Here is a 57,671-nt window from a genome sequence, read left to right as displayed (position 1 = left end):
CCCCTGAGTGGGAACTAGGGCACCTCCTAGTGGACTGGCCCAGGGCTTTATGTATACTCAATAAAGGGGAGTTCAGTGCGCTCAACCATGGAGGTGAAGCCATGACAACGCCACAGTTCATTCCCATTTGCTGCGGTTGCAACAATGTGCGGGACGATTCACGACATGAGGAGATGGAACCGGGATGGGGAACGTTGGACGCCTATCTCAACACCCATCATCTGACCAGCGGGGACTACCGGTTGACCCATACCTATTGCCCGTCCTGTTCGGTTCGATTTTCGAAACTGAGCCGCGAACACGCGGCCATCCCGGAAGCCTCGGCAAGTCGTTCGCTGTGAAACGTGAAACGGAAGACGTGAAACGTATCTCGGAGAACTTCGCCCGACGGATTATTAAGCAACCTGCTCGATAACAGCCTCGGCAATGGGCGACGTTTTACGTCCCACATTTCACGGCTAACGTTTTACGTTTCACATCTCAAGGAAGGTAAATGTCGGCCTTGACCGGCAGATGGTCTGAGGCCAGTCGGCTCCGGGGAGTATCGTGCGCTTCCACTGTGAGTAGCGCCTGAGCGGGAAAGATCCAGATCCGGTCCAGCGCCAACACCGGCCATCGAGCGGGAAAGGTGACCGGGGCAGCCGGGGAACCGAACACCCGACGCAAACCTCGCAAGGATTTTCCCCATACGTGCCACTCATTCAGGTCTCCCATCAAAATAGTGAGATCACGCCGGCTGAGTGCCAGGAGTTCCAACAATCGATCCGCTTGTTGCGGTCGTTCGCGAGGCCACAGTCCCAGGTGGGTATTGAGCACGTGAACCGTTCGGCCGCAGATTGTGAGCTCGACATCCAGCGCGCCCCTCGGTTCGTGCCGACCCACTGAGAGATCCCATCGCCGTACCCGATCCACCGGGTACCGGCTCAGCAGCGCGTTGCCATACCCCACACCTTCCCGTGACCACACAGGTCCGCCGATGGCTATCATCCCGGTTTTCTGCGCCAGCCACGGCGCAATAGGAGCGTGGTCCTGCCTTGGAAAATCAACTTCCTGCAAAGCAATGATGTCCGCATTGAGTTCTTGCGCCACACGCAGGATGCGACCGGGCTCATATCGCCCGTCCCGTCCGATAGCGCGATGGATATTGTAGGAGGCTACCCGCAGATGCATCGTGCTCCTATTCACACGGCCTCAGCCGGCCGGCGCCACCTGCTGAACGTTGCCGACATCCGGTGGGGTGCCCCTGACCTGTAACCGCCGCGACACGTACCAGGCGACACTCCATGCCGCAGCCATGAGCAGGCCCAGCACGCCAAAGGCGACGGGACTCGGATTGCGCAGGGCTTCCGCCAAACGGTCGACGAACGCCGACATCAGCACAATTCCGGGGCTCATGCCGAGCGCCGTCCCCAGCAGAAAATCGCGGAGCGACAGCGAGGTCGCCCCGGCAACCAGATTGACCATGGAAAAGGGCGCGATGGGCAGGAGCCTGACGATCAGAATCGCCCAGAATCCTCTTTGGGCAATCCGGCGGCTCAAATGCGCCACTCGACGGCCGGCAAACCGCTGCACTCGATATCTGCCCAAGGCCCGACCCAGGCCAAAAATGGTTACCGCGCTTAGGAGGGCGCCGGCCAGGGCGGATGGCGCACCGACCAGCGGGCCGAACGCCAGAATGGTCACCACGATCAACACCGTGATAGGAACCGCGAGAAAACCACCCACCAGGAAACCGCCCAGCATGACGAGCGAACCGGTAGGTCCTTGGCCGAAGGCCCGCACGGCATCAACCAGGTCGTTCACATTCATCCACTCACTCAGAGGGCTCCAACGCCACGCAGCGGCCAGGAGACCCAGTATCAGCAGCGCCGTATATCCAAGGAACACCCGGCGCCCCACATGTGCCCGCTCCCGATGTTGAACCACGGCCCCCAACACCTCATCCGCGGCCATGGGACGTTCGGGGTCGATCAGGAGTTGTTCCGGGATTGAAATGGCTTCGGCGGGGCTCTTGTCGAAGCATCCATCTTCCAGGCTCCGATCTCCGCCCCGCAGGTGATCGATCGCAGGCCCCAGGGAATCCAGCCGCCGGACATGCTCAGCCACCAGCTCAGGCTCGACGCCTAGATGTTCCCCGATCAATCCATTGCGCAATCTCGCAATCACCGCCTGGAGCCGGGAGGTTCCGACGGATTCGATCGCGAGATTACACTCCGTATCGAATCCCATCGAACGATTCGACACATTGGCCGACCCCAGGCAAACAAAATCTTCGTCAACGATGAGCAACTTGCTGTGCACCGCCACCATGTCCCTGCCCTGCGTGTTCGGTACGGTAGGCGCGTAGATGCGCAGACGTCCATAATGGTCGGCGAGTTCCAGCTCATGCAGGATACGGGAACGGAGCGCGTCCATCGTCTGGCGTTCCAACCATCCGTCGCAATTGTGACGAAGAACCAACACGACTTCCGGACCATCCTGCTCCATGAGCCGGGCCGCCAGGGCCCGACTGATCGTATTGGACGTAAAATACTGCGACTCGATATAAATAGAGCGGCGGGCGCGCTTGATTCCTTCCAGATAGGCCTGTTCGATCTCCCGGACCTCAGGTTGCCCCGCATAGGCAGGCTGGGTGCGCATGATACCGACGCCGCACTGTTCCACATCCGGCACGAGGGCGACCGGCCACAACTCCTCCACCGGCCGTCGGGCGGAGGGGGCGAGTCGCCGTCCCGTCGCGTTAAACCATCGGTCACGAGCCAACTCACCCAAGGCAGCGGCCGCCTCACCCGACACCATCATCTGAACATCGTGAAACGGCGCATAGGGTTGCCCGTCCGCGTCGACCCGAAGGGGATCCTGGCAAGCATGCGCAGGGGTATCCCATCGGGATTTCGTCAAATCCAGCCCTCCGACAAAAGCAATCGTGTCGTCGATGACCACAAGCTTCTGGTGATGCGAGGCGCCGATAGGATGCTGCCCATCCACCTGATAGGAGAGCCGACGGTGGCCGCTCCAGCCCGTCTGGGCCGTCGGCATCCACTCACGCTCCAGAGCGTAGATCATGGCGAAGTCCCAATTGAGCACATAGACTCGCAGCTTTCGCTTGCGCCGTAGGAGCGCCGACACAAACTCCCCGAGTTTCGACGGAAATTCGGACGGCTCGGCCGGGCCCCTGACCAATTCGATCTGCGTATCGAGATCCCATCCGACAATCATGATGGAATGTTTGGCGTGCAATGCGACATCCCGAAACGTCTTGAAATACGCTTCCCCATCGATCAAGAATCCGCACCGATCGCTTTGTTCCACGCGCCAACAAGTGCGGCCTCGTACCAAAAACGACTGCGGTGTCTGTTCCTGCCCCTGACATGCCCTCAGAACTTCGGCTCGCTCCATGCAACACCCTCCCGCATCCACGGTCACAGTCGTTCCACGCGCAGTCGGTCTCACAGGCGATGCGCGCAGTCACCTTAACTCAGACCACGCAGAATGCCCAGCTGGTCATACCCCTAGCTCTGGACCATCGATCAAGAGGTTTTCCTAGTGGGCGACTGACGCACTCTTCGGTAGGCTGACATCTGGATTCAGACCATAAGGAGGACAGACTGATGACCACGGCTGCAGCGCCCCACTCCATCGATCAACACCGAATCGACTGCATCCAGGCCTGCTTTGAGTGCGCCCGTCTGTGTAATACCTGCGGAGACGACATGATCGGTATGCCCCATGAAACAGAGCAGGATTTGATGACCCGCTGTATTCGACTCTGTCGGGACTGCGCCGACATCTGTCTTCTCTCGGCTCAGTGGATGGGCCGGACCTCCGCGTTCGCCGTCCGGCTGTGCGCCTGGTGCGCCGAGGTGTGTGAACTCTGTGCCGGCCTGTGTGAAGAACAGGCCCCGCACCACGCCCTCTGCGGTGACTGCGCGGCCGCATGCCGTCGCTGCGCCGAACTCTGCCATAAGATGGTGATGGAAACAGTGCCGAGTTCCTCCGGTGGTACGGCCTAGCCGACTGCATCTGATCGTCAGTCGTCACCAGGAACCGGCTTGAGAGGAGGTCATCATGTTACGCACCATCATCGGAGTCGGCCTGGTGAGTGGAGCCCTGCTCACGGGGTGGAGCCCCGCATGGAACGAAGTACCGGCTCCTGTTCCACATCCCGGTCCCGGGCCGACCGTTCCACCGAAACCGTCCGACCCGGTTCCGGCTCCACCCGATCCGAAATCAGCAAAACCGCCTCATCTATCAAGTAATCCACATATTTATCTCATGGCAGATGCGGCAACCGATCCGCAGGACATCGTCTCCGGAGTGCTGGCAAAAGTGGACTTGATCGCGAAACAGGGACTGCTCACGACCGATCTTGGTCGGGAAGTGGCTTTTCAAATCCCAAAACCGGAACTCTTTCTCAATTTATCTGTCGGTCAACGTGTCACCCTCAAACTCGATGAGCGACAACAGGCCGTCCGGGTGATGGACACCACGGCGCCTGAGATTCCTCCCTCTTTTCCCGCAAAATAAGCTACGTTGTCGTACACGCCCGATCGAACTAGGGGTTTCACTAGTGGGGCGACTTGGCCCAAGGTGCTACTACCCGTGCGCAGTGTGGATGTTGCGTCCTGGACCCTAGAGTCCGTCCATGACCTGGCACACAGAGTCATCATTCACCCCCGATGCGATTGACCAGCAGATGAATGCAAGCGAAACCTTCAGTTGGTTGACCGGCAGTGAAATGGGTGGCCGGATCCGGGCATTCGAGTGGCGCCGGACCCCGCTTGGGCCGATTGAACATTGGCCCGCCGCACTCGTGTCCACCCTCGGTGTCTGTCTCACGGCCCAAACCCCAATGGCCATCTACTGGGGGGCGGAAAACTGGCTCCTCTACAACGACGCCTGGCGACCGGTCGTCGGCGGGAAACACCCCTGGGCGCTCGGCCGGCCTGCGCGGGAAGTCTGGCCCGAGCTGTGGGAAACCATTCAGCACTACTTTCTCAGCGTCCATGCCACCGGGCAGGCGAACTGGCGGAGCGACGAACTCTTGCCGATGCAACGGTTCGGGTACACGGAGGAATGTTACTTCGACTACAGCTTGAACCCCATTCGCGGACAAAACGGCGCAGTCGAAGGCATCCTAAATATCGTCCAGGAAACCACCTACCGGGTCCTCAACGACCGGCGCATGCGCCTGCTGCGTGAACTGGCCTCCCGGTCTGGGTCCGCCCATAGCCAGCAGGATGCCTGCCGCCTGGCCATCGAAGCGCTCGCTACCGATCAAGCAGACGTACCCTTTGCGCTCCTCTACCATATCGACCGGGATCGTCGGTACGCGCACTTGATCGCATCCACGGGATTATCTCCGGAAAGTCCGGCTCGGCAAGAAACCGTGAGCCTCACGCTGGAGGATCCTGATACCGGGTGGCCGCTGTCAGCCCCTCTCCAAGAAGGTGTTCCGGTCATCGTCGACGACGTAGGCGACCGCTTCGGGCCCCTGTCCGGCGGGTACTGGCCTGAACCGACCAGGCAGGCCATCCTCCTGCCGCTCAGCACGGTACGCTGGGATGGCCGTGCCGTCATACTGGTGGCAGGAATCAACCCTCGCCGGCCGCTGGACGACGACTACCGCTCGTTCTTCACCATGGTCGAGTCTCACATCGCAGGAGCCCTTACCAATGCGGAGGCGTACTCTTCGGAGAAACGCCGGGCCGAAGCCCTGACCGAGCTCGATCGCGCCAAGACCGCGTTCTTCAGCAACGTCAGTCACGAATTCCGAACGCCGCTCACCCTCATGCTCGGGCCGCTGGAGGAGGAACTTCGTGAGCGCCCCCATGCGCCCCGCCTCGAGGTGGCACATCGCAACAGTCTCCGGCTGCTGAAACTGGTCAACACGCTGCTGGAATTTTCACGCCTGGAAGCAGGCCGCGTCGAGGCGCGCTATGAGCCGACCGATCTGGCAGCCTATAGCGCCGACCTCGCAAGCCAGTTCCGATCGGCTGTGGAGCAGGCAGGGCTGGTATTCCGGATCGACTGTCCGCCATTGCCTGAAACGATCTATGTCGATCGTGACATGTGGGAGAAGATCGTTCTGAACCTGCTCAGCAACGCCTTCAAATTCACTTTTCAGGGCCACATCGCGCTCTCACTGCATGCACAGACAGGCGGGGTGGAACTACATGTCCAGGATACCGGTGTCGGCATTCCGCCCGAAGCCCTCCCGAGGCTCTTCGAACGGTTCTATCGCGTGCAGGAAATGCGCAGCCGGACCTATGAAGGGAGCGGTATCGGCTTGGCGCTGGTTCAGGAGTTGGTCCACCTTCACGGAGGAACCGTCCGGGTCAGCAGCCACGTGGACCAAGGCAGCACCTTTGTCGTCACGCTGCCGTTCGGAAACGCCCATCTCCCGCCGGATAAGGTCGTCGCGCAAAGCCGATCAACCACACCCGAGACCGGAGTCAGACCCTATCTGGAGGAAGCGCTCCACTGGCTGCCCGAACCGGAACGCGAGACGAAGCCGACGGACAGGAGGCCTGAGCCTGCCGAAGCCCCTCTCTCCACAACGAGCGAGGAGACGGCCCGACCCAGGGTTCTCGTGGTCGATGACAATGCGGACATGCGCCAGTACATCATGCGTCTCTTGGCGGATCGGTACCACGTCACGGCCATGCCGGAAGGCATGGCCGCCTTGACCGAAGCCCGCCGGCAACCGCCGGATTTGATCCTCAGCGATATCATGATGCCGCACCTGGACGGTTTCGGGCTCCTTCAAGCCCTGCGAGACGACCCCGCCCTCAAAACCATTCCCGTCATTTTGCTCTCGGCGCGCGCAGGCGAAGAGTCCAGAATCGAAGGGCTGGGGCGTGGCGCGGACGACTATCTCGTCAAACCTTTCGGCGCCCGTGAATTACTCGCGCGAGTCGCCACCCATCTCGACATGGCGCGCGTCCGACGTGAGGCGCAAAGGGAGATTGCACACAGCGAGGCAAGGTTTGAGGCCATCGTCAGCCAAGCGACGGCCGCCGTCGCGCAGACCGATCTCACCGGGCGATTCCTGCTCGTGAATCAACGCTTCTGCGAGTTGCTCGGATACAGTGCAGCTGAACTGCTCGGGATGAACATGCAGCAGGTCACCGATCCGGAGGACCTGCCGGCCAACCTCGTGCTCTTTCATCGGTTGACCGCCGGCGGTCCGGACTTCGTGATTGAGAAGCGATACCGGCGCAAGGACGGGTCCGCGGTCTGGACCAGAGTCAGTGTCGGCGGGGTTCGGGAAGACGGCGAACTGCGCCATATCCTCGCCGTGGGGCTCGACATCACCGACCGCAAACGTCAGGAAGCGGAACTCCTGGCCCTCACCCACCGGCAATCCCTCTTGTACGATCTGGCGGACGTCGTCAACCGGGCGGAAACCCTGAGCGGCCTCTACGACAAAGCCATCGACACGATCATCAAGGCCCTGCATGCGGACCGCGCTTCGATTCTGCTGTTCGACGACGAAGGCGTGATGCGTTTCGAGGCCTGGCGCGGTCTGTCGCAGGCGTATCGAGAGGCAGTCGAGGGCCATTCACCCTGGCCCCCGGACCAGCAAGATCCCCCGGCCATCTTCATTCCTGATGTCGCCTCGTCCGGTCTCCACACTTCTTTGCGATCGGTCATTCAGAGCGAAGGGATCTCCGCGCTGGGCTTTATCCCGCTGACCTTCGGCGGCCGGTTACTCGGCAAGTTCATGATGTATTTCGACCGGCCCCACGTGATGGACGAGCAGGAGAGAGGCCTGGCTCAGACGATCGCCAGGACCCTGGCTCTCGGGATCGAACGGGCCCGGGCCGGCGAGTTGTTGCGGTCCAATGAGGAACGACTTCGTTTGGCCATGGCAGCCGGCTCGATGGGTGCGTGGGACGCGGACCTCTCGACCGGAGCGACCAATTGGGACGCCAAACAATACGAGCTGTTCGACAGACCAAGAGACAGGCCCCTGACGCATGCGGAGCACTTCTACGAATCCATCCATCCGGACGATGTGTGCCGCGTAAAGGAAGCGGCCGCGGAGGCTTTGACGACGGGCTCATTCTCCCAGGAGTTTCGAGTGGTCGCGCAGGACGGCTCGATCCGCTGGCTTGCCGGACAGGGAGCGACGGTCAGGAACAACCAGGGAGAGGCCATCCGGATGGTCGGGATCAATTACGACATCACGAGACGCAAGCACGTGGAGGAAGCCCTCCAGCGGTCTGCCTCCGATCTGGAGCAGCGGGTGGTGGAACGCACTCTCGAACTGTCTCAGTCTCGGGAACAGCTGCGGGCGCTCGCCACCGAATTGAATCTCGCCGGACAGCGGGAACGGCAACATCTGGCAACTGAACTGCACGATTATCTGGCGCAACTTCTGGCCCTGAGCCGGATCCGTCTGGCCCAGGCCAAACAGCAACCCATGACGACGGCCTTGGGAAAGATCCTGAGCGAGTTGCAGGACGTGATGGATCAGGCCCTGACCTATACCCGCACCCTCGTGGCCCAACTCAGCCCGCCGATTCTGAAAGAATTCGGATTGCCGATGGCCCTAAAGTGGTTGGCGGAACAAATGATACAACGGGACCTGCAGGTATCCCTGGAGCTCGGAACAGAGCACCTCGCCCTGCCGGAGGACCAGGCCATGCTGCTGTTCCAATCGGTACGCGAACTGCTGATGAATATCGTGAAACATGCGTCTGCCAAGCAGGCGCGGATCACGGTCAGGGAGGAGGAGGGTTGGCTGCATATTACCGTCGCAGACCAGGGCCGAGGCTTCTCCCCTCCGGACTCTGTTCCGGCGGCGGGCTCCACAGGTATCCCGGGCTTCGGACTGTTCAGCATACGCGAGCGCATGCTCGCACTCGGCGGCCGCTTTGAATTGCAATCCCAGCCCGGCCGGGGCACTGAGGCCACGTTGACCGCGCCGCTGGCGCCCGGCAAGACGCGCGCGAAACAACCGGCAGGAATGGACGGGACGGTCCCGAACACTGTGCCCCTCGCTAGGAAACCAGAGGCGGCTGAGCAGGCGGGTGCGACCGGCGAACTCGAGCCTGTCGATCACCCCATCCGCGTGTTGATCGCCGACGACCATGCCATGGTGCGGCAGGGTCTGTGCGGACTACTGGCCGCCTATGGGAATATCCAAGTCGTAGGAGAGGCGGCCGATGGTGAAGAGGCCGTCACCCTGACGATCCAATTGCAGCCCGACGTCGTGCTCATGGACGTCAACATGCCGCAGATGGACGGCATTGAAGCCACCAGACGGATCAAGCAAGTCCTTCCCGCGACGATCATCATCGGGCTCTCCGTACAAAACGCAGCCCATGTGGGACGCGTGATGAAGGAAGCCGGTGCGGCGGCCTTTCTCAACAAGGAGGCTGCGGTGGAAGACTTGTACCAGACCATCCAGGTCGCCCGGAAGGAACTGCTGCAGGTCCCATGATACGATTCCAACAATCCCCCAATCCCCTGCTGTCCGGAGCAATCGTCTTCTCTCTGGCAACCGTCTTCGTGCTGGATTTTTATACGCCGCTCGGCATCACCATCTGGGTCCTCTACCTGGTCCCGCTCGTATTGGCCTATCTCTTCTGGTTTCCGGTGACCCCCTTTGCCGTGGCGGGAGCCGTCACGGTCCTGACAGTGGCAGGCCTCTACCTGAGTCCTCCGGGTATTGATCCGTCTATCTCACGCATCAATCGCCTGGTTGGTATCGCCACCTCCTGGGCACTGGCCGCGTTCGGCGCCCATTTCATCCGCAACCGGCTCGCCATGCGCAAAGAAGAATGGATGCGGGCAGGTCAGACCCTCCTCAGCGAACGGATGATGGGAGAGTTGGCGCTGAACAGCCTGGGCGAAAACCTGTTGCATAGCCTTGCCACCTACCTGGGAGCGGAAGCCGGGGCCATCTTCATCGACAACGGGAGCGGGTTTCACCGCGCCGCGACCTATGGGATCCCGGAAGGCACTGCCCTGCCGGAACGGTTCACGGCGGGCGATGGACTCCTGGGCCAGGCGCTCCAGCACAAACACACGGTTGTGGTGCAGGACTTGCCGGAGGGGTATTTCACCATCGGCTCCGGTTTGGGACGAAGCGCTCCGCGCCACCTGATGATCGCACCGTTGAGCGTCGATGGACGCGTGAACACCGTCCTGGAACTCGGATTTTTCACCCGAGTGACGGAATCCGATCGGGAGTTCGTCGATCGCGTGGCGGAATCGATCGCCGTTGCCGTCCGGTCGGCCCGATACCGGACTCGCCTTCAGGACCTCCTGGAAGAGACCCAACGGCAAGCCGAGGAGTTGCAGGTGCAAAGTGAGGAGCTCCGCGTCGCCAACGAAGAACTGGAGGAACAGAGTCGGGCGCTGAAGGAGTCGCACGGCCGCCTCGAACAACAACAGGCGGAACTGGAACAAACCAACTCCCAGTTGGAGGAGCAAGCCCAAATCCTCGAAATTCAGAAGGAAGATCTGAATAAATCGACGGCGATTCTCGAATCGCAAACCAGACAGTTGGAGCGGGCCAGTCGCTACAAATCCGAGTTTCTGGCCAACATGTCGCACGAAATGCGGACGCCCCTGAACTCGACGCTGATCCTAACGAAACTGTTGGCCGACAATCCCCAGGGCAATCTCACGGCCGACCAGATCAAATCGCTCACGACGATCGAATCCTCCGGCCATGACTTGCTGGCGCTGATCGACGACGTCCTGGACCTGGCCAAGGTGGAAGCGGGACGCATCGACCTTACTCCGCAACAAGTGCCGATTCCGAGGCTCCTCGACAGCTTGCGGTCGATGTTCCAACCACTCGCGGAACAACGGGGCCTCCGGCTCATCATGCAACAGCGTCCTGGCACACCCGATTCGTTCGAGACCGACTCGCAACGGCTCGAACAGGTGCTGAAGAATCTTCTGTCGAACGCCATCAAATTCACCGAGATCGGCGAAGTGTCGCTCGAAGTATCCCGCCTCCCGGACAGCCGCCTGGCCTTCTCGGTTCAGGACAGCGGCATCGGTATTCCGCAGGACCAGCATGAGCTGATTTTCGAACCTTTCTGCCAGGGCGACGGCACCACCAGCCGGAAATACGGCGGAACCGGACTCGGACTTTCCATTTCGCGCGAATTCGTTCGACTGCTGGGGGGAGACATTCATTTGTCGAGTGCTCCCGGCCAGGGCAGTACCTTCACCGTGCTCCTCCCTCAACGCTTCTCGTCTGCGCCGTTACCGGCGCCTGCCCGCTCCCTCCAAGGACAACCGCCGCCTGCGGCGATCAGCCCCGGCGACATTCCGCGCTTGCCTGCCATTCCGTCCGAAAATCGGGTCGCGACGACACCCATCGACGATGATCGTGAACGGCTGGCCGCCAACCGGCGGGTGATTTTGATCGTCGAGGATGACGAACCCTTTTCAAAGATTCTTGCGGACCTGGCCCATGAACTCAATTTTCAGGTCCTGATCGCCACGACGGCCGCCGATGCCCTGGCGCTGTCCTCGCGCTACCTGCCGAGCGCGGTCATTCTCGATATCGGACTTCCGGACCATTCCGGGCTCTCCGTCATCGACCGACTGAAAGCCGATCCGAGGACGCGTCATATTCCGATCCACGTCGTGTCGGGTCTCGATTATGAAAAAACCGCACTCTCGTTGGGCGCCGTCGGCTACATGCTCAAACCGGTGAAGCGGGATCAGCTGGTGGAGGCCTTCCGGCAATTCGAGACCAGGCTGACGGATAAACCGCGGCGGGTGTTGATCGTGGAGGACGACCCCGCCCAGCGTGAGAGCCTGCGGCTGCTGCTCGGTTCAGACGAAGTCGAAACGATCGGCGCAGACAGCGCGGCGGAATGCCTCGCCCATCTCGCCGAACGCACCTTCGATTGCATGGTGCTCGACCTCACGCTACCCGATGCGTCGGGCTTTTCGTTGCTCGAAACGCTGAGCCGAGAAGAACACCTCGCATTTCCACCGGTGATCGTCTATACGGGCCGGGAGCTTTCTCCCGATGAGGAACAGCGGCTGCGCAAATATTCAAGTTCGATCATTATCAAGGGCGCGAAATCTCCGGAACGGCTGCTGGACGAAGTGACCCTGTTCCTCCATCAGGTCGTGACGGCGCTGCCGCCCGAGCAACAGCGGATGCTGGAGAAAGCGCGCAGCCGGAACGCCGTGCTCGAAAGCCGGCGCATCCTCATCGTCGAAGACGACGTACGGAACATTTTTGCCTTGAGCGCGGTTCTCGAACCGCATGGGGCGAAGATCGAGATCGCGCGGAACGGTCGCGAGTCGCTGACCGTTCTTGAGGAGTCGCTCCGGAGCGACGACCGGCTCATCGACCTCGTATTGATGGATATCATGATGCCTGAAATGGATGGCCTCACGGCCATGCGCGCGATCCGCGAACGGCCGGAATGGCACAAACTTCCCATCATCGCCCTGACGGCCAAGGCGATGAAGAACGACCAGGAGCAGGCGCTGGCCTCCGGGGCGAACGACTACATGGCCAAACCGCTCGATGTGGATCAGTTGCTGTCGCTCGTGCGGGTATGGATGCCCCGATGAGCCCCGACACGGCGCTGAAGACAGAAGATCTCGAGCTGCAGCTGTTTCTGGAAGCCCTGTATCAACGGTATCACTATGATTTTCGCGGCTACTCCAAAGCCTCGATCAAACGGCGACTCCTGCTGGCACGCGAACGCATCGGGTGCAGCACCTTCTCCGCGCTGCAAGAGCGAATGCTGCACGATAGCGCGGTGCTCCCCCAGCTGCTGGACTACCTGACCGTGCAGGTCAGCGATATGTTTCGCGATCCCGGCTATTTTCGCGCACTGCGGGAACAGATCCTTCCCCACCTCAAGACCTATCCTTCATTGAAGGTCTGGGTGGCCGGCTGCAGTTCGGGTGAAGAATTGTACTCCCTGGCTATTCTGTTTCGTGAGGAAGGGCTGGAGAGCAAAACCATGTTTTATGCCACCGACATCAACGCCGGCGCGCTCGCCAAGGCCGAGGCCGGGGTCTACGACCTCCAGCGGATCGCCCTCTTTACGAGGAATCACCGTCTGGCCGGCGGGAAGGGTTCGCTATCGGACTACTATACGGCCGCATACGGGGCGGCCAGGTTCGATAAGTCACTCCGCCGGCGGACGGTCTTCTCCGATCATAGTCTGGTCTCGGATTCGGTCTTCGCCGAGGTGCAGCTAGTGTCCTGCCGGAACGTGCTGATTTATTTCGACCGGCCGATGCAGGACCGCGCCATCGGACTGTTCAGGGAGGCCCTCGTCCGAAAAGGGTTTCTCGGGATCGGCGCCAGAGAGAGTCTGCGCTTCAACGCCCACGTCCAGGCGTTCACGGAATTACTCCCCGGCGAGCGGATTTATCAGAAACGAGGCGATGAATGACGGCGCTCCCCCTGCAGGAATGCCTGCGAGAATCACGCGCCATCGTCATCGGAGCGTCCGCCGGCGCGGTCGCCGCGCTGTCGCGCCTCCTGCCCCCGCTGACGGCAGACTTCCCGCTGGCAATCCTGGTGACGGTACACGTGCCCGCCGACAAGCCCAACAATATTCCGGCCTTGTTACAGACAAAGTGCCGGATTGTGATCAAAGAGGCGGAGGATAAGGAGCCCATCGTGCCCGGAACCGTCTACTTTGCGCCGCCCGACTATCATCTGCTCGTGGAGCGGGATCGACGCCTGTCGCTGTCGAATGAGGAGCCGGTGAACTTCTCCCGCCCGTCGGTGGACGTGCTCTTCGAATCCGCTGCGGACGCGTACGGCAAGGACTTACTCGCAATCGTGCTCAGCGGTGCGAACGAGGACGGCGCCAGGGGGGCTCGTGCAGTCAGCGAAGCCGGCGGGATCGTCGTAGTGCAAAGTCCTGATTCCGCCGAGGCCCGCATGATGCCGGAATCCGCCCTGACGGCCTGTCCGGAGGCGCGAGTGATGGACCTGAATGCCCTCGCGGAGCTGTTGTGCGCCTGGGGAGGCATCGTCCAATGCTGACCGCTTCACCGGCCAAATTTCTCTTAGTCGACGACCATGAGCCCAACCTCGTGGCCCTGAGCGCCGTCCTATCCCGCGACGACGTCGAAATGTTACGCGCCAGGTCCGGGAGGGAAGCGCTCGAACTGTTGCTCCGACACGACATCGCCCTGGCTATCATCGACGTCCAGATGCCGGTCATGGACGGCTTTGAACTGGCGGAACTCATGCGAGGCTCTCACCGCACCCAGCATGTGCCGATTATTTTTCTGACGGCAGGGCCTCAAGACAACCTCCGCCGCTTTCGCGGGTATCAGGCCGGCGCGGTGGATTTTCTCTACAAACCCATCGAGCCGGACGTGTTGCGCAGCAAGACCGGGATTTTCCTGGACCTGTACCGGCAGCGGGAGGAGCTGGCCAGACAGCGTGACACATTTATTACATTGGCCGAAGAAAAGGCCCGCCTCCTGAAGGAACGAGACGAGGCCGATCGTCGGCTGCGGGAGAGCGACATACGCTTCAGGACATTAGCCGACAGTGCACCGGTGATCATCTGGATGAACGGACCGTCCGGCTGCGAATTCGTCAACCAGGCCTGCCTCGACTTCCTGGGCATCGACCACCTGGGCCAGATTGACCTGCTCGACTGGGCTCGCCACGTCCATCCGGACGATCGCGATCAGGCAGCCACAGTCTACCGGCAGGCGGTCGAGGGTCGAACCCGTTTCGAGGCCTCTTTGCGCTGTCGGCGGCGGGACGGCACCTATCGATGGATACGTTCTGTCGGGATGCCGAATCTCTCTGCCGACGGAGGCGTCCTCGGCTACATCGGGGCGAGTTTCGACGTCACCGAAAGCAAGGAAGCCGAAGCACGCCTGCAGCGATGGAGCATAGATCTTGAACGGGCGGTCAGCCAGAAGACAGCGGAATTGCTGCAATCGCAGGAGCAACTTCGTGCGCTGACGACGGAGTTGAACCTGACCGAGCAACGGGAACGCAAACGACTGGCCACGGAGCTCCACGACTACCTGGCTCAATTGCTGGTGGTCGTGCGGATGAAATTACGGCAGACCATTCCGCTGATCACGGGGGAGCGTGTTCCCGAATTGTTGAAAGACGCCGACCACGCCCTGACTCAATCGCTGGACTACACCCGGTCGCTCGTCGCAGAGTTGACGCCCCCCACCCTCAAGGAATTCGGCCTGCTCCAGGCACTGACCTGGCTGGCCGCCCAAATGCACCGCCACGGACTCGCCGTCACCGTGCGACAGGAGGCAGCGCCCCTGCCGCTCCCGGAAGACCAGGCGGTGCTCCTGTTTCAATCCGTGCGCGAACTACTTTTTAACGTGCTTAAACATGCCAAGGCTACGGAGGCGACCATCGTGTTCTCGGTGAGAGACGACGGCCAGTTGAAGGTGATGGTCGCCGATGACGGATGCGGGTTTGTCACTGCGCCGCAACATCGGTCCGGAACCACCGCCAACCGCTTCGGTCTGTTCAGCATTCGAGAGCGCATGGCCTCCATGGGCGGGCAATTGGTGATCGAATCCGTCCTGGGCGGCGGGACACGCGCCATCCTCACGACGCCTTACTGGAACAGCCGGGAGAAACCGGAGGACAACGACACCCTGGCCCAGGCGGAGTCACGGGCCCCCTCGCTGCGCACCGGGTCCACAGACGTGGAGCACCTTTCCCATTCCCATCACCCCACGTCGAAAATCGGCATTCTACTGGTGGACGACCACGCCATGGTCCGCCAGGGATTGCGGAGCGTGCTGGAACATTATGACGACGTTGCGGTGGTGGGCGAGGCGTCAACCGGTCGAGAAGCCATTGAGTTCGTCGAACGGTTGCGGCCTGCGGTGGTGGTCATGGATATCAATATGCCTGAGACCAACGGGATCGATGCGACGGTCGAAATCAAGGCACGGCATCCGGACGTCGCCGTCATCGGGCTCTCTGTGCAAAACACCGGCGAGGCACGGGAGGCCATGCTGCAGGCCGGCGCCACCACCTTGCTCTCGAAAGAATCGGCCGTCGACGAACTCTATGCCGCGATCCGCCAGGCGCTGGCAGACGAGGGAGTGCCAGGCTGAGTCGCCGCTCACCACATGACGATGGAACGCCAGCGATGCCCCAAATCTGCGGTCGGGACGGACATTCGCACGATGCCTGCCTCGATGGTCACCCTGGCATGTTCGATTTGGGCATCGGTGGGCAGAGGCACGTATCGCTGCACCGACCCGCCGGCGAGAATGATGCCTTGTCGGGCAAACTCAACGGCAATATCCTCGGCATGGGACATGTCCGGCATCGCTCGAAAGTCTGCATAGACATTGAATGTACCATCGGACTCAGACACCTCAATCACAGGGCCTTGCTGAATGGCGCACGAAGAAGCCGGCGGGGTACCAGTTCCCTGTTGAAATCCCTGAGCGGAGGCATTCGACCGCATTCCATCGATCTCACCGCCGAGCGTATGCTTCATGCTTGCTCCAATCATGTGATGGTGGGAACCTCGCTGTATCCTGGTGGTACCTTACGGCATCTCGTCCGTGGGACTACTAGGATTTCCCCGGGATTCGGACCTGGAAGATGCTAGCGGTTTGCCTAGTTGTTCACAGGGGCCCGACATCCTAGTATCAGGTCCGCGCCCGAGTCGGTCTCTGTTCTCGCAAGATGAGGCACACTGAGATGCATTCCACAGACGGAGACAACGCCACTCCTTCGGAGCTTCCACTTCAGATTGATCTCCTCCTGTCCCGTTTGGCTGCGATCGTGGAGTCGTCCGATGACGCCATCATTTCCAAAGACCTCAATGGCTGCATCATGAGTTGGAATCAGGGGGCGCAGCGCCTTTTCGGATACACGGCACAAGAAATGATCGGACAGCCGGTGCATCGCCTGATCCCCAAGGATCGATTCGATGAAGAACCGAGAATTCTGGAACGCCTCCGTTCGGGGCAACGGATCGACCATTACGAAACGGTGCGGCAGCGCAAAGATGGAACGATGATCGACGTCTCGCTTTCAGTGTCGCCGATCAAGGACCGGGAAGGCCGAATTGTCGGCGCCTCGAAAGTCGCCCGGGAGATTTCCGAGCGAAAACAGGGTGAGCGTGACCTGGCAAATCTGGTCGAAGCCCTTCCGGTCGCGGTCTACACAACCGATGCCGAGGGACGAATCACGCGCTACAATCAGGCGGCTGTGAACCTCTGGGGATCCAGACCCGTGCTCGGCACCACCAGATGGTGCGGTTCATGGCGGGTCTACTGGCCAGACGGGCGCCCCATGCCGCTTGCATCCTGTCCGCTCGCCCAGTGCCTCAAGCTCAATCGCCCGATACGCGGCCTTGAAATGATCATTGAACGCCCGGACGGAACCCGGGTCCCGGTCGCACCCCACCCCACCCCCCTTCGCAACGCGGCCGGAGAATTGGTCGGCGGGCTGGACGTGCTCATGGACCTCACGGAACGGAAACGTGCGGAACGCCAACTGCAGGAGTCTGCGGCTCAGCTCGAACGTCGCATCAAGGAACGCACGCATGAACTCGTCCTGTCTCAGGAACGGCTGCGGGCACTGGCCTCGGAACTGACGTTGACTGAACAACGCGAGCGCCGGCGGCTCGCAGTGGAGTTACACGACTATCTTGCGCAGCTCGTCGTGGCCAGCCGGCTCAGGCTTTCGCAAGCCATCCCCAAGGTTCAGGATGAAGCCGCATCGGCCGCGCTGACGAACGTGGACGGGATGCTGGATCAGGCCTTGACCTACACCCGATCGCTCGTAGCCGAATTGAGCCCCCACATCCTCTACCAATTCGGCCTTTCAAAATCGCTGGTCTGGCTGGGAGAGCGGATGAAGCAACATGCGCTTGAGGTCACGGTCAAACCGGGTCCGACGGCGTTTACCCTGCCCGACGACCAGGCCGTTCTGTTATTTCAATCGGTCCGCGAATTGCTGTTCAACATCGTCAAACATGCCAAAACAGATCACGCTGTCATCACGATCAACGTCGATGAGCAACGGGAGCTGTGGATCTGCGTCGAGGATGAGGGCGTCGGATTTGACGTGACGGAGCTGACCGACGGGGAGGACAGCCGGGGAAAGTTCGGGCTGCTCAGCATCCGGGAACGGATGGAAACGCTGGGAGGAGAATGCGAACTCTCCGCCGCGCCCGGCGCCGGCACCGTCGCGATCCTCCGCCTGCCGCTCTCCGGGAGCGTCACCGCCTCGCCCTCCACTCCCCCCGCGGTTCCCGTGCATACGCCGGCCGCCGCGTCCAAAGACCCAGCCCGACGGATCAGAATCGTGCTCGTCGACGACCACGCCATGGTCCGGCAGGGACTGCGCAGCATACTGGATGGTTATGCCGACCTGATCGTCGTCGGCGAGGGAGCCGACGGCCAGGACGCCGTCGTGATGGTCCGTTCGCTTCGCCCGGATGTCGTGATTATGGACGTGAACCTGCCGCTCATCGACGGCATCGAAGCCACCCGCATCGTGTCGCGCGAATATCCCTCTATCGCCGTCATCGGCATCTCGGTGAGGAACGACCCCCAGGTGCATGTCGCCATGACTGAAGCAGGAGCGGTGGCATTCCTCCCCAAAGAATCCGCAGCCAGCCAACTCTACGAAATCATCCTCCGCCATTGCCCGGTGACCTCTATCTAAGATGTCGGCCCTGACGGACAGGAACTAGGGTATCCCCCAGTTCTCATTCGCCGCGGAGCGCGGTATGCTGTTTCTGCCTGAGTGTACCGCCGCTTGCCTTGCTGTTCCGACCTGACCGACTCTCGTGCCTGCACCGGGTATGTCCTTCGATGAAGAGCCTGCGAAAGACCTTCATCGCACGATGTGACGGCATCAACCGAAGGTATGTTGTTCCCGCATGACCTCGATGCTTTTCACATTGCAGCGTGTGGTCCTGTCGGCCGCCGGACTGGCTATCGCGTTCCCGACCCTCGCGTTGCTCTGCTGGGCCTACGACCATTCGCTGCTGTTTCATCTGCACACGTCTTTTCGAACCCTGAAACCTACGACCATGTTGGCGGTCCTCTTCTGCGGATTCTCCCTCTGGTTACAAGCGAAAGAGGGTGCCGTCACAACCGCACGGCGGTATGTCGCACAAGGCTCCGCGATCCTCGCCTGCCTGCTTGCCAGCCTGATCCTGTCGGAACACCTCCTTGCTCTCGACCTGGGAATCGATCTCTGGCGCATTGCACTGCCGGAAATCTCCAGTGATGCCCATCCCGGACGCACGGCTCCTGCCACAGCCGTCGCTATTCTGATGCTGGGACTGGCGCTGTTCTGGCTTGATACGAAACCGTTCGCGACGTACTTCTTCGATCAGTCTGCCGCACTGCTGGGAGGAACGATCGGCAGCATCGGGCTGGTCGGGTATTTGTACGGAGTTCAGAGCCTCTACAAGGTGGGAACGTTCACATCCACCTCCATTTATAGTGCCTCCTTGCTGGTGGCATTGAGTCTGGGAATCCTCTGCGCGCGACCGTCGAGAGGTCTGATGGCCACTCTCACCAGCGAGAAGCTCGGCGGAGTAATGTTGCGACGTCTCCTGCCCTTCGCCGTCGCGCTGCCGATCCTTGCCGGATGGATTCGCATCGCAGCCCAGCGGTCGGGGAAGTACGACTTCAATTTCGGCGTTGCACTGGCTGTGGCCGCCGTGATGCTGATCATGCTGGCATTCCTCTGGCTTCTGGCAGGAAGCCTGAATCACACCGACGGCCAGAAGAAACACATCATGCAAATTCTCCAACAGCGTGAAGCCCGGCATCGCCTGGCATTGAGAGCCGGCCGCATGGGCACCTTTCACCAGGACCTCGATAACCAATCGCTGGTGTTTTCCCCTGAACTCGAGGCGATTTTCGGCCTCCCTCCCATGAGCTTCGCCAGCACCTTTGCGGCGTTTCAACACCTGATCCATCCCGATGATCGACAACGGGTGCAGCAGGCGGTTGCCGAAGCGGTTGAAAACCGGACCGCCTACGATCTTGAGTGCCGGATTCTTCGCACGAGTCCCAACGGTGAGGGTTGGATTGCGGTGACCGGCCAGGTGCTCCCCGACTCGACCGGGCATCCGCGGCAAATCACCGGCGTCATGTTCGACATTACCGAACGGAAACGATCGGAAACCGCGCTTCGACAGAGCGAAGAGCAACTGCGGGTCGTGACCGATGCATTACCCGGCCTCATCGCCTATGTGGACCGCGACGAACGATATCGCTTCGTGAACGCCGGATATGAACGGCATTTTGGACGGCCTCGTGAGCAGATCATCGGAACCTTCGTCAAAGAGCTCCTGCAACAGGATTATCCGCAAGTACAATGTTTCATCCAACGTGTACTGGCCGGCGAGCAGATCTCATTCGAAACGACCCTTCTGGGTCAGACCGGCGAACAAACGCTCTTGGAGACCTACGTCCCGGAACGGACAGCCGGGGGAACAGTCGAAGGCTTCTACGTCCTGATCACCAACATCACGGACCGGAAACGGACTGAGCAGGCGTTGAGGGAAAGCGAAGAACGGTTTCGACATCTTTTTGAACAGGCCTCCGACGGTATCGTCATGGCGGATATGTCGGGCCACTACCTGGATGTGAATAGTCGAGCTTGTCACATGCTCGGATATTCCCGCGAAGAGCTGCTCGGCATGGGCGTGACTGACTTGCTCGATCCGAATGACTACAAACGCCTGCGGGAGATCAAGGCTGAGTTGCTGGAAGGCCACCGCCATTCCGGTGAATGGAAGTTACGCAGGAAGGACGGAGCGACACTGTCCGTCGAAATCAGTGCCAAACTCCAGCCCGACAGACGTTGGCATGCCATCGTCCGCGACATCACCGAACGCAAACGGGCCGAGGCCGGGCTGCGGGAAAGCGAAGCCCATTTCCGCATGTTGGCGGATGCCACTCCGGTGTTGGTCTGGATGGCGGGAACCGACACCCGTTGCACCTGGCTGAATCGATCGTGGCTGGAGTACACAGGCCGTCCCCTGGAAGACGAGCTCGGCAGCGGATGGACAGCCGGCATCCATCCGGACGATCGCACCGAGTACCTGCGAATCTACAAAACGCACTTTTCCCGGCACGAGCCGTTTGAAATGGAGTACCGCCTGCGACGTCAAGACGGGACCTATGGGTGGATTCTCGACCGGGGTGTGCCGCTCCTGACGCAGAACGGAGAATTCAGCGGGTACCTCGGCTCCGCCATCGACATCACCGACCGAAAGCATGCCGAAGAGCAGTTGCAGCAATGGACGGTTGAGTTGGAGAAACGGGTGGATGAACGAACCCAAGCATTGGTGCGTTCACAGGAACGTCTCCGTGCCCTCGCCTCCGACCTCAGTGCGACCGAACAACAGGAGCGCCGGCGGCTGGCGACGGAACTTCACGATTATCTGGCGCAATTGCTCGTGGTCGGGCGCATGAAACTGGGCCAGGCTAAACCGCACGTGCAAGATTCCAAGACCCAGCAACTTCTAAGCGAGGCGGATGACGTCCTCACGCAATCACTCAACTATACTCGTTTTCTCGTGGCGGAACTGAGCCCCCAGGTGCTCTACCAATTCGGCCTACCTGCGGCGCTCAAATGGCTGGGCGGCCAGATGAAAACCCACGGGCTGACCGTCGTCGTCCAGTGTGACCGTGATCATCTCCCCATGGAGGAAGAAAGCGCGGTCATTCTCTACCAGAGTGTTCGGGAATTGCTGTTCAACGTCGTCAAGCATGCACGGACCACGGAGGCCGTCATTTCCCTCTCGTGCCGTACCGATAACATGGTCTCCATCACCGTCTCGGATCAGGGATGCGGATTCAACCCGTCGACGATGATGGAAACCGATCGGACTCTCCCCGGCCGATTCGGCCTGTTCAATGTGCAGGAGCGGGTTGAGGCGGTCGGCGGACGCTTGAATTTAGATTCCACCGAAGGCAGTGGCACGACCGTCACGCTGACAGCCCCCATCGACATCGACTCTCAGTCCGAATCGGGGTCAGGGGCGTCGCGCGCCAAACAACTCCTCACCTCGCCTGTTCCTCCTTCCGAACGGCTTCGCATCCTCCTCGTCGATGACCACGAAATGGTCCGACAAGGCCTCCGGAGCGTGCTGGACAACTATGAAGACCTGGAGGTCATCGGCGAAGCGGGTGACGGCGAGTCGGCGATCAGCATCGCCGCAGCACTCAAGCCGGATGTCGTGGTGATGGATGTGAATATGCCGAGGATCGACGGGATTGAAGCGACCCGCCGCATCGTCTCAACGCAACCCGACATCGTCGTGATCGGATTGTCGGTTCAGAACGAACGACATGTGGAAGAGGCCATGACGAGGGCCGGGGCGGCGGTCTTCGTCACCAAAGAGCGCGCCGCCGGCCAGCTGTATGAAGCGATCGTACGCACAGTCCGCACGAGAAAGTAGGACCACCTGGTCAGACAGCGGGAGGGCGCTTGCCCATCACCATGCCGATCACCGCCAGAATCAGAAAGACCACGAACAGCACGTAGGCGATGTAGGTCGCGGTCCCCGCCACACCGCTCACTCCTAATACCCCCGCGATCAGCCCGATGACTAAAAATGTCATAGCCCAGCTCAACATGATGGCACCTCATCAGAAATGGTGGACGATATGCTCATACCGCAGGAACCACTATGAATGCGACGGATGCTTCGTGGCACAGCCCTTGTGCCCGCAGGCACAGGCTCCGCTGGGAGCCGACGAACTGCGGCAGGCGTCGGAACAAAACTCCCGCCCTTTCTCAGCCGGGCAGGAACATCCGGGATGCGCACAGGATTTCTGGCTGCTCGCGGGATTGGGCATCATGACCTCCTTCCAGACGATCCAGGCCGTCTTTCACAACGAAATTTCGGAACCGAACAAACACCGATAAGCACCACGAGTCCCGCCGATAAGGCGAGCGGCACAGCTCGATACGTTTCTACCGCCGGTCCTCTCATCAGAAAAAACGGGCCGCTCATCGCAGTCTTGGATCAGAACCAGAGATGGACTCCCATTCCGATCCATTCGACTTTTTGTGTGAACAGTTGTCCGTCCGGACTGGGGCCGGAAAAGTATTCGGCCAAGACCTGGAGCTTTCTGTCGCCGATCCGGGCATTTTCAAACTGCAACCCTCCCATAATCGATTGGGCGACATTCCAATTCGTGCGAGCGTTGGCTTGAAAATCCGCATAGACGACCGGCCGCACCTTGCCGCCGAAGAACAACCAGGGGCTCTTGAACTCGATTCCACCCTGGCTCGTCTCACGGCCGAGGGTGCTGGGATCCTTTCGGACGATCGTACCGACTCCACCGTAGACCCTCAGCCACGTCGTCAGGTCATACGAAATCTTGAGATCGACCTCTTCATAACTCAGATTGATTCTGGCGACCTGGGCATTGTTAAGGAGAAACTCATCGCCTAAATGCGAACTCTGGTGACGAACCCGGAAAAACCCTGAGAATTTGTCCGCCCGATAACTGGCCAATAGCCCGACCATATAGTCGGCATTGATCAAATCGATGGACCGTTTCTCCGTATCGAAGACGCCGAACACCCCCGCCTGCATCCCCAATTCCCATTGCCCGTCGAACGGAGCGGCGTTCCGGTAAAACGCGAACGATTCCCCGAACGCGCTGGCAAATTCTTTCCCGGACGAAAGACTGTGATAGGACGCGCCGAAGTGTGGCCACCTCAAGTCCGCATGCAGCGGATCCACAAGCAATCCGCGCGGCAGAAACTTTGACTCCGCTTCCGGCGTCACCGCCCGCGCTGCGGTGCCCCTCGACGAAAGCACGGGCTCCTTCCCCGCCTGAACATCGGCCCGCACCACGCCGGGTATCTGCTCCAACGCCCTGACGATCTTGGCCGGGTCCTCCCCTCCCAAATGCTTGACCTGGACTGTGACGGCGCCTTGATCAACGTCTATCACCGCTCCAGAAAGGTGAAACTCATGCTCCAGGGTGGCGGCCGCATAGCCCGCGATATACTCATCGGACTCGGCGGCCGCCGCGCCCGCCGCAACGAACGCGCAGGTCACACACGCGAGGAGCACCACCTTCCATGGAGGGATCATTCCCTTCGGACTCCTCCCAGAGTCATGCCCGATCCAGACCGTCTCCGCCTGCTCTCCAGAATCACAGATCGAACCATAGCCACACCCTAGAAATGGAAGTTGAGGCCGACCGTGACCATGTGACCATTGTCCTGGAACTTCTTGTCCACGATGTTCTGGTCTCGAGACTCAATTTTTTCCAGCCAGATGTAACGATAGGTGCTATCGATCGAAACATGCTTATTGAAGAAAAACTGCAGACCGCCCCCGGCATGCGCGCCGAACCGGTTCTGCGTGTCGTCAAACCCGCCCGGCCCTTTGACCGTCGTGTAGTGCCAGCCGCCGCCGCCCAATAGAAACGGGGCCAGCCTGGTGGTCCCCAGGGGATAGATCAACGCCGACACCATGACCGGATAGCTGTGTACCCGTGTGTCGCCGATATCATTTCTTCGGTAGTCCACCGAACCCTCAAATGCGAAGTACCGGGACGGGTGGAGCCGCACCTGCCCGCCTCCGAACCAGCGACTCGACCCGTCCTTGGGGTCGACATAGGTGGCGCGACCACCGATCGACAGCAGCCCGATATCGATTTGCTCAAACAGCCCTTTATCGTCCGCAGCCTGCGCACCTGTCGGAGCGGCAATACTTCCGACTGCGAGCGTCAACCCCAAAACAAGCATGAGTATCGAAGGGGAAACTTTTTTCATTGCTGACTCCTCTCTGAATGTGTCGTGTAGTGCATCATGAGGACGATTGGTCTCGTTGAGTGCCGTGGGAGTCGAACCATTCATCGACCCAGCGCTTCACATCCTCGCGCCGGTCGCCGTACCGCTCCTGGATCTTGCCTTCCAGCTTATCGACGCTCCCTTCGATTGCCAGGAGATCGTCGTCGGTAAACTCACCCCACTTCTGCTTCAATTCCCCCTTGAACTGTTTCCATTTCCCCTGCAGCTGGTCCTGGTTGACTGCCACGGTAGCAGTGCCGGGATGTCCGTCAGCCCGCTTGGTGCTGCCGAAGGACCGGTCACCGGCCTGGCCCACACCAGACGTCAGGACCATGCCTGTCAGAGTCATCGAAAGCAGCCTCATCCTGAGTTCCATGGCCTCTCTCCTCCGCTACATCGAGCGCTGCGCGCCGGCCTCCGCGGCCGGCACGCCCGACTCCATCTAGTGATCGATTTTCGTTTGGCCACTCTGCGCATCGACATACACCTTCTGCATCTTGTTGTTGACGTCGACGATTTCCACTTCATAGACGGTTCGGCCGTCTTCCTTTCCGATCTCCGCTTCGACTGCCTTACCCGGCACCGCTTTCAACGCGTGACGGACGGCGTCTTCGAGCGTGACGGTCGCGGTGGAGGCCAACTGCTTGTTGGTTTCGAACAATGCCCAGGCGGGGCTCGCCAGAACTCCGGACATCAATGCCATCGCAATAATTTTTTTCATGTGTCATGCTCCCTGTTATGATCAATGTGATGTTCTGTTAAGCGCTGGTCACAGTCAGCGCGGACGTGGAGCCTGGCGCGCTTCCGCCCCCGGCTTCCCCTGTTGCGTGTACCAGTCGTCGGCCCACTTCACGACTTCTTCCTTCTTGTCGCCGTAGCGTTCCTGGACGCGCCCGACGAATTTGTCGTAATCGCCTTCGACCTGCATCAGGTCATCGTCTGTGAGCTTACCCCACTGTTTTTTGACTTCACCTTTGAACTGGACCCACTTTCCCTTGAATTGATCGGTATTCATCGTGATCCTCCTTGTTGTGATGTCACCGCCGCGGAAGCGGACGGCACTGACGTCGTCGCATCTCCGCTCCGGCGTTGCTGAGCCGCCTCTCGAAACACCCGGTGGTCCGGAGTGCGGAAGGCCAAACCGGTCTTGCCGCCACGGTAAAGCACGATGGTGTTCCCGTCGTCATGTTCACCGATACTGACGACGACCTTCTGCTTGACTCCTTTGGATTTCAGAGGTTTCATCGGTGCCTCCCGGTTTGCACATGCTTGTTATAACGCTCGGGAGGTCCGTCCAGGACTGGACATACCCCTAGTTTTTACAGCGGCTTACCCCGGCCGATGACTTCTTCGTATACGTATTTTATTTTTTCCTGCGAACGACGATGACCGGCGCGCACTCCATTCGGCTGATCGGCCTGACGAAACACACGTAGAGATGATGTGGATTGCGAAGGAGAGTCGTCGGCCTGTGTGCGGAGAGGCTACGCGCCGAGGAGCGATTCCCGGCAAAGGATCGCCATAGAGCGGGCTTCGATGGTGTATGACTCGCCGCCCTTGAATACAGCGCTCGATCGACGAGGTTTTGGATCGCAGGTATCCAGCATCAGGACCCAGGACGTGCTCTCATCGCATGCCGGCAGTACAAATGGAATGGATTCATGGTGGGCGTTGAAGAGCAAGACGAACGTGTCGTCGACGATGGGGTTGCCCCGTGTATCCTTTTCTTCGATAGCGTCGCCGGCGAGGACGAGGCCGATGGCTCTCAAGTGCCCCTGATTCCAATCGGCCTCATCCATTTCTTTACCGTCCGAGTGCAGCCAGACAATGTCTTTGATGTCCGAACCGTGGATCCGCCGCCCCTGAAAGAAACGCCGGCGGCGAAACACCGGATGATCCTGCCGCAAGGCAATGAGCCGGCGGACGAACGTCAGCAATGTCCGGTTCTCCCGGCTGAGGTCCCAGTTGTGCCAACTGATGTCATTGTCCTGACAGTAGGCATTGTTGTTCCCAAGCTGGGTCCGGCCGATCTCATCACCGCCGCACAACATCGGCACCCCCTGCGAGAGTAGCAGAGTGGCCAACATGTTGCGTTTCTGGCGACGACGGAGTTCCAGCACGTCCCGATCCTCGGTCGGTCCTTCCGCGCCACAGTTCCAACTCAAGTTGTCGTTATGGCCATCCTGGTTGTGCTCACCGTTGGCCTCATTATGTTTTTCGTTGTAGGACACAAGATCCTGCAAACTGAATCCGTCATGCGCCGTGATGAAGTTGATGCTGGCAAACGGGCGTCGCCCGCTCATCTCGTAGAGATCGCTGCTGCCGGAAAGCCGATAGGCCAGCTCGGCAACCTGCCCGCCATCTCCCTTCCAATACCGGCGGATCGCATCACGGTACTTCCCGTTCCATTCGGCCCAGCCGACAGGGAAATTGCCGACCTGGTATCCTCCCGCCCCGAGATCCCAGGGTTCGGCAATCAGCTTCACCTGCGACAGCACCGGGTCCTGGTGAATGATATCGAAGAAGGCGCTGAGGCGATCCACCTCATGCAGTTCACGGGCAAGCGTGGAGGCCAGATCGAACCGGAACCCGTCTACATGCATGTCCAGCACCCAATACCGCAAACTGTCCATAATCAACTGCAGCGTTCTCGGATGACGCACGTTCAGGCTGTTTCCACAGCCGGTGTAATCCATGTAGTAACGTGGATCGTCGCCCACCAGCCTGTAATAGGCGGCATTGTCGATCCCGCGAAACGACAGCGTCGGCCCGAGATGGTTGCCCTCAGCGGTGTGGTTATAGACCACGTCAAGAATCACCTCGATGCCGGCGCTGTGTAACGTCTTGACCATCGTCTTAAATTCACGCACATGCCGGCCTCTAACCGGAGACAGGGCATACCGCATGTCCGGGGCGAAGAACCCGATGGTGTTATACCCCCAATAGTTCGTGAGCCCCTGGTCGGTCAAATGCTTGTCCTGCACCGCATGGTGTACCGGCAGAAGCTCCACGGCCGTCACACCCAGCCCCTGCAAATACTCGATGACGGCCGGGGTCGAAAGACCGGCGTAGGTGCCTCGCAAATGCTCCGGCACATCCGGATGACGAGCGGTAAACCCTTTGACATGCACTTCGTAGATGACCGTCTTCGACCAGGGCGTGCGGAGCAGATGATCGCCTCCCCAGCTGAATGCTTGATCGATCACCACACACTTCGGACTCTCGTCGGCATTGTCGCGATCATCCCTCGCCAGATCTCCCTCCGGGTCGCCGATGCGATATCCGAACATGCGATCGGACAATCGGATCGTGTCGGCGATGGATTTGGCATAGGGATCGATCAGCAGCTTAGAGGGGTTGAATCGATGCCCGGCGCCGGGCTCATAGGGCCCATCCACACGATAACCATAATGGAGGCCGGGGCGACCCTCCGGCAGGTAGGCGTGCCAGGTTTGATTGGTCCGTTCCTCCAGCCGAATCCGGTGGGATTCTTTCGAAGCATCCGGACCATCGAACAGGCACAGTTCCACCGACGTGGCATTCTCCGAAAAGAGAGCGAAATTGACCCCCTCCCCGTCCCACGTGGCTCCCAGCGGATAGGGTCGGCCCGGCCATACCTTCATCATGTCTCCATTTCAATCACAGGGTGAACCGAGGCGACCATCGTGGGAAACCGGGTCATTTCAGGAGACTGACCAGGTCTTCGGCATGCTCTTCTTCTTTCATCAGAATCTCTTCGAGCAGCCTGCGCGTGGTCGGGTCATCGCTGCCGACAAAGGCGATCATGTCCCGATAACTCTCGATCGCGATGCGCTCCGCTACCAGATCCTCCTTGATCATGTCTTCCAGATTCTCACCCTCGATATATTCGGAATGGCTGCGGTCGGCCAAGCCCTCCGGGGAAAGGTTCGGCTCGCCGCCCAGTTGGACGATACGCTCGGCCAATTGATCCGCATGCGCCTGCTCCTCGCCTGCGTGGGCCAGAAATTCAGACTTCACGCTCTCTGCATTCATACCCTCTGCCGTGAAATAGTGCCGCCTGTACCGCAGGACACAGACGATTTCGGTGGCCAGCGCCTCATTCAATAATTTGATGACGGTTTCCCGATCGGCTTTGTAGTCGAACGTCATCGCTCCCTCTTCGATGTGTTGACGCGCGCGTTCTCTGATTGTCTGCACATCCTTGATGATCGAGACTTGTGACTTGACTGGTTTCATGACAACTCCTTTCGCGGACTGGACGAGGTGGAACCGAAGTTTAGACATCTGTGGTGCTGCGCTCAGGGCACGAGATCGACACGCAGATGCGGCCAGGCCGACTCCAGGCCGAGTTCGGGGCCCGCCTCGACACGCAAACTACGGTCGGCCACCCGTTGAAGAAGGCCCTTCGACTGTGTACCGACCACTAATGCGCAAGCGGCGAGCGAGAGAAACAGACCGACTTGTTTTCCGGTTGTATGAAACGGCATGCGCTGTTCTCCTCTCTCATGGTTCTCAAATTGCCTGAGCGTAGAGTAGAGGCAGACGGCCCCGGAGACGTACTAGGAGGAACCCTGGAGAGAGAGTTCAACTGCCCTGGCAACCTGAGGTGATGTTGGATTTAGAGGGAAGAGGCGTGGACGGAAAGAACACCAACCAGCTGATCGTAACGATTCAGCACCGGTAACCAGTCCGACTGCGACCCGTGCATCACCGAGACAGAGTCCGCCAGCAGGTCATCTTCCAGACAGAACGGCACAGACGTTCGCATGAACCCTGAAATGGCAGCGTCTTGAGGCGCTTCTCGCACGCGCTGGTCCAAACCGATATCTCGATCCGTGATCATGCCGACCAAACGTCTGCCGTCATATACTACGATGACCGGCACATTGAGCGAGGTCATCATCGAAATCGCCTCTTGCAGACTGGTCCTAGGGGAGGCCACTGTGACCGCCGAGCTCATCGCGCTCTTCACCTTCCGAGACTCCCCCGGGAGCAGCCCCAATTGCTCATCCAGCGTGGATTCTAGAAATACGCTGGATCGACTCCGTTTCGCCCTGGCCTCGTCTATTGTTCTAGGACTTTCTGGTTTCATTCCGGACCTCCTTTTTTACCCAGACACACTAAACGGCCTGCGGGCGAACCTCATGCACCGTCAGTCGAAGCCTGCCATACTCAACTGGTTTAGCCGGATTTCTGGTGTATTTCGTTTTATCTTCACCGATCGAGACCATGCTCAACGGAAGCGTGAGGTGTTGTTTGTAATGCGGAAATGGGGTTTCCAGCAGGAGTGTGACGGTCTGCCCCTCACACTCGATCACCTCGGCATTCAGGTCCCGCTCATCTTTAAAATCCACCGTGATCCGCTCCTCGGGATCGATCCACCGACGGATCGTCATGACTTTCTCAGGGGATTCCATGCGGTGCCTCCTCGTGGCGGTCTGTTCGGGCGCCATTGTCACTGCCGATGGATCAGTGACATGGCGCCCGAGTCACTGATCCATCGGCAGTGACAAATGGATCTTCTCACGCAACCTGCTTGCTGCCCACTAGCGATGTCTCTAGTCCACCACCGAAACCATATGAACAGGGGCTCGATGAATGCGCCGCTCTTCCGGGAGCTGTGGAATCGGCGGCCTGGTCGGCAGAGGCGGAATGGGAGGGGGAACGGGTTGCGGAGGAAATGGGCAGGGATCCGGCTCTGGGAAAGGGGCCGGATCGGGCGGTTGCGGATCTGGATCGGGTGTGATGACGAGTAATCTCATACCCACCTCCTCATCGCGGGACGACGACAGCTGAACAGGCAGCCTGTAGCCGCTCCTCAACCGTACTCCAAGAGATATTGCTGAAGAACGCCTCGATATATTGCTTCCGTTCCTGCGGTTGATAATCCAGCAAGTAGGCATGTTCCCACACATCCATGACGAGGATCGGCAGGAAGCCGGCAACATTTCCATGCTCGTGCAGGGAAACCCAATGGTTGGAGAGAAGGCCGGTGGAGGGATCGATATTGCAGATCGCCCAGCCCACGCCACGCAACATGCCTACACTGCAAAAGTCCGTCTTCCAACGCTCATAACTCCCGAAGGTCCGCTCGACAGCCTGGCCGAACGGCGACCCGTCCACCGGACGATCCTGCCCTCCCCGTCTGAGGTTGCCGAAGTAATATTCATGCAGGATCATTCCGTTGTATTCGAATCCCAGACGCCGCGTCAGCTCCGAATAGGCCGGCAGTTCTTCCTGATCAACCTTTCCGTCGCGAATCATGTCGTGCAGGCGGTCTCGAAGGGCATTCGCCGCCTTGACATAACCTTCGTACAGCCCGAAGTGAACCGCGAGACTGTGATCTGAAATTCCCGACAATCCGAACAGATCGTAGGATCTCGCTGTATAGGGTTCGATCTTCTTCATCCTGTGCCTCCTAGTACGGATCACGAAACATCTCCCTGCGATGAATGGGACCCTATCACCAATCCTGGTCCACCCCCACTAGGTGATGCCCTGGCGCGGACCGATGCCGGGGAGTTTCCTAGGAGCGCGACCAGAGGTATCGTGATATGACAGGACAGTGTGAACATCCGGGGGAGTCCTAGCAGACTTCCCCTGCAGCTATAGGTGTAAAGAATACAAAAGCCTGTTATCCTGAGACTGTTCTGGTACATACGTTCCTGAACCGCCTATCGGAACGAAGCAGGCACGGAGGCAGGAACTACTGTGTCAAAAGCACGTATCGTCATCGCCGATGACCACAGCATCGTCTTGGAGGCCTACCGCCAACTTCTCGAGCCAGAATTCGAAGTCGTCGGCACGGCCGAAAACGGTCAAGAGCTTCTGAACATCGCTCCGGGACTGGCTCCCGATATCATCATGCTCGATATCTCCATGCCGACCATGAACGGCCTGGATGTCACGAAACAGCTGCGCGCCGCAGTCCCGCGGGCTAAATTGATTTTTGTCACCATGATGAGCGAGCCGTTTTATATCTCGCAGGCGTTCGAGCTGGGCGCCTCCGGCTATGTGCTGAAGCAGTCGGCGTCCACCGAGCTTTTGTCGGCGCTGAATGCCGCGCTGAAGAATCAGCGGTATATCTCTCCGCAACTCTCCCTTGAGGTGCAGGACGCCATTGAAACGCCGTGGGTGAAGCCGGAAGGATTCTCCTCCAAACTGACGCCGCGTCAGCAGGAGGTGTTACAACTTCTGACAAAGGGGTTTTCCACGAAGGAGATTGCGGCCACGATGCAGGTGTCGACCAAGGCGGTGGAATTCCACAAGGGCAATATCACCCGGCGGCTGGGCATCCGCACGACCGCGGAATTGACGAGGTTCGCCTTGTCACAGGGCCTCACCAAGCTGGACGACCAACATCCCTGAACGCTCAGACGTGAGGCCCGGGGACCGTCGGTTGCTGCGGCATCGCGATCAAGCCGATCGTGATGGCATGTTTGGTGAGTTCGGCGGTGCTGTGGACGCCGAGTTGTTTCATGATGCGGGTTTTGTGAAATTCGACGGTCTTGATCGATACGTTGAGAGTCGAGGCAATTTCCTTGGTGGACTGCCCCTCTGCGATCAATTGGAGCACTTCCCGCTGGCGTGCACTCAACTGGTCATTCGTTGCCGTGGCACGTGCCGGGCCGGGCTCAGCAGGATTCAGCGCCTGCTCGACCAGATTTTCCGCCACACTCGGGGAGACATAGAGTCGCCCTTTCAGCACTTCCTTGATCGCAAACACCAACTCTTCCGCGACAGACTGCTTCAGCACATAGCCGGACACTCCGGCGCGAAACGCCTCTGTGACGAAATACTGCTCGCCATGCATGGTGAGCACCAGCAGCTTGACCTCCGGAGTGGACTTCTTGATCTGGCGGCAGGCATCGAGCCCGTTGAGCAGGGGAAGCGCGATGTCGACGAGCGCAATGTCCGGATTCTCCTTTTCCACGGCCCGCACCAGGGCCCGGCCGTCCGCAACCCGGCCGCATAACTGGAAGTCATGCTCCAGGAGTTTTTCGACACCTTCAGCAACGAGCGTGTGATCATCGGCTATGAGAACTCTTGGTTTCATGGGTGTGCTCCGGGCTGAGATGAGAAGGCGGCCAGGAATGGATGGAAAATCCTACCACCCTCTCGAGACGATAGCGAGGGGGTTCCTCCGGTTAGAGCTGTTTTGACCAGAAAAAAATGATTCCATGGCCCCCCTTGGTCGGCGGCGCCCCTCCTGGATCGCGATAAATGCCGAAATTATACGTATAATTCAGCTCGACTTGCGATTTCCATGGCGCACCGGTGACCAGCCCGCCCCCCAGGGCCGGCATGGAATCCGTAATATTTTTGACTGCCCCGTTGCTCGTGAAGACCGGACGCTCGACCAGTCCCCATGTGGCCTCAAGATAGGGATACAGGAAGAACAAGGCTTCATATCGATACTGAAGATTGGCGACAGCATAACGGGTCGGGAACAGCTCGTTGAAGGCGACGCCGTGGATCATAGGAAGCGAGATGGCTTCCCATTCATATCCCGTCGGCCTTCCCGGCAATCGAAAGGCTGAGAACCGATCCAAATCCTTGCCGATGCCTCCATGTACACTGGTGAGGAGCCGATGCTTCTCGCTCTCAATGAACGGAAGCCCGGTGGCCACCAATGCATAGGCACTGGCTTGCAGATAGGTCTGTTCTTTCCTGAAATCGGGCGTATTGAAGGGCGCGCCTCCCCACTGCTCCCATTTTGCCCGATGGCCATGAATCAGATCTCCCCCCATGGTGAACCCTTCGTGGGGCAGCTCCATCAAGTTTCGCTTTAACGCATCGGCGCGGATTCGAAAATGGATACGTCCCTCATACGTGTCTTTGGGCACACCATACTGGGCAGAGGTATGGCCGGTTCCTTTGAACCAGCGATAGCCCGCTTCATACGTAAGGGACATGTTGACGGCGCTGTCCTGTCGAAACGGATGCACGGGCAATCGATACCCTAACCCTGCCCCGGCAAAGGCATAACTCCATTCCAATTCCGTTCCTCGTTGGCGCTGACCCTGGACATATTCCGAACGTCCCATGGGAAGAATGAAATTGTCCCAGGTGAAGATCAGCGACCAGTTGGGATACTCCCGCAGGCCGATCGTGTAATCCACGTCATTGACCACTCCGGAGAACGTGCCGCGGAGACGCCGGTTGTCGTCGTCCCAATTACGCCATACATAGAGGGCGCCGAACGGCAGCATCTCCATTTGACTCGGCCCGTTCGGAATCGCCTGAATCCCGAAACTTGCCGCCGTGACACTCCTCCGATCGCGGGGCGGCACATAGATTTCTTCGCCGAATAATGTCGTCCGAAATTCTTCCCCTGCGATGGGCGTCGGTTCCTCTGCCTGCGCGGCATTCCCTCCAAGGCCACACAGAACAAGGCCCAAGCCGCATGCCAGCCCTCGCGCCACACTACGAAATCCTCTTGGATGCAGCACCGCCATAACACCTCACTCGTTCCTTCACTCACCACCTCGGCTGCTGGTGTCTCCTTATAAGACAGCGGTGGCGTGACTCGTCCTAGTAAAACCCCTGGACATGCCCTCAGGAACGGCGAGTATTTACCCGGCCATCCTTGGCCGATCCTCAAAGGAGGCCAGTATCGACACGGATGTCTTGACGGAACGACGTGTCACTTCGCTTCGGCAGAAGGCCGGGACCGAGACTAGGTAGATCTCCAGTATCGCAATCTCTTGATGTTCGGTAGGCTCGTTCTGTGACCAGGCGTCGTCCGCAATCTCAACAGCATCAGTCGACCTCCACACCGTCAGGCCGAAGGTGTGCCCGATTCACACTGGCCCTCGCCGGGCTGTGCCTCATGGTTGCCACGAACGAACCCCTCGCCGCCCCGATCGAAGTGATCTATCCCGAGGGAGTCAGCGAGGGATTCGTCACGCTGAAGAGCATGGATGGCAAGAAGCTCGCCGACGGGGAGCTGAGCCAGATGACGACAGGAGCCGACCGGTTGGCCAGCCGTCTCACGTTTCGCTTCACCGACGGGTCCCTCTATGACGAGACGGTGACATTTTCGCAAAAGAAGCATCTGGCCATGTTGAGCTATCAATTAAAGCAGCGCGGACCGGCGTTCCCTGAACCCTTGACGATTTCACTCAACGGACAAACGGGAGAGTATCAGGTGCGCCGGCACGAGCAGACGAACGCCGAACCGCCGATTTCGGGCCGCATAAATCTGCCTTCGGATGTCTACAACGGCATGACGATTACGGCGCTCAAGAACCTGCGCGGCAAAACCGGTGCTTCCATCCACATGGTGGTCTTCAACCCGGACCCGAAAATTTATGAGCTCGACTTGCAGCTGATCGAGCATGAAGCAACGCAGAATACCAACCGTAAGGAAGTGAAGGCCGCGGCCGCACATTACGTCTTAACACCGAAGTTGGGATGGTTCATGAGCACGCTTGCCTCCCTCGTGAGAAGAACGATCCCCGAATATCATTTTTGGCTGATTAAGAAGGACGCGCCGGCGTTTGTCCGCTTTGAAGGTAGTTTGTACCCTGACGGTCCAACCTGGATCGTCGAGCAGATGTCACCCAAGGTAAAGTGACGGATGGGCACTAGATCATAGGGAGGGAACATGAAAAGAATCGTTGAGAAAAAAACGCAGGCCCGCAAGAAGACCCGTTCGAAGATGCGACGGGTCAAACAGCGCGAGATCGAACCCTCCACTCATGTCATTGAGCGGAAACCACGACGAGCCCCCGGCGCGGCCGCAGAACAAAAGAAGCAGAGGGCCAAGAAACCCGTTGCGCCGACAAAAACGGCTTCGACCTCACGCGGGCAAGCCAAAAAGGTAGGCCGCGCCGTCGGAAAGATTCTGGGCAGGGTGATCGGCACAGTCGAACAGACAGTCGCGAAGGTGATGCCCGGGTCGAAACCAAAAGGAGTACGCCTGGCCTCATCACGCGGTCGGAGCAAACAGCGTTCGTGAAAATCCCGGGTTGTCAGGATGAGCGGACCACCAGCCTCACAGCGATCCGCTTAAGTTATGGGGAGGATCAGCCATGAGAAAAACATCGGCACAGCTTCTTATCGCGGCGCTTCTCTTTTGTCTGCCGGCTACAGGTGTGGCCACTGCCGACTCCGGGCCCGCGTTGCCGCCTACTGAGTCCGCTCCCCCTTTGCCCAAGCCTGGCCTGGCGCCCCCGGCGCCGCCCTCCCAAACTGACCCTGGGATCCTCAAACAACCGGAGCATTTACCTCCGCCGGCGCCCGAAGCCGTCGTGCCTCCACCGGTCGTCGACCCCAAGATGGCGATCGACCCCGAGAAGAGTCCACGTCCGAGTTCGCCGCCTCCGCCATCATCTGGAAATCCTCCAAGTAGGACTAGATAGGCCTATCTTCCATGACGAAAGAGAGCATGCTATGTTGAATCCTTCACTCCGGGAATCGACGTCTCTCACTCAATCGCCCCGTCACGGAGGTACGTCCATGAGTGCGCGTGGAACCCTCGTATCGATCCTCGCATGGCCGCTGAAGGGACTCGTCAGGACGATCCTGAGCCCTTCCCTGTATCAGCAAGTGCGGGTCACATTTCTCGGTGAACAATCGGGGCTGGGACTCGACTGGCGGTGGGCGAATTCTCTGCGCCGCCCGCATCCTATCCGCCGGGACTTCGGTTGGCAGGCGGGGCAACCGATCGATCGGTACTATACCGAACAGCACTTTCTACCGGCCTGTCGCGCGGATATTCACGGCAGAGTGTTGGAGGTCGGAGACGATCGATATACCAGGCAATTCGGTGCGGAAAAAGTCACGGTTTCGGAAGTTCTCCATCTTCATCCCGATACTCCCGGCGCCACGATTTGCGCGGATTTGACCAAGGCGGATCACATACCTTCCGACAGTTTCGATTGCGTCATTCTCACTTTCACCCTGCAATTTATCTTCGATGTACGGGCGGCGATCAGGACTGTGGCACGCATTCTCAAACCCGGGGGCGTCGCCCTGCTGGTGTTTCCCGGTATCACTCAGATCTCCCGCTATGACATGGACAATTGGGGGGAGTTCTGGCGCTTCACCTCTTTATCGGCGCGAAAGCTCTTCGAAGAAGTGTTTGGACCCGACGATGTGACGGTCACCACCTATGGCAATGTCCTCGCCGCGACAGCAAGCTTGCAGGGATTGATCTCCTCAGAATTGCGTCGGGATGAATTGGACCATTGGGACCGGGATTATGAATTGGTGATCGGCCTGCGTGCAGTAAAGCGCTAGGCCCCCCTGGATCAGACCAGCTCTTCCGTTTCCATAACGTACTCTTCTCGCAGTCCGTTCGGCTCAACAAAGGCCATCACCATCCGTTCATGAAGCTCCAACGCATCAGCCGGGCGATAATCAGCCGGTGACAATGCAGCAGTCGGGATCCGGTGGGACGGCGGCCGATATAGTTGATGATGGACGCGATCCACGAGCACAACCTGGATCGACGCCTCTTCGGGCGCTCCGGCAGCAGCCAAGCCCCCGAATCCCCCCCGACGATCACCACCGGCTGCATCGTTCTCCCTACCTACCGTCTGCCATATCCGCATATGAACTGGCTGTGGAACCAAGGGTACTCTGCCACTTTACTCCAAAATGAAAGGGCAGGCTCTTATGAGAGAGCCTGCCCTTTCTCACTTCACACAAGGTGTCGAACTAGCGTTTGCTGCTCGGATGGCCGCCTTCGAATCCAGGGGCCTGTCCGGGAGGCAAGCCGCTGGTTCCGCTCGGACCACCGCCACCCACGCTTTCTTCACCCATCGGCCCGGTTGCGCCCGGCCCCTTCTGCCCTGGAATGCCGGGATTACCGGGAGCGGAGGGCGCTTCGCGAACCTGTTCCATCTTATCCATATAGTGCTTGATATCCGGTGACTGATCCTTGCTGCTGTTCATCGACACCGGGTTTTGAATGTCTTCTTTTTTGAGATTCAACTGAAGCTTGTCACCCTTCGTCACAAACTGACTCCAGCGAATGGGAATCGGCCGCTTCGATTCGTTGGGCACAAACACGACGTATTCGATGTCACCCGTCTTCGTATCTTTCAAGACTTGATGAATCTTGCCGATCTCGGCGCCCTGTGTATTGTACACAGAAGCATTGGCGTATTTGCTCCCTTTCTCCTCTTCGAGTTTTCCCTGTCGAACCGGTGTATCCGCATATTCTTCAGGGATGCCCTGTTTTCCGCCGGTCAAGTCGGTTTTCTTATCAGGCTGGAGCGTCTCAGTCGGAGTGGATGTTCCCGCTCCTTTCCCCATGGTGGAATCGGACGCCCCGCCTTCCCTGGATCCTTGCGTGAACCCCGGCGAACTCGTGGCGAGTAAGAGAGCAATCGTTCCGGCGTAGATGGCTATTTGTCGCATCATCACGTTCTCCTTCTTGCAGGTGTGCTACCGTTGGCCAAGTAATTCGGATAAACGTCTCACCAGTACGGCTTGTAGCCATAATAGGTGTGGAGGCGCTCACCCCAGGCGGTATCCGCCATATCCGGCCAACGATCCTTATCAAACCCTTCGGCCTGCTCCAGCCGTTCCCTGGCCACGTTAAGAATGAAGAAATCTCCCCCTGCGGACATCGTCAGTGCCTCCCAGGGGAGCGCGAATAGTTTGTCGCCCAAGCCAAGAAAGCCGCCGAACGACAGGACCGCATAGGCAATGCGTCCCTTTTCGAGATCGATCATCAGCTCATTGATCTCTCCAAGATCTTCCCCCGCCTGATTCTGCACCGGCGTGCCCTCGATCGTAGAAGCCGCCAGCAGTCGTCGCCCTGTATGTAACGCCATGAGAAACCCTCCTTGTGTTGGTATGCGATGCTGTGAGGCAGTCACATGGACCTCGTATGTTAGTCATAACGCCGGAGGTCGAGATGAACAGCTAGGAAGGCCCCTAGAAATTCTCAGTGTGGGACAAGAGTCACGCGCAACGCATCAGCAGGGCCACAGGACAATGGTTCAACACTTGCCCGACAGGCAGCACTTGGCGCTCGCCCCGGTTGAGCGTCTCGAATCGTTCTCCGGTGAACAGGTGTTCATAGGCTGATCCGGCTTTCCAGGATGGAACCGTCAACCACGTGTCCCGCCAGGTGTCATCGGACCCACCCTCGCCTCTCGTCGCGGGTAATCCGGCCATGAAGCGAGGAGCGAGGGCCACCACCGCCTGATCCTGGTGCAATCGCGCGAATGCGCAGAGGTGGAACTGGTGAGGGCCCTCGCACTCCAGTGGCACATAGTCACCGTCCAGATACAGATCGGGAGAGGCTCGTCTATGACGCAGTGCCGCCTGCAAGATAAATAGTTTCAGTCGCCCGTCCTGCCAAGATTCCGCGAGGCCTCGGAGAAACTCGATTCGATGGCCGACATCGTTTGTTGCGGCTCGATCGAACTCATTCAGCATCCCGGCGCGAACCGTGTACTCCACCGGGCGGCGATTGTCCGGATCGACAAGATTCAATTCCCATAATTCTGCGCCCTGGTAACAGTCCGGAACGCCGGGCACGGCTACCTTCACCAACAACTGCGACAAGCCGTTGTACATGCCGTATCGAGCGACCATTGCCTGAAACGGCAGAAAGTCGTTCAGAAAAGGATTGGCCACTCGCCCTGACAAGACGGCGCGAACGAACCGGCAGAGCGCGGCTTCATAGTCCGGGTGGGGGTTGATCCAACTGCTGTGCGTCTTCGCTTCTCGCACTGCCTTGATCATATATCGCTCGATGCGCGCCACGAACTCTTCGTACTTGACCTCGTCCATCGTCATGAGCGGCCAGGCGCCTACCAGGGTCTGATAGAAAAGATACTCGTCATTGCGATCGGGAGCAGGCAACTCCTCGACTTCGGTCCGGTACCGCTTATTGAGCCTGGCCCAGCGGGCGATGGCCTTGCTCCAACGCTCTCGAAGTTCCGGGAGCACATTGATTCGAGCACGCACGTCCTCGCCACGTTTCGTGTCATGGGTTGAGGTTGCCGACATCGAATAGGGCCAGCCGGCTCGACGTTGGCGAATGGCCTGGTGAAACGCCTCCACGGAGGAGCCGAAATGAGCCGGATCTCCCCCCACCTCATTGAGCGAGATCAGTCGGTTGTAGACATAGAAGGCGGTGTCCTCGACGCCCTTGGCCATCACCGGACCTGTCGTCTGCTGAAACTTCGTGACGAACCGGATCTGATCCTCCTTCGTCAATCCTGTGGACGGGTCCAGCTTTCCCAAGAGCAGGTCGCGGGCGAAATCGAATATCTGACCGTTCAGTGTTGGATTGCGCCGTTTGGCCCGGGCGACAGCCAGCACGATATAGGCCTGATCACGGTCAAGCGGAGCCTCGCGGTCGGTCGTCAGATACGAGCGATAGACGGGAAAACAGGCGATGATTTCCCGGACGGCATGGGTAAGGCTGTTGAGGGTAAAGTCCCGGTAGTGTCGGTCCCGCTCGGACAGTCGATTCAATTGGTGGCCGAGCACATTGAGTTCGCTGGACATGGAGGCCCGCATGATCAGTTTCTTGGACTGGTACACCAATTCACGATACGGTCGCCGTTCTCCGATAAAGCGCGTATACAGTGCCTCCATCGCCTGTTCTTGATCCGCCCGGACAAACAATCCGTTCAGTAGGTTCAGAAAGTCATAGCCGGTGGTGCCGGCGACGGGCCAGCTGCGGGGAAGCTGTTCTCCTTCACCCAGGATCTTCTCGACCAGGAGGAACAGCGACGGCACGTCCCCCTCACGCTCCGGTGGCAATTCCGCAGCCGCCCACACCTGCAGCTGCTGGAGATAATGCTCCGGATCGTACAACCCATCGACATGGTCGATCCGCAGACCGGTCGCAATTCCTTGCTTGAGTAGACGGAAAATGAGCCGGTGAGACTCCGTAAAGACACATTCCTCTTCCGTCCGGATGGCGGCCAATTCATTGACGTCGAAAAAACGCCGATAATTGATCTCCTCCGACGCCACACGCCAGGACGCGAGCCTGTAATTTTGTTCGTTCAGCAGCGCGTCGAGTTTGTCGAAGCTTGCCGACAGACCTTTCGTGCCGTTATAGGCCGCCACGTTGGCCAGGACATGCGCATGCACTTCCCGGCAGTCCGTGATCACCGCAGCCAACCGTCTCCTGACAATTTCTGTTTCCCGATAGCGCTCGGCGACTTTTTCCGGAACACGTTCCCGGCCCGGCGGCAAATGAGACAGCGCGGTCAGAATGCTTTGCAGTTCGAGGACGGCTGCATGCCCTGATCCCAGGAGTTCGATTAACTCGGTGAGCCGGAAGGACAGGATCGACGCCCAGGACTTGGGAGCAAGAGGAAGCCGCTGCCGGTAATAGGACACCAGGAACCCGCCCTCCTCATACTGCAAGCGGATCTCCTGGTTCTCGAGCACCGTTCCATACTGCTCGCCGAGAATGGGGAGCAGCACCTTATCTTCGAGTTCCCGTTTCAGCGGAGTCCAATCGATGTCGAAGGTCGCGGCGTAGCGAGCACCAGGACCGTTTTCGAGCACATCCCACCACCAACGGTTGTCCGGGGTCCCGATGCCCATGTGATTGGGGACGACATCGACCAATAACCCCATGTCGTGTTGTTTCAGCGCGTCAGCGAAGAGGGCAAAATCCTCGTCGCTTCCCAACTCAGGATTCAAGGTACCGGGGTCCACCAGATCGTATCCGTGCATACTTTCCGGTGCCGCCTTGAGCAATGAAGAGGCATAACAATCGGTAATACCCAAGGCGTGCAGATAGGGCACCAGGGCGGCGGCGTCCTTGAACGTGAAGGTGTGGTTGAACTGGAGACGATAGGTCGAAACAGGAATCCTCGGCATGACCTGTTGAACCTCAGCCGGCTCTCAGTGGGACGACAATCGGCGCTTGAACAGCTCAGTCCGAACGTCCGGCTTGGGAAACACCATGACATCGGAGGCCATCCAGGGAGCGTTCGGTTCGGCCTCACGATCCCCATGCCCCAATTCGACCCCGGCCGGAATTGCATTGTTCCGGTCGATCACAACTCGACGCAGATGCGCCTTCGCGCCGATCCTGGCATGATCGAGAATGACCGAATCTTCTATGTGGGCACCGGCTTCGATCCGCACATGGCGACCAATGATACAGCGGCGAATGTCCGCTTCGATCAAACGGCTCCCCTCTCCGACCACCGCATGATCCAGATAGCAGTTCACTACACTGGCGGGAGGGCCGAATGACGGCTCACTCCGGATGGGCCACTCCGGATTGCGCAAATCGTTGAGCGGCGCGTCCCCGAGCAGGTCCATGTTGGCTTGCCAATAGGCGGGAATGGTCCCGACATCCCGCCAATACCCCGGCTCCTCGTAGTACGCCAGTCCGGGGATTTCGTTCTCCTGAAAGTTGTACGCCATCACTCGTTCCTGACGGATGAGGCGTGGAAGAATATCTTTTCCGAAATCATGCGACCCTTCGCTCTCCGCGTTCTCCTCCAAGGCTCTGATCAACACGTCCGTATTGAACAGATAGTTGCCCATGGACGAGAGGGCGCGATCCGGTTGTCCGGGGAGTCCTTTGAGATCCGAGGGTTTCTCCTCAAATCCGACGATCCGGCTGTTCCGATCGATCTCGACGATGCCGAAACCCTGCGCCGACGCCAGGGGAACCGGCAGGGTCGCGACCGACACCTCGGCCTCCCGCTCCTGATGAGCACGGACCATCTGGCGGATGTCCATACGGTAAATGTGGTCGGCTCCGAACACCGCCACAATGTCGGGAGTAAACTCATGGATCAGATTGAGGTTTTGGTACACGGCATCCGCAGTGCCTTCATACCAACCGCGATGCAGATTCATCTGCGGAGGAACCACCGTGACGAACTGCCGGTCACCATCGCCGATACGCCAGGCTCGTCGGAGATGCTCGATCAACGATTGCGAGCGGTATTGGACCATCACATGCATGGCGATGATCCCGGAGTTGTAGAAATTGCTCAGGACAAAATCGATGAGACGGTACGTACCTCCGAAGGGCACGGCGGGTTTACTGCGTACCTGCGTCAAGGGCATCAATCGTTCACCCTTGCCGCCGGCAAGAATCAAGGCCAGGACACGAGGTTGGTTGAGACGCGCATGAGTTCCCATATGACTCCTCGGCTACTATCAACATGCTGCGGACGGACGTGGACTACAGCGCGCGCATAAACGCCACCAGCGCAGACTTTTCGTCGCGATTGAGTTGGAGGCCTGCCACGAGGTTAAAAAATTCAACCGTATCCTCCAACGTCAACAATCGCCCATCGTGGAGATAGGGCGGCGAATCCTTGATTCCCCGTAACGCGAACGATTTGATCGGACCGTCGGCCTCGGCACCGAATCGTTCCAGAAACAGATCGTGGAGCATGTGATCGGTATAGGCCGGCGGCTGATGGCAGGTGACACAGCGCGCCTTCCCGAAGAACAGGTCCTCGCCTGCGATCTCCCGCTGACTCGCCCGTGCACGATCCAACCGCCCGGTCATGGGATCCAGCTTCGGCGCCGGTGGAAAATCGATCATGTTTTGGATTTGCGCCATATGTGCCACCTGCAGACGGTCAATGACGTTCATCCCTTTCTTCATCGCGCGGATCGGATCGCCGTTAAAATAGGCTGTCCGTTGTTCGAATTCGGTGAAGTCCTCGATGGATCTCAAACTTCGCTTTGAACCGTGAACCTGTTGATTGAACATCCCCCTGAGACTGACCGTATCCAGCCGTAACCGGTCGCGTTGAGGGCGGGTGTCCGGATTGAGATGAAATTGACCGGTGGTGTGAAAATTGACATGGCAATCCAGGCAGGCCACGCCCAGACTCGGCTTGGGAGATTTCCGATCCGGTGTCAGGTTGAATTCTTCCTGCGGGAACTGGGTCACTAACATCCTCAATCCATCCAACTGAACCGGTGTAATCAGTCCGCGAAACAAGCGATCGAAATTGTCCGCGCTCAGCACTTCTCCCTGCGAGACATCGCCCAATTCGGGATGGGTGGTCAGGAAAATCGGCGGGGGAAATTCGGGAAGAAAGCAGTCCGGCAGGTCGAAGTCCACATCGAAACGTTCGAGCCGGGGAAATTGTTCCACCTGTTTTTGAGGAAACACCTGGCCGCCGACTTCGTGTTTGACGTGCGGTAACCGCATGAATCCAGCCGGGAACACTTTCTGCCGCCGGATGTCCTCGGCGCTCATGTGCGAAAGTTTCTCCCAGGTCATACCGTCCTTCAGCTGTACCGTGGGTCCGATCGGCTGAGGTTTCCCCTTGGTCATCATGATCCCGGTCTGGGTCTTACATTCGAGCGTATAACGTGTCTGCAACAACGCAGCGTGATCCGCCATGACCTGTGGCTTGTCCGCCCTGTCTTTCTTCATCACTTCATCCGCTATGTGAGCCGTCGATTGACCGGATGGCGCGCCGAACAGATCGTAAGAAAAGTCTACCCCGTCGAATCCCTTCTCCTTGGTTTTCTCGATCGCAGACTGTGAATGATTCCGCTTCTCCTCGCCATGTCCTTGAGCCGCCAAAAACACCACCCCGGACGCAATGGCGACGCCGAAAACAGTCGCTCCCATAACCCCCGCTGTGGCCATTCGTCTTCTTCGGAACGTGCGCATGTGAGACCTCATGTGGGTGTCAGAAGCATTCGCGGTCGGCGTCAGTGAGTCTCAATCTACCGGCGCACAGCCTATCGAACTACTAGGTAGTTCCCTGGCGACGAAGACCGGTACCGTCAATAACCAGGGTTGCCCCTAGTGATGTCGCTGAGAGGTATTACCGTACGATCGCAGGTGTGATTCAGGGGCACCGAACCGGAGGACACACCATGCATTGTCATCGTTGCAACAATCTGATGTTTCCGATTGCTTTACAGGACTGGGGCGGCGGATTGATGAGGAAGGATTCGCCCGCATGGCGTTGCTTCGCCTGCGGAGAGATCATGGATCAGCAGATCCGGGACAACCGGAACAGGGACCATGGCAGCGAGGAGGCGCGGCACAACAGAGGAGCACGCCATCGTATCAACGCCGTCGCCTTGCAGCGATAGACCGGACCGACCAGGAATGGTGTTTCAGTCGTCCTGGTCGGATTCCTCATCGGATACCGAGGCTACGGATGCCCGGCCCGCGTGCACGATCAGACATGCCGTTTCCCAGATGTCACCGGCAATGAGATCGGGCCAACGCATGGCGCTCATATCCCAAACAGTCTCACTCCCGGTCAACCAGAGGATGGTGTTGCATCCCAGCAAGCGACCCACTTCTATGTTGTCCAGCCGGTCTCCGACAAGCCACGAGCGGCCCAGATCAATGCGCAACGCCGCCGCCGCATCAAGGAGCGGTCCAATCCGTCTACTGAACGGCGCCTGCCTGGACCGACGGACGACAGCTTCACATGTTCCGTTTCCCTTATGGCGTTCGGCGTAGACGGCAAGGGGGTCCGAGGTGAATAAGACAATCGTGAACCCTGCCAGGGTCAAGAGACGATAGGCTCTCCGCTCCGCCTCGCCGGCCGTAGCTGAAGCCGCCCGAGAGTACATTCCGTCTCTCCCGAGCATCTCTCTCGTGAAGATAAACACCGCCTTCTCTCGCATTCCGGCCAACATGTCGTGCTTCAGGCCTTTGCTGGGCGCCTCGACTTCCGGTGAGACCCTGTGGACCTCGACTTCGCGCGTTGAGAGCCTGGTCTATCGGACTTCCGCGCCTTCGACAGGCCGATAGCCACTGCCTGCTTACGAGATTTCACCGCCCGGTTACCTGCTTTCATGTGCTCTTCTCGTCTTTCACGAAAGGACCGCTCGCGTCGCCGCAGCCTTTCCCTGCCGCTTCCTTTCGCGCGATTCTACGAGCGCCTTTTTTCGGTAGGTAAATTTCCTCGGTTATGGCGTAGCCGGCGTAGGGTCGTAGCCCTCAAATGGATGCCGCCCGATCGTCAGCACGACCGCCACCAGCCCTAACAGTAGAATCAGATAGAATCCCACCCTGAAGGCGTCAGTGTACGGTGTGTTGAACACCCCAAACGCATACAATGCCGTGAGGATCATTCCTATCAGCACCGTGGCGACGAGCAACGTGACCATGACGTCACCTCACTTTCATCGGTGGGTTTTCATCACGCGGGTCCCTTTGTGGAGGCTCATCGGAGGGTGGGTCTTGCCGCGGAGGAGGATCATCCGGAGGTTCCTGCCTTGGCGACTTTTTACGACCCGGCTCTCTGACTGGTGTTGCAGCGTCCATGGGTAGATCTCCTTGACCTGTTCACGTTCACCGCTCAGCCTGTCTCCACAATGACGTCCAGCCTCCGCCGAAGCGATCTCTCAGAGGCGTTCGAACCAGCGCCAGTGATATTGCCGCAATCCCGACGGCGAGGCTGCCGCAAGCCCGTTCGTCGGGATACTCCAGAAGAAACGGTGCGGCGACGAGCCAGACACCCAGCACAAGATTGGCCCATTGCACCGCCCGCAGGCACTCCGATTTCGCGATCGCCCCGAAGGCGGCCATCCACACCCCGACGAACTGGTTGCTGAGGCGGGCATGGCCGCCATACCCCATCACATCCGGGGCCGCCGCCAACCAGACTCCGAGCATGCCGGTCACTGCCGGGGGCCACACGATCGGGCCGCCTTTCTTTGGATGGTTATCCGCTCCATACCGCCTTGCCCTCGCCTTTCCAAAAGGTCGTCCACACCGCTTTCCTCTGCTCTTTAGCCCGTTTCAGGACCTGCAAACTGGCCAACACTTCGTCCATCGCCGGTCCGATCATCACAACGGAAATCACGGCCGACAAGAGACACAATGTGCACCACGCGTGCAAAAGAAGCGGTTGGGCTGTTACCAGCAGGACACTGACCAACCCCAACGGCCCTACCGCCAACCCGAACAGGACCACCATCCAGGGCATGGTTTTCCACCGTGTGGTCCCACCGACAGCACCGGCCACGGCATCGATCCCATACGCCATCGCGCCGAGAATCGCATCCGGTACCGGAAGCACTCGTGAGAGCGGCGAATGCAACACGGTCTCGCTGCCCCGCCCGAACCACGGTTCCCAGACAGAGTCGAGGATTCCCCATTGATAGAGCCCGAGATACCCTGAAATGAGAAAGCCGAGAATCGCCACGCCGATCAGCCACAGACGTTCGGACCAGCTCGACGGGTTATAGGTCCATCCGGGGGGTCGAAGAGAGTCGGTTCCCGTCACTGTGTCTCCTCCAGCTCAGCGGGGAGGCTCAACTGATGAGCTCGATACCAGGCCACCGGGTCCCGCTTAAGCGCATCGATCATCTTCGGCAGCGTGTCCCGGAGTGAATGCCGGGGCTCCCAATCGAGCCACGCCTTGGCGCGACTCACGTCCAAGGCGTAATGATCGTCGGCAAAATCAATCATCCAGGGTTTAATGAACGGATCCTCCAACAGCGGCGTCACCCCCTGAAGCCAGGCGCCCGTCTTGGCCACCATCTTTGGAATTCGTACGGTGTCCCATTCCTCGCCATGCAGTAGCCGGCCGAATCGGTGCTGTAATTCGTCGTATGTCAGCGGCTCCGGCTCACCCAGCAGCATCACGGCCTGGTCAGGCAGACTCCGGCGACGTTCGACCACGCGCACGATGGCGTCTACCAGGTCTTCGAGATGCAGAAAGGATTGGCCGTGGGAGATATGACCGGGAAACATCTTGCTCGTAATGTGACGTTCATTGATGCGCTCGATTTGATGTGCCAGTGGAATCGAGTGACAGTCATCGTCATACACCCCGGCGATTCGCAAGACGGCCGTCGGATAGTCTCCCCGTTCCTTCTCAAGCACCCGCTCCGTCTCTACTTTCGATTGCGGATAGGGCCAACGAGGATCGAGCGGCCAGTCCTCGGTGATCGCCTCTCCTGGTTCGCAGGGTTTATGCACGAGCATCGTGCTGGAGAAGATGAATCGCGCCACCCGGAACCCGAGGGCATGCAGGGCGCGAAGCAGGCGTCGGGTCCCCTCGACCGTGACTTCACTGTACTTGGAACTGGGCTCACCCGAGAAATCGAAATACGCGGCCAGATGAACAACCGCGGCGATATCCGAGCCAAAGCGCCCTTTAACCATGGTGAGGGCCTGGACGACGCTGTCGTCCGAGGTGAGATCACAGGGGATATTCTCCACAGAGGAGGGCGGATGCGGTTCGCCGGGCCGGTCCAGTCCTGCCACTCGAAATTCAGCAGACAGCCGGTCCGCGGTTCGAGCGCCGATGAGCCCGCTGCTTCCCGTCACCAACACGAATTCCCTCATTGGCGTAGTTTGCATAACACCTGTACTCAGCAAGAGCGATGCCGAAGCCGCTTCAGAGAACGCCATCAGGCATGACGGCCTTTTCATTGGCGTGAACAGACGAATCCCCGCCTACAGAGGCCCCGTTCAGGCCGGAGAATGCTTCTCCTCACGAGGACTGAGATCTGACTCGTGTTCAGCGACGGCTTTCAGTTCGGATGAATTGTCCCGTGCGAGACATTTTGTCCCCGAGATCAGGCGATCTGGCGCTTCATGACAACCGGCCGTATTCGTGGGTGACGCCCTCTGCCTCTGGCCCTCTGGTCGAACGGAACACTTCACGATGGTTGGGCCTGAAAAGGCGCAGCTCTTGCTAGGAGAGTAGGCGTGACCACATTCACCATGAGGGAGTCATCATGAAATATATTGCTCGCAGCGCATATCCAAACACCGGCATTCGCGTGATGCTCTGTTTCGGTCTCATTGGACTGTGGGGTTCCTTGCTGCCGATGGCGAACTCAGCGGAATCCGGACAACGTATAAATCCGGGCGAAGGAGCTCAATTGCGAGACGATGCGGAGAAACTCCTGAAAGGGAATCGCTCTGTGTTAGGCAAGGTGCTGGCGATCACGTCGGATCAGATCAAAGTCGACATCGGGGAAGTGCAGCCCCGCTTCCTTCCCCTCAAACAGGCCCAGCAAAAAGGGTTTCCTGGTATCACGGAAGGAGATGATTTGATCGTCGTACTGAATGCGCAAAATCTGTTGGTGGACTATCACCCGCTGGACGGGCAAGCCAGCGCCCATACGATTATTCGAGGAGAGATTGCGCAGAACCTCCTAGTGGGTCAGGAGCAGGTTGTGATTAAGTCCGCCGGGAAAGAACTGTCCTTCACCATCCGTTCACAGGTGCGCAGCAAAGTTGCCGCGATACCCGTCGGCGTGGCCGCTGTGTTCCTGATCGATGAGACGAATCAGATTGCGGATGTAGGACTGTCAGGTCGACAGACCGGCAAACAGGCCGAACGACTCACAGACTCCATGCCTCCCATCAAGGGGGCACACAAGCAGATAGACGGAACCGTGACCAGCCCGCTCCGGGCCGATCGCATTACCGTGCGAACGGCAAATGGGTCGGAGAAACCCTTTGAAGTGCGGGAGCTCATTCACTCAAAACTCGCCGCTCTTCGTAAAGGGGATGCCGTCATTCTGCTGCTGGACACGGAGAATAAAGTGATCGATGTTGCGGTGCCTCCGCCAGGACGGTGAGTCAGAATGCGTGGGCTGCCTAGCCGCCGCCATGCGTGGTAGCGGCAGTCGCCATGCCGTATTGGCGGAGTTTCCGCAACAACGTCTTTCGATGGATGCCGAGAATGACGGCCGATCGGCCTACATCATGCTGATGCGAATCCAACACCCGCAGGATGTGGTCCCGCTCCAGATGCTCCAGCGTCACCCATCCCTGATCGCGCGCGAGAGATTCCGGCGCAGGGTTCTTGACGGCCGGAGGAAGATCTTCCGGACAGATCACGGCATGCGGACTCAGGGCAACGGCTCTCTCAATCGCATGTTCGAGTTCCCGAACGTTGCCCGGCCACCAGTGTCGGCTCAACAATTCCATGGCCTCCGGGGAGATATCCTTCACCGGTGGCGTTTTTATCGCCCCGTACAGGTTGAGGAACCGTTGGGCCAGGGCAGGAATGTCCTCTGGGCGCTCTCTCAAGGGCGGTATGTCGATCGTGACGACATTCATTCGATAATAGAGATCTTCGCGGAATGTCCCTGCGCGGACGAGAGGTTCGAGCGGCAGCTTGGAAGCGGCAATCATCCGCACGTCCAACGATGTCGAGGCGCTGCTGCCGACGCGCCGAATCTCCTTTTCCTGGATCACTCGTAAAAGCTTGCCCTGAAGAGCGGGCGACAAATCAGCCACCTCGTCCAGAAAACAGGTCCCGGAATGTGCCTTTTCAAGAAGACCTTTGCGCGACGTCACCGCTCCGGTAAAAGATCCACGTTCATGTCCGAATAATTCGGATTCGAGCAGGGTGTCTGCCAGGGCGCCCCCATCGACGGTCACGAAAGGGCCTCCGCTACGAGGACCACTGGCGTGGATGGCACGAGCGATGAGTTCCTTTCCGGTGCCGCTCTCGCCTTGCAGCAACACGGTGCAGTCGGTTTGTGCCACCCGGGCGATCGCCTTATACACATGCACCATGCCGGGACTACTGCCGATGAGGCTGCCGAACGGAGAAGCGTCATCCGGCTGTCGGTCCGAGACAGCAGGACTTTTCGAACACGGAGCGGAATGTTCCAGTGCCCGTCTGGCGACGCATCGCACTTCATCGACAATAAATGGTTTCGTCAAATAATCGAAGGCCCCGGCCTTGAGCCCTTCTACTGCAGTCCTGAGAGAACCGTTGGCCGTCATCAACACCACGGGCATATTCGGGAAGCGTGTACGCATTTCCGTGAGAAACGTCAGGCCGTCGGCTTGAGGAAGGTGCAGATCCGTCAGAGTCAGATCCGCTGAACCCTGCTCGAAATATCGCCGTGCGCTTTGCGGGTCACGCGCGGATGACACGTTGTAACCCTCATGGGACAAAATGTCGCGCAATTCCTGCGCGGCGTCGGCGTTGCTGTCGACGAGTAGAATTCGGGCCAGTGAGATGGTCATCAGTCAACGTTCCTGAAGGCAACAAAGAAGCCCGGTATAGAAATTGTAGCTACCCCCCGAGAGCAGCATCGTAACCTGGAAGAAACCCTGGCCCCCGATGCAGGTCAGCATAAGATCGACAAACCGAGTGACAAAGCAGGCAAACAGGACATGAAGCAATTGCGCCGCCACCATCACGTATGCTCCGGCATCCCCGCAGGATGCTCTGCTTCCTCGCGCTCTGGAGCGCCGTCATCTCTTCCAATGCCAGCGCTCAGATTTTTCAAAAACCAGAGCCCATTCCACCTGCGCCTCCTCAATAACCTCAGTTGCTCCCGATGTTGGGTTGTGACGAAAATGGTGGTCTCCTGCGGAGGACAGGTTGTCCCGCGCGGGATACTTTGCCCGCCTCGCGACTGCGCCGTTGACCTCCCCCGCGCTCCAGCGCGCGAATATCAAAGGCCTGCGCTCTCCGGCATACGGTTTGCTCCATCGTCCGGTTGAGGCACGGCCGAATCACTCACAGGCCTTGAGTGCCACGCTCCGGTTGAGAGTCGTCTCACGGACAGGTTGCTCTCGCCCTCCACAAATGAGGCAGAGGGATGAAACACCTGAGCTTGTGTGGGCTGATGGGAGTGGTCACGGCAGGAATCTCACTCCCCTGCGAGGCGCTGGAGTGTACCGCAGAGCGACTCTCCCGAACCGGTCAGGATGTTCACCACGCCCGGATCTTCTACCGAGACCACATGTGGCGATTGGAGTACAACGAGCCCGGTGCTGTCACCGGTGGGCTCGTCGGAGCGCTGATCAGTATCAATATTCCTGAAACCGCGGCCATCCATTACAAGCAGGCGGTACACAGGGGCGATGTACTCATCACCGTCATAACCGACGGGGAGCCCCGGAAGATTCAGAATTTGCTGACTTCCGCAGAGGCCGGCACGGACGTGCAATCGAAGCCCCCAGGATGATCCCCGGCCGCATGGGTTCGTCGACAAAAACCTGAAACGGGATGAGCGCTAAGGAGTGGAAGGAGGGAACCGCCGGAAGAGTTCCCGGACACATTCAGAATCTGATCGCGATGCGGCTTTGCCCCGAGAGGGGGTCGAGGGTGGTGACCATTTCTCGTACTTTCCGCTCCACTACCGGTTCGATACGTTCCCTGAGAATGTCCTCACAGGATACAAACATGGCTTCATGCACTTGGCGAAGCAAGGCGCACCCCTCCTCGGATCGGGCCAATCTCATTTCAGCAGGAACGGATCCCTGTCTCGTAAGGGTCACGTCAATTTCATCCGGGGACATCTGAACCCGGACATGCGCATAGTTTGACTTCATGAACTCGGTGTGAAAGTTCAAGATCGCCAACATCACGGCATATTCGATGTCCGCCTTACTCCGAGCCTGCGCCATATTGACCTCTCACCTGTGGTGATTGCAGCAATTCCGGCACCGTCTCTCAACTTCACAGCCTGTCCAGCGGCTCCTTACGACGTCGCCGTCACGACTGCAAGCCTGGCCCGTTCTCCGCGAGGCTCCACACGGGCCTGCCGATGTTTCAGAATGACTGGATCGACAATATCACCGCACATGAGGCAGTGCATGGCAGGAAATCCCTGCCCCTGCGTTTCGGCTATATGATCGTAGATCTCGGCATACATCGGGCTGTTGCATCGCAAGCAATTCATAACCGTCTCCATGGTGTATCTGCTGGTGCTGTCAGGCACAGCCGTAATGTCTCCTCGATCACCGTGCAAACCTCAGTCCACGCAGGTATGGCGACAGGACTGCGCTCCCTGTGCCGGTATTTCTCGTGAAAATGAGCGATTCTAGCCAGGCCTCGACCGGTTATGACGGGAATCACCGACCGCACCGGCTTGATTGCCTGCCCCATGGTGTGTGCGCGCGCACGGATGCACGAACAAGCGTGCACGGGTACCCGTCGACTGGTGCCGGGGAACACAGGTGCGGCGGGCCAACTTCGACCGTAACCATGTGCATGGCGGCCTGTGAGAGCGGCTGAACCGGACCGAAGTCGGGAGCAGTCGGGTCTGAATCGGTCAGGCGGAGGAATCGTGCGGGAATGGGGGGTGGAACGTCAGACCCGGGGTTTGCGGCGACGATCCAACATCCACCGCGTCACCCCCAATTGCTTCGCGGCCAGGGTCTTGTTGCCGCCGGATCGCGCCAGGACCGCTTCGATGATCCGATCCTCCAGATCGGCCAACGATTGAGTTCCGACCCGAAAACTGATGTGGACGTCCCCGGAATCGGATCCGTCCGCCTCAGCGGAGGAGGCGTCCAGAGGCGCCGCGGCCGGCATCGGTCGAGCCGCCTGAACATCGATGGGAAAATTCGACGCCTCCAGCGTCGTTCCGGAACAAAACAGGACGGCCCGTTCGATGAGGTTGCTGAGTTCCCGGACATTGCCGGGAAGGTGATAACCCCGGAGCAGAACGTGCGTGCTTTCACCAAGGCTCCGCACAGGCTTCTTGAGCGCCAGCGCGGAGCGATGCAGGAATTGCTCCGCCAAAGGAATGATATCCTCCCGCCGCTCGCGGAGCGGGGGCACCGTCAGAGTCACCACATTCAGGCGGAAGTACAGATCTTCCCTGAAGTCCCCTTTGGCCACGGCCTCTTTCAGATTGCGATTGGTCGCGGCCATCACCCGCACATCGATAGGAATATTCATGGCGCCGCCGACTCGCCGGATGGTGCGTTCTTCCAGAACACGAAGCAATTTGGCCTGAAGGGCGAGGGGCAGGTCGCCGATCTCGTCGAAAAAAATGGTGCCCCCTTCGGCCATCTCCAACAGGCCGCACTTTCTGCCGGTGGCACCCGTGAAAGACCCCTTCTCGTGCCCGAACAACTCGCTTTCGAACAGCTCGCGTGGAATCGACGGGCAGTCGACTTCGACGCAGGGTTTGCCGGCGCGCGCGCTGTTGTAATGGATCACGCGCCCCATGTACTGCTTGCCGGTGCCCGTTTCGCCTTGCAACAGCACGGTGACGCGGTCGTTCTTCACCAGCTCATGCACTTGGGCAAGAAAATTTCTGGTGACCGGGCTTTTGGCGACTACGCGATCGAGCGCGTACCGGGCGACATCCTGTCCGCTATGCAACTGCACCTGACGCTGCAGTGTGAGGAGCTCCGTCGCCCGGCGCAGCGTATGGAGGAGGTCGTCCATATCGATGCTCTTGGCGACAAAATCAAACGCGCCAAGCCGCATGGCTTCCACCGCATCTTTCACCGTCCCTCGCGCCGTCAACACAATGACCGGGAGGGCAGGCAACTGCTGTTTGACGCGGGCGAGCACGTCCAGGCCGGACAAATTCGGCATCACGAGATCGACAACGAGGAGATCCGGCTCGAACGACCGCAGCAGACCTAACGCCTCCTCGCCTGAACCGGCCGTCTGGACCATATAGCCCTGGTCACGCAGGCGCAGCGCAAACGCCTCGCGGACGGAGGCCTCGTCTTCCAAGAGCAAGAGATGCCAGGCCATCGTCAGGCAACCCCCGGTTGATGGCGATACAGGCGCATCACACAGAACATCTGAAAGAAGAAGGCACTTTTTACCACTGGCTACGCCTCATGTTTCAGGGGAATCCACACCTCGACGACCGCTCCCTGTCCCGGCGGACTCTGAATGACGAGCTGCCCATGATGTCGTTCGACAATGTCCCGGGTAATGGTCAATCCAAGTCCCACACCCTTGGCTTTGCCGTTTGTAAAGAACGGCTCATAGATGCGCTGTAGATCCTCGGCAGGAATCCCTTTGCCCGAATCGGAAAATCGAATCAAGAGACCGGGCATGCGACGGGTCTCCGGAGCGAGAGCGACGTGCAAATTGCCGCCGTCCGGCATGGCGTCGATGGCATTCATCACGATATTGAGGCAGACCTGCAGAATATGGGCTCTCGACACGTCCACAGCCGGCAGATCGGATGCGAATGAGGTTCGGACCACAATGCGATTCTTCGTCAAGTTCGGCCGGAGCAGCGTGAAGGTGTCGTCCAGCACCGAGCCCAGATCGCAGGCAGCAATATCGAAGGGCCGAGGCCGCAATTGGCCCAGGTGAGACTCCAGAAGTGCATCGATACGCGCTGCCTCTCGGGCGATCAGCCGGCAACGGTCGCGGGCTTCCTGCGGAAGGGAGCTCTGCTCGGCCATGTGCGTGGCCAGGCTGCCGAGGCCGATGAGCGGATTCCGGACCTCATGCAAAATTCCTCCGGCCAGTTGCCCGACCAGCTTCACCTGTTCGGTATGGCGAAGAGCTTCCAACATCTGTTCGCGCTCGCTGAGATCCGTCAGGATGGCCATGAAGTACTGCGTCGTACCGTCCGAGGCCTTCACCGGGCTGACGCTTTCCCAGACCAGGAACTCCGATCCATCCTTGCGACGATTGACGAATCGTTCGACAAACGGCTGCCCGGCACGAATCGATTGCCACAGCCGTTCATAAAAATCAGGCGGATGTTTACCGGATTTGAGAATGACAGGACGCTGGCCCAGCGCCTCCTCGCGCGTCCACCCGGTCATCCGCTCCAGAGCCGGATTCCATTCCAGAATCCTGCCGGCCGTGTCGGTCATCATCACACCGTCCTGTGCGGAGAGAAAGAGCCGATGATAGAAATCTATCTGCGTCTCTTCGTGGCGCCGACGCTCCAACACCGCACCGATGGTGTTCGCCATCGTGCAGAGAAACTCCTGTTCCTTCTGGCTGAATTTGCGAACCCGTTTCGAATGGGCGGTCATCACCCCGTAAACGCGGTCCTCGACCAGCATCGGCACGCACATCCCCGCCACCGCGCCATGTTCCGTGAGCAACTTGGACGCGGAGAACCTGGTTTCCCGCCGAAGGTCATCAACCATGACCGGGATTCGCTCGCGAATGGCGTAGCCGGCTTGAGAATGGGTGCCGCCCTCGATCGTCAACTTGCCGATGAGGTCATCGCGCAACCCGCTCCCCGCCATGATGTAGAGCTGACCATCCGTCTGGCGCGGCACCAGGATCTTGCACAGCTCCACCTCCAACGCGGCCGCCGTTTCCTTCACGGCCTCATTCATCAGTTCCTGAGCCGAGACCCCACTGACGCCCAGCGTGCCGATCCGAGCGAGCACCGATTGGAACCGCGCCACTTGCGACGCATCCTGCGAGAGGAGCACTCGTTCAGTCACATCCTCCAGCACCATCAACACGCCGCGCTCACCTCGATACGGGACCACGTTGAACCGGCACGCATAGTGGAGAGGCCGCCCGTCATGGGCCGCCAGTCGGTAGTCCACGCTCTTCCGTGCCCCGAGATCGCGTTGGTTCCACGCAATGGCATCATCGAGCAGGCGTTTTCGTAGCGCATGCTCCTGCCCTTCCGGGGATAGCGAGACACTTTCCACCAATTCCGCGAATTGAGAATTTTCGAAGATCAGCAGGCCCTTGCAGACGAAGCAGAGCCCCCCGTGAATGCAATCGCTGAGCCAGGCCAGCACCTCCGCGGCGGCGATCTCGGACCGGACCGGCCGGGGGACCTTGGAACGACTACGATGAGAAGAAGTCATCTCAGCCCTGCTCGTCCGGGAGATCACGTGATTGACTCGCACGCTGCTACGCGCGAGTCAGTATACCGAGCAGGCGCGACCCCGTCGAGAGGAGGAAAAAGGCTTCCTCTTCCCTATGGGGCCACGAAATGGTCACGGCGAGTCACGGCCACATCACTTACGAACATGGCTCCCGAATGTTTGTGGAACACCGGCCCGAGGCCCGCGAGAATCGGCTCGATCCGCTCCTCCGGAACGACGGTAAACACAATCACCTGACTGCTCGTGTCGTCAAACAACAGGTGGCCTTCATGGAATCCATGATGACCTTTCCCAGAAACATTGTTGATGATCGTGTACCCGGTCGCCCCTACCCGGTCCAATAGACTGGTGACGATCTTCAAATGCTCCCCTTCGATCACAATGCGAATCTCTTTCATCGGATGCAGCGTCAGCATACCCCGATCCCTCCCTCCTACAGTTCCGCCTCTCACGATCACATGTCGTTCCTACCCGAGCGACACCGCTATGGATGCGATGTCGCCGGGTTCTGTCTTTCTCCCAGCCTCGCTGCAACTTCACAGTCCTTCCGAAAAACGGACGGATCCGGTTGGCCAATGCCATCTGCCGAGAACACCGGACGCCTTTCGGACTCCTTCAACACCGGCTGCCAGCCCTGCATGATGTCATAGTGATAAAACTTCGCTTCGCCCGGTTCACAGACAACCAGCGAAACCCATTCGTTGTGGAATAACCGCTCAAGACCCGGATGTCTCGCGATCACCGCCTCGACACGCGTTCTCGGCGCCTCAATCACGGCCAACAATCGCATGGGCTCGTGGTAGGGCGCCGGGCCGTCCAGAACAGTCTGTGCCGGAAGCCCCAATCGAAGGTCGCCGGTGGCGCCGCTCATGACCCCGACACGCCCGACGATATTGTGGTACACCTTGCTTCCGCTTCCGTAGACCTCATTGTCCACGGTAGAAAAGTAGTGCTCCATGTTGATCCACTGCGCCACGATGAGCGGCGCCGTCATGATCGCTTCCAGCAATTTCCCGGACTCGTCCTGCCGGTAATCGTAGGAATGGAGAAAGGACCGGCCTTCCAGATTTAACGGTCGCGTCAGCTCTCGCCGGCCGATGATGAGAAGATTATTTTTGGACAGGCCCCACTCCGGACGCACTTGCGCCCAATCCACACTTCTGCGACTGGCCCTGGTGAGCGGATCTTTGCGTTTCGATGTGCTCGCCGGCCCCTCTAACGCCAGACCTCGCTCCTGCGCCGATTGCGCCCCCGCTTCCTGGAGATCATCCAACAACCGGAGAAGGTCTTTACGGTGTGTCGCCGGAACATCTTCCAAGTCGACGATCCTGACATCGTTCCTTGTCGTGTCATGTGCCGCGGCCACGAAATGCGAATCGACCGGAATCTTGATGCCGCGCCCTTCCAACACCTTGCGCACCGCCTGATTATTTGCCATGGCAGCAAAGGCCC

The 57,671-nt window shown here is 59.2% G+C and carries 53 protein-coding genes (1 of these 53 running past the window's edge); 17 read left to right on the top strand and 36 right to left on the bottom strand.

Going from position 1 to position 57,671, the window contains the following annotated elements; translation table 11 throughout:
* Positions 1-101 precede the first annotated feature (101 nt).
* Complete coding sequence (locus H8K11_07515) at positions 102-341, top strand: hypothetical protein (protein ID MCS6263594.1); 240 nt, start codon at positions 102-104, stop codon at positions 339-341.
* 139 nt (positions 342-480) lie between these two features.
* Here the strand turns inward: H8K11_07515 and H8K11_07510 are convergent, their stop codons facing one another.
* Positions 481-1,170 (bottom strand): endonuclease/exonuclease/phosphatase family protein, encoded by a 690-nt coding sequence (locus tag H8K11_07510; protein MCS6263593.1) that lies wholly within the window; start codon positions 1,168-1,170, stop codon positions 481-483.
* 21 nt (positions 1,171-1,191) lie between these two features.
* On the bottom strand, positions 1,192-3,399 hold the full coding sequence (locus H8K11_07505; GenBank protein MCS6263592.1) for a VTT domain-containing protein: 2,208 nt from the start codon (positions 3,397-3,399) through the stop codon (positions 1,192-1,194).
* 212 nt (positions 3,400-3,611) lie between these two features.
* On the opposite strand from H8K11_07505, the gene H8K11_07500 reads away from it, so the two are divergent.
* From H8K11_07500 to H8K11_07470, 7 genes are all read left to right on the top strand, one after another.
* Positions 3,612-4,013 carry a four-helix bundle copper-binding protein gene (locus H8K11_07500; protein ID MCS6263591.1) on the top strand — a complete coding sequence of 134 codons (402 nt, stop codon included), beginning with the start codon at positions 3,612-3,614 and terminating at the stop codon, positions 4,011-4,013.
* Positions 4,014-4,068: 55 nt separating this feature from the next.
* Positions 4,069-4,527: a hypothetical protein gene (locus H8K11_07495; protein MCS6263590.1), complete on the top strand. Its 459-nt coding sequence runs from the start codon at positions 4,069-4,071 to the stop codon at positions 4,525-4,527.
* 118 nt (positions 4,528-4,645) lie between these two features.
* Complete coding sequence (locus H8K11_07490; protein ID MCS6263589.1) at positions 4,646-9,451, top strand: response regulator; 4,806 nt, start codon at positions 4,646-4,648, stop codon at positions 9,449-9,451.
* The gene (locus H8K11_07485; GenBank protein ID MCS6263588.1) at positions 9,448-12,567 is read left to right on the top strand and encodes a response regulator; all 3,120 of its coding nucleotides are present in this window, start codon (positions 9,448-9,450) and stop codon (positions 12,565-12,567) included. Before H8K11_07490 ends, H8K11_07485 begins: the two co-directional genes overlap by 4 nt.
* Positions 12,552-13,403 (top strand): protein-glutamate O-methyltransferase CheR, encoded by an 852-nt coding sequence (locus tag H8K11_07480; GenBank protein MCS6263587.1) that lies wholly within the window; start codon positions 12,552-12,554, stop codon positions 13,401-13,403. Before H8K11_07485 ends, H8K11_07480 begins: the two co-directional genes overlap by 16 nt.
* The gene (locus H8K11_07475) at positions 13,400-14,005 is read left to right on the top strand and encodes a chemotaxis protein CheB (protein MCS6263586.1); all 606 of its coding nucleotides are present in this window, start codon (positions 13,400-13,402) and stop codon (positions 14,003-14,005) included. Before H8K11_07480 ends, H8K11_07475 begins: the two co-directional genes overlap by 4 nt.
* Positions 13,999-16,080 carry a response regulator gene (locus tag H8K11_07470; GenBank protein ID MCS6263585.1) on the top strand — a complete coding sequence of 694 codons (2,082 nt, stop codon included), beginning with the start codon at positions 13,999-14,001 and terminating at the stop codon, positions 16,078-16,080. Before H8K11_07475 ends, H8K11_07470 begins: the two co-directional genes overlap by 7 nt.
* Positions 16,081-16,088: 8 nt before the next feature.
* Here the strand turns inward: H8K11_07470 and H8K11_07465 are convergent, their stop codons facing one another.
* On the bottom strand, positions 16,089-16,472 hold the full coding sequence (locus H8K11_07465) for a hypothetical protein (protein MCS6263584.1): 384 nt from the start codon (positions 16,470-16,472) through the stop codon (positions 16,089-16,091).
* A gap of 191 nt (positions 16,473-16,663) precedes the next feature.
* Here H8K11_07465 and H8K11_07460 point away from each other — a divergent pair, with 191 nt between their 5' ends.
* Both H8K11_07460 and H8K11_07455 read left to right on the top strand, forming a co-directional pair.
* On the top strand, positions 16,664-18,655 hold the full coding sequence (locus H8K11_07460; protein MCS6263583.1) for a PAS domain S-box protein: 1,992 nt from the start codon (positions 16,664-16,666) through the stop codon (positions 18,653-18,655).
* A gap of 217 nt (positions 18,656-18,872) precedes the next feature.
* Positions 18,873-22,418, top strand: a complete 3,546-nt coding sequence (locus H8K11_07455) for a PAS domain S-box protein (protein ID MCS6263582.1) — start codon at positions 18,873-18,875, stop codon at positions 22,416-22,418.
* Between the two features lie 10 nt (positions 22,419-22,428).
* Here H8K11_07455 and H8K11_07450 read toward each other — a convergent pair whose 3' ends face one another.
* On the bottom strand, positions 22,429-22,596 hold the full coding sequence (locus H8K11_07450; protein MCS6263581.1) for a DUF1328 domain-containing protein: 168 nt from the start codon (positions 22,594-22,596) through the stop codon (positions 22,429-22,431).
* Positions 22,597-22,669: 73 nt separating this feature from the next.
* Here H8K11_07450 and H8K11_07445 point away from each other — a divergent pair, with 73 nt between their 5' ends.
* Entirely contained in the window at positions 22,670-22,888 is a 219-nt protein-coding gene (locus H8K11_07445; GenBank protein MCS6263580.1) for a hypothetical protein, read from the top strand.
* A 100-nt stretch (positions 22,889-22,988) separates the two neighbouring features.
* Here the strand turns inward: H8K11_07445 and H8K11_07440 are convergent, their stop codons facing one another.
* From H8K11_07440 to H8K11_07385, 12 genes are all read right to left on the bottom strand, one after another.
* On the bottom strand, positions 22,989-24,071 hold the full coding sequence (locus tag H8K11_07440; protein ID MCS6263579.1) for a DUF1207 domain-containing protein: 1,083 nt from the start codon (positions 24,069-24,071) through the stop codon (positions 22,989-22,991).
* Between the two features lie 86 nt (positions 24,072-24,157).
* Complete coding sequence (locus tag H8K11_07435) at positions 24,158-24,757, bottom strand: porin family protein (GenBank protein MCS6263578.1); 600 nt, start codon at positions 24,755-24,757, stop codon at positions 24,158-24,160.
* A gap of 34 nt (positions 24,758-24,791) precedes the next feature.
* Positions 24,792-25,109 carry a CsbD family protein gene (locus tag H8K11_07430; GenBank protein ID MCS6263577.1) on the bottom strand — a complete coding sequence of 106 codons (318 nt, stop codon included), beginning with the start codon at positions 25,107-25,109 and terminating at the stop codon, positions 24,792-24,794.
* Between the two features lie 108 nt (positions 25,110-25,217).
* Positions 25,218-25,496: a PepSY domain-containing protein gene (locus tag H8K11_07425; GenBank protein MCS6263576.1), complete on the bottom strand. Its 279-nt coding sequence runs from the start codon at positions 25,494-25,496 to the stop codon at positions 25,218-25,220.
* Between the two features lie 54 nt (positions 25,497-25,550).
* Positions 25,551-25,790, bottom strand: coding sequence for a CsbD family protein (locus H8K11_07420; GenBank protein MCS6263575.1), 240 nt, complete (start codon positions 25,788-25,790; stop codon positions 25,551-25,553).
* Entirely contained in the window at positions 25,787-26,020 is a 234-nt protein-coding gene (locus H8K11_07415; GenBank protein MCS6263574.1) for a hypothetical protein, read from the bottom strand. The genes H8K11_07420 and H8K11_07415 overlap by 4 nt, the downstream gene beginning before the upstream one ends.
* A gap of 239 nt (positions 26,021-26,259) precedes the next feature.
* The gene (gene glgX, locus H8K11_07410; GenBank protein ID MCS6263573.1) at positions 26,260-28,398 is read right to left on the bottom strand and encodes a glycogen debranching protein GlgX; all 2,139 of its coding nucleotides are present in this window, start codon (positions 28,396-28,398) and stop codon (positions 26,260-26,262) included.
* A 55-nt stretch (positions 28,399-28,453) separates the two neighbouring features.
* The gene (locus tag H8K11_07405; protein MCS6263572.1) at positions 28,454-28,993 is read right to left on the bottom strand and encodes a bacterioferritin; all 540 of its coding nucleotides are present in this window, start codon (positions 28,991-28,993) and stop codon (positions 28,454-28,456) included.
* A 62-nt stretch (positions 28,994-29,055) separates the two neighbouring features.
* Positions 29,056-29,244, bottom strand: coding sequence for a hypothetical protein (locus tag H8K11_07400; GenBank protein ID MCS6263571.1), 189 nt, complete (start codon positions 29,242-29,244; stop codon positions 29,056-29,058).
* A gap of 131 nt (positions 29,245-29,375) precedes the next feature.
* Positions 29,376-29,849, bottom strand: coding sequence for a CBS domain-containing protein (locus H8K11_07395; GenBank protein ID MCS6263570.1), 474 nt, complete (start codon positions 29,847-29,849; stop codon positions 29,376-29,378).
* 28 nt (positions 29,850-29,877) lie between these two features.
* The gene (locus tag H8K11_07390; protein MCS6263569.1) at positions 29,878-30,174 is read right to left on the bottom strand and encodes a hypothetical protein; all 297 of its coding nucleotides are present in this window, start codon (positions 30,172-30,174) and stop codon (positions 29,878-29,880) included.
* Between the two features lie 355 nt (positions 30,175-30,529).
* Positions 30,530-31,165: a superoxide dismutase gene (locus H8K11_07385; GenBank protein MCS6263568.1), complete on the bottom strand. Its 636-nt coding sequence runs from the start codon at positions 31,163-31,165 to the stop codon at positions 30,530-30,532.
* Between the two features lie 303 nt (positions 31,166-31,468).
* Between H8K11_07385 and H8K11_07380 the strand changes: the two genes are divergently transcribed.
* Positions 31,469-32,125, top strand: a complete 657-nt coding sequence (locus tag H8K11_07380) for a response regulator transcription factor (protein ID MCS6263567.1) — start codon at positions 31,469-31,471, stop codon at positions 32,123-32,125.
* Between the two features lie 4 nt (positions 32,126-32,129).
* Here the strand turns inward: H8K11_07380 and H8K11_07375 are convergent, their stop codons facing one another.
* Both H8K11_07375 and H8K11_07370 read right to left on the bottom strand, forming a co-directional pair.
* Complete coding sequence (locus H8K11_07375) at positions 32,130-32,813, bottom strand: response regulator transcription factor (GenBank protein MCS6263566.1); 684 nt, start codon at positions 32,811-32,813, stop codon at positions 32,130-32,132.
* A 91-nt stretch (positions 32,814-32,904) separates the two neighbouring features.
* Positions 32,905-34,215 (bottom strand): hypothetical protein, encoded by a 1,311-nt coding sequence (locus H8K11_07370; protein MCS6263565.1) that lies wholly within the window; start codon positions 34,213-34,215, stop codon positions 32,905-32,907.
* Between the two features lie 461 nt (positions 34,216-34,676).
* On the opposite strand from H8K11_07370, the gene H8K11_07365 reads away from it, so the two are divergent.
* The 3 genes from H8K11_07365 to H8K11_07355 all read left to right on the top strand — a co-directional run bounded on the left by H8K11_07365 (position 34,677) and on the right by H8K11_07355 (position 37,003).
* Positions 34,677-35,336, top strand: a complete 660-nt coding sequence (locus tag H8K11_07365) for a hypothetical protein (GenBank protein ID MCS6263564.1) — start codon at positions 34,677-34,679, stop codon at positions 35,334-35,336.
* Positions 35,337-35,366: 30 nt separating this feature from the next.
* The gene (locus H8K11_07360) at positions 35,367-35,720 is read left to right on the top strand and encodes a hypothetical protein (GenBank protein MCS6263563.1); all 354 of its coding nucleotides are present in this window, start codon (positions 35,367-35,369) and stop codon (positions 35,718-35,720) included.
* A 500-nt stretch (positions 35,721-36,220) separates the two neighbouring features.
* Positions 36,221-37,003 (top strand): methyltransferase domain-containing protein, encoded by a 783-nt coding sequence (locus H8K11_07355; GenBank protein ID MCS6263562.1) that lies wholly within the window; start codon positions 36,221-36,223, stop codon positions 37,001-37,003.
* 11 nt (positions 37,004-37,014) lie between these two features.
* On the opposite strand, the gene H8K11_07350 is transcribed toward H8K11_07355, so the two are convergent.
* From H8K11_07350 to H8K11_07300, 11 genes are all read right to left on the bottom strand, one after another.
* The gene (locus tag H8K11_07350) at positions 37,015-37,245 is read right to left on the bottom strand and encodes a hypothetical protein (GenBank protein ID MCS6263561.1); all 231 of its coding nucleotides are present in this window, start codon (positions 37,243-37,245) and stop codon (positions 37,015-37,017) included.
* Positions 37,246-37,423: 178 nt separating this feature from the next.
* Positions 37,424-38,131, bottom strand: a complete 708-nt coding sequence (locus tag H8K11_07345; protein MCS6263560.1) for a PRC-barrel domain-containing protein — start codon at positions 38,129-38,131, stop codon at positions 37,424-37,426.
* A gap of 56 nt (positions 38,132-38,187) precedes the next feature.
* Positions 38,188-38,547, bottom strand: a complete 360-nt coding sequence (locus tag H8K11_07340) for a PRC-barrel domain-containing protein (GenBank protein MCS6263559.1) — start codon at positions 38,545-38,547, stop codon at positions 38,188-38,190.
* A 130-nt stretch (positions 38,548-38,677) separates the two neighbouring features.
* A complete protein-coding gene (treY, locus tag H8K11_07335; protein ID MCS6263558.1) occupies positions 38,678-41,572 on the bottom strand; it encodes a malto-oligosyltrehalose synthase in 2,895 nt (964 codons plus the stop codon).
* 24 nt (positions 41,573-41,596) lie between these two features.
* Positions 41,597-42,856: a glucose-1-phosphate adenylyltransferase gene (gene glgC / locus H8K11_07330; protein ID MCS6263557.1), complete on the bottom strand. Its 1,260-nt coding sequence runs from the start codon at positions 42,854-42,856 to the stop codon at positions 41,597-41,599.
* Between the two features lie 43 nt (positions 42,857-42,899).
* Positions 42,900-44,333: a cytochrome B6 gene (locus H8K11_07325; protein ID MCS6263556.1), complete on the bottom strand. Its 1,434-nt coding sequence runs from the start codon at positions 44,331-44,333 to the stop codon at positions 42,900-42,902.
* A 479-nt stretch (positions 44,334-44,812) separates the two neighbouring features.
* Positions 44,813-45,346, bottom strand: a complete 534-nt coding sequence (locus tag H8K11_07320; GenBank protein MCS6263555.1) for an HAD hydrolase-like protein — start codon at positions 45,344-45,346, stop codon at positions 44,813-44,815.
* Positions 45,347-45,619: 273 nt separating this feature from the next.
* Positions 45,620-45,820 (bottom strand): hypothetical protein, encoded by a 201-nt coding sequence (locus H8K11_07315; GenBank protein ID MCS6263554.1) that lies wholly within the window; start codon positions 45,818-45,820, stop codon positions 45,620-45,622.
* Between the two features lie 184 nt (positions 45,821-46,004).
* Positions 46,005-46,352, bottom strand: a complete 348-nt coding sequence (locus tag H8K11_07310; protein MCS6263553.1) for a hypothetical protein — start codon at positions 46,350-46,352, stop codon at positions 46,005-46,007.
* Between the two features lie 25 nt (positions 46,353-46,377).
* A complete protein-coding gene (locus H8K11_07305; GenBank protein ID MCS6263552.1) occupies positions 46,378-46,941 on the bottom strand; it encodes a vitamin K epoxide reductase family protein in 564 nt (187 codons plus the stop codon).
* Positions 46,938-47,996, bottom strand: coding sequence for an NAD(P)-dependent oxidoreductase (locus H8K11_07300; protein ID MCS6263551.1), 1,059 nt, complete (start codon positions 47,994-47,996; stop codon positions 46,938-46,940). The genes H8K11_07305 and H8K11_07300 overlap by 4 nt, the downstream gene beginning before the upstream one ends.
* Before the next feature lie 407 nt (positions 47,997-48,403).
* Here H8K11_07300 and H8K11_07295 point away from each other — a divergent pair, with 407 nt between their 5' ends.
* A complete protein-coding gene (locus H8K11_07295) occupies positions 48,404-49,255 on the top strand; it encodes a hypothetical protein (protein MCS6263550.1) in 852 nt (283 codons plus the stop codon).
* A 19-nt stretch (positions 49,256-49,274) separates the two neighbouring features.
* On the opposite strand, the gene H8K11_07290 is transcribed toward H8K11_07295, so the two are convergent.
* On the bottom strand, positions 49,275-50,660 hold the full coding sequence (locus H8K11_07290; GenBank protein MCS6263549.1) for a sigma-54-dependent Fis family transcriptional regulator: 1,386 nt from the start codon (positions 50,658-50,660) through the stop codon (positions 49,275-49,277).
* Positions 50,661-51,241: 581 nt separating this feature from the next.
* Between H8K11_07290 and H8K11_07285 the strand changes: the two genes are divergently transcribed.
* Complete coding sequence (locus H8K11_07285) at positions 51,242-51,610, top strand: hypothetical protein (GenBank protein ID MCS6263548.1); 369 nt, start codon at positions 51,242-51,244, stop codon at positions 51,608-51,610.
* A 94-nt stretch (positions 51,611-51,704) separates the two neighbouring features.
* Here the strand turns inward: H8K11_07285 and H8K11_07280 are convergent, their stop codons facing one another.
* The 6 genes from H8K11_07280 to H8K11_07255 form a co-directional block, all read right to left on the bottom strand.
* Positions 51,705-52,052: a DUF2294 family protein gene (locus H8K11_07280; GenBank protein ID MCS6263547.1), complete on the bottom strand. Its 348-nt coding sequence runs from the start codon at positions 52,050-52,052 to the stop codon at positions 51,705-51,707.
* Positions 52,053-52,126: 74 nt separating this feature from the next.
* A complete protein-coding gene (locus tag H8K11_07275; protein MCS6263546.1) occupies positions 52,127-52,327 on the bottom strand; it encodes a hypothetical protein in 201 nt (66 codons plus the stop codon).
* Positions 52,328-52,737: 410 nt separating this feature from the next.
* Positions 52,738-54,144 (bottom strand): sigma-54-dependent Fis family transcriptional regulator, encoded by a 1,407-nt coding sequence (locus H8K11_07270; GenBank protein ID MCS6263545.1) that lies wholly within the window; start codon positions 54,142-54,144, stop codon positions 52,738-52,740.
* Positions 54,145-54,224: 80 nt separating this feature from the next.
* On the bottom strand, positions 54,225-56,198 hold the full coding sequence (locus H8K11_07265; GenBank protein ID MCS6263544.1) for a PAS domain S-box protein: 1,974 nt from the start codon (positions 56,196-56,198) through the stop codon (positions 54,225-54,227).
* A 113-nt stretch (positions 56,199-56,311) separates the two neighbouring features.
* Complete coding sequence (locus H8K11_07260) at positions 56,312-56,635, bottom strand: P-II family nitrogen regulator (protein MCS6263543.1); 324 nt, start codon at positions 56,633-56,635, stop codon at positions 56,312-56,314.
* Between the two features lie 68 nt (positions 56,636-56,703).
* Positions 56,704-57,671, bottom strand: the final stretch of a protein-coding gene (locus H8K11_07255; GenBank protein MCS6263542.1) for a DUF2309 domain-containing protein. Its footprint extends 2,383 nt past the window's final position; 968 of the gene's 3,351 nt are visible here — the last part of the coding sequence; the start codon falls outside the window, past its right edge; the stop codon is at positions 56,704-56,706.

This window comes from Nitrospira sp. (assembly GCA_024998565.1).
In the GTDB taxonomy this organism is placed as follows: Bacteria; Nitrospirota; Nitrospiria; order Nitrospirales; family Nitrospiraceae; genus Nitrospira_A.
This window is presented reverse-complemented; position numbering and strand designations above follow the sequence as displayed.

What these genes read in the sequence shown, in the direction of transcription:
- H8K11_07385 (MCS6263568.1), bottom strand. Translation starts at nt 31,165, where the DNA reads ATGAAGAAGATCGAACCCTATACAGCGAGATCCTACGATCTGTTCGGA.
- H8K11_07440 (MCS6263579.1), bottom strand. Translation starts at nt 24,071, where the DNA reads ATGATCCCTCCATGGAAGGTGGTGCTCCTCGCGTGTGTGACCTGCGCG.
- H8K11_07400 (MCS6263571.1), bottom strand. Translation starts at nt 29,244, where the DNA reads ATGCCGTTTCATACAACCGGAAAACAAGTCGGTCTGTTTCTCTCGCTC.
- glgX (MCS6263573.1), bottom strand. Translation starts at nt 28,398, where the DNA reads ATGAAGGTATGGCCGGGCCGACCCTATCCGCTGGGAGCCACGTGGGAC.
- H8K11_07495 (MCS6263590.1), top strand. Translation starts at nt 4,069, where the DNA reads ATGTTACGCACCATCATCGGAGTCGGCCTGGTGAGTGGAGCCCTGCTC.
- H8K11_07450 (MCS6263581.1), bottom strand. Translation starts at nt 22,596, where the DNA reads ATGTTGAGCTGGGCTATGACATTTTTAGTCATCGGGCTGATCGCGGGG.
- H8K11_07480 (MCS6263587.1), top strand. Translation starts at nt 12,552, where the DNA reads ATGGATGCCCCGATGAGCCCCGACACGGCGCTGAAGACAGAAGATCTC.
- H8K11_07315 (MCS6263554.1), bottom strand. Translation starts at nt 45,820, where the DNA reads ATGGTCACGTTGCTCGTCGCCACGGTGCTGATAGGAATGATCCTCACG.
- H8K11_07490 (MCS6263589.1), top strand. Translation starts at nt 4,646, where the DNA reads ATGACCTGGCACACAGAGTCATCATTCACCCCCGATGCGATTGACCAG.
- H8K11_07270 (MCS6263545.1), bottom strand. Translation starts at nt 54,144, where the DNA reads ATGGCCTGGCATCTCTTGCTCTTGGAAGACGAGGCCTCCGTCCGCGAG.
- H8K11_07430 (MCS6263577.1), bottom strand. Translation starts at nt 25,109, where the DNA reads ATGGTCCTGACGTCTGGTGTGGGCCAGGCCGGTGACCGGTCCTTCGGC.
- H8K11_07370 (MCS6263565.1), bottom strand. Translation starts at nt 34,215, where the DNA reads ATGGCGGTGCTGCATCCAAGAGGATTTCGTAGTGTGGCGCGAGGGCTG.
- H8K11_07510 (MCS6263593.1), bottom strand. Translation starts at nt 1,170, where the DNA reads ATGCATCTGCGGGTAGCCTCCTACAATATCCATCGCGCTATCGGACGG.
- H8K11_07295 (MCS6263550.1), top strand. Translation starts at nt 48,404, where the DNA reads ATGAAATATATTGCTCGCAGCGCATATCCAAACACCGGCATTCGCGTG.
- H8K11_07290 (MCS6263549.1), bottom strand. Translation starts at nt 50,660, where the DNA reads ATGACCATCTCACTGGCCCGAATTCTACTCGTCGACAGCAACGCCGAC.
- H8K11_07345 (MCS6263560.1), bottom strand. Translation starts at nt 38,131, where the DNA reads ATGATGCGACAAATAGCCATCTACGCCGGAACGATTGCTCTCTTACTC.
- H8K11_07355 (MCS6263562.1), top strand. Translation starts at nt 36,221, where the DNA reads ATGAGTGCGCGTGGAACCCTCGTATCGATCCTCGCATGGCCGCTGAAG.
- H8K11_07405 (MCS6263572.1), bottom strand. Translation starts at nt 28,993, where the DNA reads ATGAAACCAGTCAAGTCACAAGTCTCGATCATCAAGGATGTGCAGACA.
- H8K11_07360 (MCS6263563.1), top strand. Translation starts at nt 35,367, where the DNA reads ATGAAAAGAATCGTTGAGAAAAAAACGCAGGCCCGCAAGAAGACCCGT.
- H8K11_07500 (MCS6263591.1), top strand. Translation starts at nt 3,612, where the DNA reads ATGACCACGGCTGCAGCGCCCCACTCCATCGATCAACACCGAATCGAC.
- H8K11_07275 (MCS6263546.1), bottom strand. Translation starts at nt 52,327, where the DNA reads ATGAATTGCTTGCGATGCAACAGCCCGATGTATGCCGAGATCTACGAT.
- H8K11_07455 (MCS6263582.1), top strand. Translation starts at nt 18,873, where the DNA reads ATGACCTCGATGCTTTTCACATTGCAGCGTGTGGTCCTGTCGGCCGCC.
- H8K11_07475 (MCS6263586.1), top strand. Translation starts at nt 13,400, where the DNA reads ATGACGGCGCTCCCCCTGCAGGAATGCCTGCGAGAATCACGCGCCATC.
- H8K11_07375 (MCS6263566.1), bottom strand. Translation starts at nt 32,813, where the DNA reads ATGAAACCAAGAGTTCTCATAGCCGATGATCACACGCTCGTTGCTGAA.
- H8K11_07320 (MCS6263555.1), bottom strand. Translation starts at nt 45,346, where the DNA reads ATGTTGGCCGGAATGCGAGAGAAGGCGGTGTTTATCTTCACGAGAGAG.
- H8K11_07340 (MCS6263559.1), bottom strand. Translation starts at nt 38,547, where the DNA reads ATGGCGTTACATACAGGGCGACGACTGCTGGCGGCTTCTACGATCGAG.
- H8K11_07265 (MCS6263544.1), bottom strand. Translation starts at nt 56,198, where the DNA reads ATGACTTCTTCTCATCGTAGTCGTTCCAAGGTCCCCCGGCCGGTCCGG.
- H8K11_07465 (MCS6263584.1), bottom strand. Translation starts at nt 16,472, where the DNA reads ATGAAGCATACGCTCGGCGGTGAGATCGATGGAATGCGGTCGAATGCC.
- glgC (MCS6263557.1), bottom strand. Translation starts at nt 42,856, where the DNA reads ATGGGAACTCATGCGCGTCTCAACCAACCTCGTGTCCTGGCCTTGATT.
- H8K11_07395 (MCS6263570.1), bottom strand. Translation starts at nt 29,849, where the DNA reads ATGAAACCAGAAAGTCCTAGAACAATAGACGAGGCCAGGGCGAAACGG.
- H8K11_07460 (MCS6263583.1), top strand. Translation starts at nt 16,664, where the DNA reads ATGAGGCACACTGAGATGCATTCCACAGACGGAGACAACGCCACTCCT.
- H8K11_07325 (MCS6263556.1), bottom strand. Translation starts at nt 44,333, where the DNA reads ATGGCCACAGCGGGGGTTATGGGAGCGACTGTTTTCGGCGTCGCCATT.
- H8K11_07425 (MCS6263576.1), bottom strand. Translation starts at nt 25,496, where the DNA reads ATGAAAAAAATTATTGCGATGGCATTGATGTCCGGAGTTCTGGCGAGC.
- H8K11_07470 (MCS6263585.1), top strand. Translation starts at nt 13,999, where the DNA reads ATGCTGACCGCTTCACCGGCCAAATTTCTCTTAGTCGACGACCATGAG.
- H8K11_07485 (MCS6263588.1), top strand. Translation starts at nt 9,448, where the DNA reads ATGATACGATTCCAACAATCCCCCAATCCCCTGCTGTCCGGAGCAATC.
- H8K11_07260 (MCS6263543.1), bottom strand. Translation starts at nt 56,635, where the DNA reads ATGCTGACGCTGCATCCGATGAAAGAGATTCGCATTGTGATCGAAGGG.
- H8K11_07435 (MCS6263578.1), bottom strand. Translation starts at nt 24,757, where the DNA reads ATGAAAAAAGTTTCCCCTTCGATACTCATGCTTGTTTTGGGGTTGACG.
- H8K11_07515 (MCS6263594.1), top strand. Translation starts at nt 102, where the DNA reads ATGACAACGCCACAGTTCATTCCCATTTGCTGCGGTTGCAACAATGTG.
- H8K11_07280 (MCS6263547.1), bottom strand. Translation starts at nt 52,052, where the DNA reads ATGGCGCAGGCTCGGAGTAAGGCGGACATCGAATATGCCGTGATGTTG.
- treY (MCS6263558.1), bottom strand. Translation starts at nt 41,572, where the DNA reads ATGCCGAGGATTCCTGTTTCGACCTATCGTCTCCAGTTCAACCACACC.
- H8K11_07505 (MCS6263592.1), bottom strand. Translation starts at nt 3,399, where the DNA reads ATGGAGCGAGCCGAAGTTCTGAGGGCATGTCAGGGGCAGGAACAGACA.
- H8K11_07285 (MCS6263548.1), top strand. Translation starts at nt 51,242, where the DNA reads ATGAAACACCTGAGCTTGTGTGGGCTGATGGGAGTGGTCACGGCAGGA.
- H8K11_07390 (MCS6263569.1), bottom strand. Translation starts at nt 30,174, where the DNA reads ATGGAATCCCCTGAGAAAGTCATGACGATCCGTCGGTGGATCGATCCC.
- H8K11_07420 (MCS6263575.1), bottom strand. Translation starts at nt 25,790, where the DNA reads ATGAATACCGATCAATTCAAGGGAAAGTGGGTCCAGTTCAAAGGTGAA.
- H8K11_07365 (MCS6263564.1), top strand. Translation starts at nt 34,677, where the DNA reads ATGGATGGCAAGAAGCTCGCCGACGGGGAGCTGAGCCAGATGACGACA.
- H8K11_07415 (MCS6263574.1), bottom strand. Translation starts at nt 26,020, where the DNA reads ATGAAACCTCTGAAATCCAAAGGAGTCAAGCAGAAGGTCGTCGTCAGT.